At 41.2% G+C, this 57671-nt stretch carries 44 protein-coding genes and 1 tRNA gene (1 of these 45 running past the window's edge); 22 read left to right on the forward strand and 23 right to left on the reverse strand.

Going from position 1 to position 57671, the window contains the following annotated elements; genetic code table 11:
* Window positions 1-85: 85 nt before the first annotated feature.
* Window positions 86-158: transfer RNA gene (locus QX565_RS05535), tRNA-Lys, on the reverse strand.
* Window positions 159-275: 117 nt separating this feature from the next.
* On the opposite strand from QX565_RS05535, the gene ettA reads away from it, so the two are divergent.
* The 3 genes from ettA to QX565_RS05550 all read left to right on the forward strand — a co-directional run bounded on the left by ettA (window position 276) and on the right by QX565_RS05550 (window position 6266).
* Window positions 276-1970 carry an energy-dependent translational throttle protein EttA gene (gene ettA / locus QX565_RS05540; protein ID WP_025866443.1) on the forward strand — a complete coding sequence of 565 codons (1695 nt, stop codon included), beginning with the start codon at window positions 276-278 and terminating at the stop codon, window positions 1968-1970.
* Window positions 1971-2188: 218 nt separating this feature from the next.
* Window positions 2189-4858, forward strand: a complete 2670-nt coding sequence (locus tag QX565_RS05545) for a TonB-dependent receptor (protein ID WP_289291769.1) — start codon at window positions 2189-2191, stop codon at window positions 4856-4858.
* Window positions 4859-4880: 22 nt separating this feature from the next.
* Window positions 4881-6266, forward strand: coding sequence for a choice-of-anchor J domain-containing protein (locus QX565_RS05550; protein WP_289291771.1), 1386 nt, complete (start codon window positions 4881-4883; stop codon window positions 6264-6266).
* 95 nt (window positions 6267-6361) lie between these two features.
* Here the strand turns inward: QX565_RS05550 and QX565_RS05555 are convergent, their stop codons facing one another.
* The 17 genes from QX565_RS05555 to QX565_RS05635 all read right to left on the reverse strand — a co-directional run bounded on the left by QX565_RS05555 (window position 6362) and on the right by QX565_RS05635 (window position 30151).
* Window positions 6362-7435 (reverse strand): endonuclease/exonuclease/phosphatase family protein, encoded by a 1074-nt coding sequence (locus QX565_RS05555; RefSeq protein WP_289291772.1) that lies wholly within the window; start codon window positions 7433-7435, stop codon window positions 6362-6364.
* Between the two features lie 264 nt (window positions 7436-7699).
* Window positions 7700-10348 carry an ATP-binding protein gene (locus tag QX565_RS05560; protein ID WP_289291774.1) on the reverse strand — a complete coding sequence of 883 codons (2649 nt, stop codon included), beginning with the start codon at window positions 10346-10348 and terminating at the stop codon, window positions 7700-7702.
* A 69-nt stretch (window positions 10349-10417) separates the two neighbouring features.
* Complete coding sequence (locus tag QX565_RS05565; RefSeq protein WP_289291776.1) at window positions 10418-11617, reverse strand: glycosyltransferase family 2 protein; 1200 nt, start codon at window positions 11615-11617, stop codon at window positions 10418-10420.
* An 11-nt stretch (window positions 11618-11628) separates the two neighbouring features.
* Window positions 11629-13053 carry a polysaccharide deacetylase family protein gene (locus QX565_RS05570; RefSeq protein ID WP_221650028.1) on the reverse strand — a complete coding sequence of 475 codons (1425 nt, stop codon included), beginning with the start codon at window positions 13051-13053 and terminating at the stop codon, window positions 11629-11631.
* A 14-nt stretch (window positions 13054-13067) separates the two neighbouring features.
* The gene (locus QX565_RS05575) at window positions 13068-13916 is read right to left on the reverse strand and encodes a glycosyltransferase family 2 protein (RefSeq protein ID WP_221650027.1); all 849 of its coding nucleotides are present in this window, start codon (window positions 13914-13916) and stop codon (window positions 13068-13070) included.
* Window positions 13913-15061 (reverse strand): glycosyltransferase family 4 protein, encoded by a 1149-nt coding sequence (locus QX565_RS05580; RefSeq protein ID WP_289291779.1) that lies wholly within the window; start codon window positions 15059-15061, stop codon window positions 13913-13915. Before QX565_RS05580 ends, QX565_RS05575 begins: the two co-directional genes overlap by 4 nt.
* On the reverse strand, window positions 15058-15966 hold the full coding sequence (locus tag QX565_RS05585; protein WP_221650025.1) for an SP_1767 family glycosyltransferase: 909 nt from the start codon (window positions 15964-15966) through the stop codon (window positions 15058-15060). Before QX565_RS05585 ends, QX565_RS05580 begins: the two co-directional genes overlap by 4 nt.
* On the reverse strand, window positions 15963-17117 hold the full coding sequence (locus tag QX565_RS05590) for a glycosyltransferase family 4 protein (RefSeq protein ID WP_221650024.1): 1155 nt from the start codon (window positions 17115-17117) through the stop codon (window positions 15963-15965). The genes QX565_RS05585 and QX565_RS05590 overlap by 4 nt, the downstream gene beginning before the upstream one ends.
* Window positions 17114-18223: a glycosyltransferase family 4 protein gene (locus QX565_RS05595; protein ID WP_289291782.1), complete on the reverse strand. Its 1110-nt coding sequence runs from the start codon at window positions 18221-18223 to the stop codon at window positions 17114-17116. Before QX565_RS05595 ends, QX565_RS05590 begins: the two co-directional genes overlap by 4 nt.
* A gap of 11 nt (window positions 18224-18234) precedes the next feature.
* A complete protein-coding gene (locus tag QX565_RS05600) occupies window positions 18235-19713 on the reverse strand; it encodes a lipopolysaccharide biosynthesis protein (protein ID WP_221650022.1) in 1479 nt (492 codons plus the stop codon).
* A gap of 176 nt (window positions 19714-19889) precedes the next feature.
* A complete protein-coding gene (locus QX565_RS05605) occupies window positions 19890-20978 on the reverse strand; it encodes a glycosyltransferase family protein (RefSeq protein ID WP_221650021.1) in 1089 nt (362 codons plus the stop codon).
* Window positions 20979-22348: 1370 nt separating this feature from the next.
* Window positions 22349-23539 carry a glycosyltransferase family 2 protein gene (locus tag QX565_RS05610; protein WP_289291785.1) on the reverse strand — a complete coding sequence of 397 codons (1191 nt, stop codon included), beginning with the start codon at window positions 23537-23539 and terminating at the stop codon, window positions 22349-22351.
* A 3-nt stretch (window positions 23540-23542) separates the two neighbouring features.
* Window positions 23543-24442, reverse strand: coding sequence for a glycosyltransferase family 2 protein (locus tag QX565_RS05615; protein WP_221650019.1), 900 nt, complete (start codon window positions 24440-24442; stop codon window positions 23543-23545).
* Entirely contained in the window at window positions 24435-25784 is a 1350-nt protein-coding gene (locus tag QX565_RS05620; protein WP_221650018.1) for an O-antigen ligase family protein, read from the reverse strand. Before QX565_RS05620 ends, QX565_RS05615 begins: the two co-directional genes overlap by 8 nt.
* Window positions 25774-28011 carry a GumC family protein gene (locus QX565_RS05625; protein WP_221650017.1) on the reverse strand — a complete coding sequence of 746 codons (2238 nt, stop codon included), beginning with the start codon at window positions 28009-28011 and terminating at the stop codon, window positions 25774-25776. The genes QX565_RS05620 and QX565_RS05625 overlap by 11 nt, the downstream gene beginning before the upstream one ends.
* A 12-nt stretch (window positions 28012-28023) precedes the next feature.
* Window positions 28024-28773, reverse strand: coding sequence for a TolC family protein (locus QX565_RS05630; protein ID WP_221650016.1), 750 nt, complete (start codon window positions 28771-28773; stop codon window positions 28024-28026).
* 124 nt (window positions 28774-28897) lie between these two features.
* Window positions 28898-30151 carry a BamA/TamA family outer membrane protein gene (locus QX565_RS05635; RefSeq protein WP_221650015.1) on the reverse strand — a complete coding sequence of 418 codons (1254 nt, stop codon included), beginning with the start codon at window positions 30149-30151 and terminating at the stop codon, window positions 28898-28900.
* A 231-nt stretch (window positions 30152-30382) separates the two neighbouring features.
* Here QX565_RS05635 and QX565_RS05640 point away from each other — a divergent pair, with 231 nt between their 5' ends.
* The 12 genes from QX565_RS05640 to QX565_RS05695 all read left to right on the forward strand — a co-directional run bounded on the left by QX565_RS05640 (window position 30383) and on the right by QX565_RS05695 (window position 43979).
* On the forward strand, window positions 30383-31786 hold the full coding sequence (locus tag QX565_RS05640; protein ID WP_289291790.1) for a C1 family peptidase: 1404 nt from the start codon (window positions 30383-30385) through the stop codon (window positions 31784-31786).
* A 201-nt stretch (window positions 31787-31987) separates the two neighbouring features.
* Window positions 31988-33337, forward strand: coding sequence for a Na(+)-translocating NADH-quinone reductase subunit A (locus QX565_RS05645; protein WP_221650013.1), 1350 nt, complete (start codon window positions 31988-31990; stop codon window positions 33335-33337).
* 52 nt (window positions 33338-33389) lie between these two features.
* The gene (locus QX565_RS05650) at window positions 33390-34568 is read left to right on the forward strand and encodes an NADH:ubiquinone reductase (Na(+)-transporting) subunit B (protein ID WP_195660114.1); all 1179 of its coding nucleotides are present in this window, start codon (window positions 33390-33392) and stop codon (window positions 34566-34568) included.
* A gap of 15 nt (window positions 34569-34583) precedes the next feature.
* Entirely contained in the window at window positions 34584-35273 is a 690-nt protein-coding gene (locus QX565_RS05655) for a Na(+)-translocating NADH-quinone reductase subunit C (protein ID WP_002560540.1), read from the forward strand.
* Window positions 35274-35289: 16 nt separating this feature from the next.
* Complete coding sequence (locus QX565_RS05660) at window positions 35290-35922, forward strand: NADH:ubiquinone reductase (Na(+)-transporting) subunit D (RefSeq protein WP_195449576.1); 633 nt, start codon at window positions 35290-35292, stop codon at window positions 35920-35922.
* Window positions 35923-36009: 87 nt separating this feature from the next.
* Entirely contained in the window at window positions 36010-36636 is a 627-nt protein-coding gene (nqrE, locus tag QX565_RS05665) for an NADH:ubiquinone reductase (Na(+)-transporting) subunit E (RefSeq protein WP_002560538.1), read from the forward strand.
* Between the two features lie 22 nt (window positions 36637-36658).
* Entirely contained in the window at window positions 36659-37930 is a 1272-nt protein-coding gene (gene nqrF, locus QX565_RS05670) for an NADH:ubiquinone reductase (Na(+)-transporting) subunit F (protein ID WP_002560537.1), read from the forward strand.
* Window positions 37931-38071: 141 nt separating this feature from the next.
* Window positions 38072-39403, forward strand: a complete 1332-nt coding sequence (locus tag QX565_RS05675) for a DEAD/DEAH box helicase (protein WP_289291796.1) — start codon at window positions 38072-38074, stop codon at window positions 39401-39403.
* A 516-nt stretch (window positions 39404-39919) separates the two neighbouring features.
* Window positions 39920-40987: a 3-phosphoserine/phosphohydroxythreonine transaminase gene (gene serC / locus QX565_RS05680; RefSeq protein WP_221650011.1), complete on the forward strand. Its 1068-nt coding sequence runs from the start codon at window positions 39920-39922 to the stop codon at window positions 40985-40987.
* 119 nt (window positions 40988-41106) lie between these two features.
* The gene (locus tag QX565_RS05685) at window positions 41107-42027 is read left to right on the forward strand and encodes an NAD(P)-dependent oxidoreductase (RefSeq protein WP_221650010.1); all 921 of its coding nucleotides are present in this window, start codon (window positions 41107-41109) and stop codon (window positions 42025-42027) included.
* A gap of 8 nt (window positions 42028-42035) precedes the next feature.
* Entirely contained in the window at window positions 42036-43283 is a 1248-nt protein-coding gene (locus tag QX565_RS05690; RefSeq protein WP_289291799.1) for a DUF1015 domain-containing protein, read from the forward strand.
* Between the two features lie 93 nt (window positions 43284-43376).
* On the forward strand, window positions 43377-43979 hold the full coding sequence (locus tag QX565_RS05695) for an IMPACT family protein (protein ID WP_289291802.1): 603 nt from the start codon (window positions 43377-43379) through the stop codon (window positions 43977-43979).
* Window positions 43980-44085: 106 nt separating this feature from the next.
* Here the strand turns inward: QX565_RS05695 and QX565_RS05700 are convergent, their stop codons facing one another.
* Window positions 44086-44292, reverse strand: coding sequence for a CDGSH iron-sulfur domain-containing protein (locus QX565_RS05700; protein ID WP_002560531.1), 207 nt, complete (start codon window positions 44290-44292; stop codon window positions 44086-44088).
* A 124-nt stretch (window positions 44293-44416) separates the two neighbouring features.
* On the opposite strand from QX565_RS05700, the gene QX565_RS05705 reads away from it, so the two are divergent.
* The 3 genes from QX565_RS05705 (at window position 44417) to QX565_RS05715 (ending at window position 46931) form a co-directional block, all read left to right on the forward strand.
* Window positions 44417-45184, forward strand: a complete 768-nt coding sequence (locus QX565_RS05705; RefSeq protein ID WP_195660120.1) for a C39 family peptidase — start codon at window positions 44417-44419, stop codon at window positions 45182-45184.
* 16 nt (window positions 45185-45200) lie between these two features.
* The gene (locus tag QX565_RS05710) at window positions 45201-46289 is read left to right on the forward strand and encodes an HpaII family restriction endonuclease (RefSeq protein WP_221650007.1); all 1089 of its coding nucleotides are present in this window, start codon (window positions 45201-45203) and stop codon (window positions 46287-46289) included.
* Between the two features lie 75 nt (window positions 46290-46364).
* Window positions 46365-46931: a nitroreductase family protein gene (locus QX565_RS05715; protein WP_221650006.1), complete on the forward strand. Its 567-nt coding sequence runs from the start codon at window positions 46365-46367 to the stop codon at window positions 46929-46931.
* 80 nt (window positions 46932-47011) lie between these two features.
* Here QX565_RS05715 and gcvP read toward each other — a convergent pair whose 3' ends face one another.
* From gcvP to QX565_RS05735, 4 genes are all read right to left on the reverse strand, one after another.
* A complete protein-coding gene (gcvP, locus tag QX565_RS05720; protein WP_289291806.1) occupies window positions 47012-49861 on the reverse strand; it encodes an aminomethyl-transferring glycine dehydrogenase in 2850 nt (949 codons plus the stop codon).
* Window positions 49862-49932: 71 nt separating this feature from the next.
* Entirely contained in the window at window positions 49933-50571 is a 639-nt protein-coding gene (locus QX565_RS05725; protein ID WP_221650004.1) for an MBL fold metallo-hydrolase, read from the reverse strand.
* A gap of 28 nt (window positions 50572-50599) precedes the next feature.
* Window positions 50600-51220: a 16S rRNA (guanine(527)-N(7))-methyltransferase RsmG gene (gene rsmG / locus QX565_RS05730; protein ID WP_289291809.1), complete on the reverse strand. Its 621-nt coding sequence runs from the start codon at window positions 51218-51220 to the stop codon at window positions 50600-50602.
* A 28-nt stretch (window positions 51221-51248) separates the two neighbouring features.
* Window positions 51249-52100 (reverse strand): DUF3298 and DUF4163 domain-containing protein, encoded by an 852-nt coding sequence (locus QX565_RS05735; protein WP_221650002.1) that lies wholly within the window; start codon window positions 52098-52100, stop codon window positions 51249-51251.
* Window positions 52101-52240: 140 nt separating this feature from the next.
* Here QX565_RS05735 and QX565_RS05740 point away from each other — a divergent pair, with 140 nt between their 5' ends.
* The 4 genes from QX565_RS05740 to QX565_RS05755 form a co-directional block, all read left to right on the forward strand.
* Window positions 52241-52636: a hypothetical protein gene (locus QX565_RS05740; RefSeq protein WP_289291811.1), complete on the forward strand. Its 396-nt coding sequence runs from the start codon at window positions 52241-52243 to the stop codon at window positions 52634-52636.
* A 329-nt stretch (window positions 52637-52965) separates the two neighbouring features.
* On the forward strand, window positions 52966-55182 hold the full coding sequence (locus QX565_RS05745) for a TonB-dependent receptor (RefSeq protein WP_221649999.1): 2217 nt from the start codon (window positions 52966-52968) through the stop codon (window positions 55180-55182).
* Between the two features lie 135 nt (window positions 55183-55317).
* On the forward strand, window positions 55318-55629 hold the full coding sequence (locus tag QX565_RS05750; protein ID WP_195350303.1) for a heavy-metal-associated domain-containing protein: 312 nt from the start codon (window positions 55318-55320) through the stop codon (window positions 55627-55629).
* Between the two features lie 152 nt (window positions 55630-55781).
* Window positions 55782-57671, forward strand: partial view of a heavy metal translocating P-type ATPase gene (locus QX565_RS05755; protein ID WP_221649998.1) — the 5' portion only. 327 nt of this gene lie beyond the right edge of the window; 1890 of the gene's 2217 nt are visible here — the first part of the coding sequence; its start codon is at window positions 55782-55784; its stop codon lies off the right edge, out of view.

Consider the following 57671-nt stretch of genomic DNA (forward strand, 5'->3'; position numbering starts at 1 on the left):
GACTGAAACAATAAAAAAAGTCCTACAATACGTTGATATTGTAGGACTTGTCTCTTTTTTGTCGCCGTTTGGCTTTGTTCTTATGTGATCCGCCTGGGGCTCGAACCCAGGACCCCAACATTAAAAGTGTTGTGCTCTACCTGCTGAGCTAGCGAATCAATCCTTATTGCTGTTAAGCGGGTGCAAAGATAGAGGGATTTTTTTAACTGCCAAAGAAAATCTAATATTTTTTCTTATCTTTGTACCAAATTACATTTTACACATTATTATATAATATGGCAACAGTAGACGATAAAAAGATTATTTTCTCAATGGTGGGAGTGAGTAAATCCTTCCAGAATAATAAACAGGTTTTAAAAAATATTTACCTATCCTTCTTCTATGGAGCAAAGATTGGTATCATTGGTCTCAACGGATCGGGTAAATCGACTTTGCTGAAGATTATTGCCGGACTGGAAAAATCCTATCAGGGTGAGGTAGTCTTTTCACCGGGGTATTCGGTTGGCTATCTGGCTCAGGAACCCTATTTGGATAATACGAAAACGGTGAAAGAAATCGTGATGGAAGGGGTACAACCCATTGTTGATGCGCTGAACGAATACGAAGAGATCAACCAGAAGTTTGGTTTGCCCGAGTATTATGAAGACCAGGATAAAATGGATCTGCTCTTTGCCCGTCAGGGAGAATTACAGGATATTATTGATGCTACTGATGCCTGGAATCTGGATAGTAAGTTGGAACGTGCTATGGATGCTCTTCGTTGTCCCCCGGAAGATCAATTAGTGGAAAATCTGTCAGGTGGTGAACGCCGTCGTGTAGCACTTTGTCGCCTGTTGCTACAGAAGCCGGATATCCTTCTTCTTGATGAGCCTACCAACCACCTTGATGCTGAGTCTATCGATTGGCTTGAACAACACTTGCAACAATATGAAGGTACGGTAATCGCCGTAACACATGACCGTTACTTCCTTGATCATGTAGCCGGATGGATTCTTGAACTGGATCGTGGTGAAGGTATCCCCTGGAAAGGTAACTATTCCAGTTGGCTTGAACAGAAAACCAAACGTATGGAGATGGAAGAAAAGACAGCGAGCAAACGTCGCAAAACACTTGAGCGTGAGCTGGATTGGGTGCGTATGGCTCCTAAAGCACGTCAGGCTAAAGGTAAAGCTCGTCTGAATTCTTATGATAAGCTACTGAACGAGGATGTAAAAGAGAAAGAAGAGAAACTTGAGATATTTATTCCCAATGGTCCTCGTTTGGGAAATAAGGTGATCGAAGCTAAACATGTGGCTAAGGCTTATGGTGATAAGTTGCTCTTTGATGATCTTAATTTCATGCTTCCTCCTAATGGTATTGTAGGTATTATCGGTCCTAATGGTGCAGGTAAGACAACCCTTTTCCGTCTGATAATGGGGCTTGATGCCGTGGATAAAGGTGAGTTTGAAGTAGGAGAGACTGTAAAGGTAGCCTATGTAGATCAGCAGCATAAAGATATTGATCCTAATAAGACCGTTTACCAGGTTATTTCCGGTGGTACGGAATTGATTCGTATGGGTGGGCGTGATATCAATGCACGTGCTTATCTTTCACGTTTTAACTTCTCTGGTGCTGATCAGGAAAAGCTTTGTGGAATGCTTTCAGGTGGTGAACGTAATCGTCTGCACCTTGCTATTGCATTGAAAGAAGAAGGCAATGTGCTTCTTCTCGATGAACCTACCAATGATATTGATGTGAATACACTTCGTGCACTTGAAGAAGGTCTTGAAGACTTTGCAGGATGTGCCGTTGTTATTTCGCATGACCGTTGGTTCCTCGACCGTATCTGTACTCACATTCTTGCTTTTGAAGGAGATTCAAATGTGTTCTATTTTGAAGGCTCATATTCGGAGTATGAAGAGAATAAACAGAAGCGATTAGGTAATGAAGAACCGAAACGTGTTCGTTATAGAAAGCTCGTTAATGACTGATATTTATGATATTCTGAAAGCTTTCTAAAGCTTTCAGTTTCAAATGGGAAGCTCCGTGGTTTTACTGCGGAGCTTCTCGTGTTTTATAATGCAATAAAATGTTTGTTACTCTTAAAAATCGACATGAAAATGTAATGTGGTTTTAAATCTTATTAATTATATTTGCACTTCAAAACATTTATTAATTAACAAATTCTATTAACTAACAAACAGAATTTATGAGAAGACATCTAATTCATTTCCTGCTGGTTGCAATACTGACAGTTTGCTCTGCTGCTACTGCCTTTGCCCAGACTACAGTGAAAGGTCAAGTTGTTGATGCGGAAACCGGTGATCCATTGATTGGTGCAGCCGTAACTGTTGCTGGCACTACACAAGGTAGTGTGACCGACTTAGACGGTTATTTTACACAAAGAGTTGGTCAGAATGAGACTTTAGTGATAAAATATCTTGGGTACAAGGATTTTAAGAAAAAAATTACTCAGGTAGGTTCAGCAGATTTGGGAGTGATTAAGTTGGAAGCAGATGCGGTTGTTTTGGGAGATGTAACTATTACCTCTTCAATTGCTGTAGCCCGTAAAACTCCGGTGGCAGTTTCTACAATTGATCCGGTATTTATAGAAGAAAAACTTGGAACCCAAGAGTTTCCTGAAATATTAAAGTCTACTCCAGGTGTATATGCAACCAAAGATAATGGTGGCTATGGCGAAGCACGTATTAATTTACGTGGATTTGAGGCCGCTAATATTGCTGTAATGGTGAATGGTGTACCTGTAAATGATATGGAATGGGGTGGTATTTATTGGAGCAACTGGTCTGGATTATCTGATGTAACGCGTTCTATGCAGGTTCAGAGAGGTCTTGGAGCATCTAAGATTTCGGCTCCTGCAGTGGGTGGATCTATCAATATTGTCACTCGTACTACTGATGCAAAAAAGGGTGGAAGCGTATCTTACGGAATTGGAAACGACGGATATAACAAACTTGCATTTAGTGTATCAACAGGTATGAATAACAAAGGATGGGCCTTTTCTATTCTGGGTTCTAAAACATGGGGTGATGGTTATATAAAAGGAGCGGAGTTTTCTGCATATTCCTGGTTTGTGAATGTATCTAAGAAATTGGGAGATAGCCACAGCCTTTCTCTGACAGCTACTGGAGCTCCTCAAACCCATAATAAGCGTTACGATAAACTGACAATTGAAGAGTGGGCAAAGCAGAAAGAGTACGGAACAAGATACAATGCTGTATATGGTTTTGATATCAATGGAAAATTGCGTACTGGATCAAGTTATAATTACTATCACAAACCTCAGATATCATTAAATCATCAATGGAATATTGATAGTAAGTCAAGTCTTTCTTCATCCTTATATATGTCAATAGGCAAAGGTGGAGGTTATAGTGCTCAAGGTAATAACAGTGCTTGGTTTTATGGTGCAACAAATGGTATTCCTAACACACTTTACCGTAAGATTGATGGGACATTTGATTATCCTTCTTTGATGGAAGCTAATGCAGCGAGTGCTAATGGTAGTTTGGCTGCAATGTCTTCAAGTGTGAATGAGCATATGTGGTATGGATTAGTCTCTACATATACGCGTGAACTCCGGGAGGGGTTAGAACTGCAGGCTGGTATTGATTTACGCTATTATAAAGGTGTACATACAAATGAATTAGTAGATCTTTACGGAGGTGATTTTTATATTGATTCTTATTATCGTAAGAATGTAGAGGGTAGAGCTAATGATTTGGCTTTCCAAAATCAGAAACTCCAGATAGGAGATGTTGTTAAACGTGATTATGATGGTTTCGTTGCTCAGTATGGTGGTTTTGCTCAGTTGGAGTATTCAATAGATAAATTATCTGTTTTTGCGTCTGGAAATATTAACAGTAATGCTTTTTGGCGTTATGATCGTTTTTATTATGCTCCAGGTAATGAGCGTTCAGAGACAGTTACTAAAGTAGGATTTGGACTTAAAGGTGGTGCTAACTATAATATAACAGAACATCATAACGTTTTTGCTAATGTTGGTTATTATTCTCGTACGCCTTTCTTCTCAAGTGTATTTTTGTCAAAAGATACCAGTAACAATACTAACAAAGACTGTTTGAATGAGAAAGTATTTTCATTTGAGTTGGGTTATGGATTTGTTTCCAGTAAATTCTCTGCTAATTTAAATCTTTATCGTACAGCATGGAATGACCGTACAATGGTTAAGCCAGTAAGTGATGCACAAGAGAGTGCTTATATTAATATGCAGGGTGTGAATGCTTTGCATCAAGGTATTGAATTGGATTTCAGAGCTCAACCATTGCGTGGCCTTGAAATAACCGGTATGGTTTCTATTGGTGATTGGAATTGGAATAGTAATGCTACTGGTTATTGGTACAATCGCTATGGCGAAGCTTTAGATGCTCAAAAGCAAGTGGTAGAACCTGGTAGTCCGGAACATGCTAAAGTTAACATGAATCTGAAAGGTATTAAGGTAGGTAACTCAGCTCAAACGACTGCAGCTTTGGGGGTATCATATGAACTAATTAAAGGTCTCCGCTTCTCCATTGATGGAAATTATTATGGACGTAATTATGCTAATTATGATATTAGTATGACTAAAACTACCGGTGATAATAATTTCCAGGATCCTTGGAAGATACCTAATGCTTTTGTTTTCGACGGACATGTAAGTTATCGTTTTAAATTAGGTAATATTGATGCTAGCTGGAATGCAAGTGTTAGTAATTTATTCAATGAACAGTATATTACAGATGCACAGGATAACGGTGCTAAAACAGCTAAAGAAGGAGAACGTACAACTTGGAAGGACGCAACTGTATTTTACGGTTTTGGAAGAACATGGAGTACAAGTCTGAAGTTTAGATTTTAATAATAAATAAAGGAAATAGTATATGAAAAAAATATTATTTGCAACCGTAGCGGTGGCGCTTATGTTGGGATCTTGTGATCATGCTCCCGAATTTGATGGTTTTATAGAACCTCAGCCCACTGATTTGGTTAGATTGAATTTGACATACGATGGTACATATCCTTCTACTGCTGGGTTCGCTAGCATGGAAGAAGCACAAAAAGAATTATCAGCCTGGCTTTATAAAAATTATTATGCTTGTGATGAAGGTTCAGAAGCTCAGGTAACCTATAACTTAGCTGTTGTTGCTCCAGTTAAAATGTTAGCAGCAGATTTTGAAGGAAATATTATAGTAAATGATCCTACTGTAGTGCCAGGGTGGTTGAATGTTGCTACTTCGGGAGAAAAAGTTTATCAGAATAAGAGTTATAATGGAGATAATTATACTTCAATAAGTGCTAATCGTGATGAAGGGACTTCTGTAGCTTGGTTTATTTCTCCTAAATATAAAGTAGGAAAAGGTGATAAGCTTTCATTTGACATGTGTGTTGGATACTATAATGGAGATTGTTTGCAAGTTTTGATTTCTGAAAATTTTCAAGGAACAAACCAGAGTATAACTAATAAGAATACAACATGGACTGATATTACTGATAAGTTTACATTACCCACAGAACCTACAAATGGATATGGCACATTGGCTTCTGTTGGTGAAATGAATTTGGATGCATATGCAGGCAAAAATATTTATGTCGCTTTTAAATATTCAGGTGCAGCTGATGGTGCTACTACTACTGTTCAATTGGATAATATAGAGATTACTGCAGAAGAGACCACTACTGTAGAACAGACGGACAAGTTTGTATTTAAGGGATATACTGATAAATGGCAATATGAGAAACCAAGTGAAGACATCCTGGTTAATCAAGATTTTGAAGGCAATAATCCGGTAGATAAAACAGACCTTGTTGAAAAAGGCTGGTTGAACGCCACAGTACAAGGTACTTATAAGTGGAGATGGACAAAATTTTCTGGGAACTTCTATGCACAACAGTCGGCTAATAAGCATACCGGTGTGCTGGAAAGCTGGCTTGTGTCTCCTGCTGTTTCTTTACGTGAGGATATGATTCTTAACTTTGATATGAAGTTGGGATATTATAATGGTGATGCTATGACAATTCTGGTTTCTGAGGATTTCGATGGAGAAACCGGAAGTCTTGGTACTGCAACCTGGGTCGATGTAACCTCACAACTTACTATTGACAAGAGTTCCACTGGTAGTTATGATAGTGATTTCACAAACCATACTGTTGAGTTAGCTGCTTTTGCTAATAAAAAGGTTTATATTGCATTTAAGTATCTCGGTGATGGTGCTGGACCTAGCACTACTTATCAGTTGGATAATATCTATATTGGTATTAAGAAGTAGACCAAAATGTAAGTATTAAAAGTAAGAGAGGCTGTTCCGTTTTTGAGGAGCAGCCTCTTCTCTTTTATCTTGTATTTCAAAGATTAGTTTTTCTCTCAGAACTTCATTCTCATCACCACTGGTTTATGATCGCTATAATCCACTTCCGGAGAGAAATAATCCAACCCTTCAAAGTCTTTTGTGTGTAGGATATAGTCAATCCTCAACAGTTTCTTGAAATAGCGGAAAGTGTACATATATCCATGTCCGCAGGTTTGAAAGCCATCCTTTAGTTTATCACCTTTCATGGTGCGATATGTATAGGATGAAGGCAGTGAGTTGAAGTCACCGCATACTAATGTAGGGTAGGGGGAAGCGGTTATCATCCTATGCAGTTCTGCTGCTTGAGCGGCACGTTTCACAAAATTCTCTTCCAGCCCTGCTGCCAGTTTATGAACTGCATATTCGGTACCGGTGGTGTTCTCCGTAGCGAGCTCTTTTTCCAAAATACGTTTGTTACTACTCACCTCTGTTGTCTGGAGATGGTTATTGAAGATACGGATTATTTTTCCATTCACACTGATATCGCATTGCATACTGCAATTTCTGCTGTCCGGATGCGTTATAAGTACAGTATTCTGGATAGGAAATTTGCTGAACAAAGCTACCTGTAAGATGGATGTTCCATCTGTTGGTTTAGGGATGGAATAGTAGGGCCATGCAGAAAGAACCTGTTTTATGCTATCCTCATTGAACTCGCGATTGCTGCCAAACTCTTGCATGCACAGGATATCTACACCTTGTTCCTCCATGAAGCGGGCTATCTCTTTACAGGAATATCCGGTCTGATCTCCATTAAAAGCATTTACGTTGTAGGTGGCGAGGGTGAGTGGGGCTTTAGCTGTATCCGGAGAAGAGAGCTGAATAATCCGGTTCAAGTATGCCCAGTTGCCAAGGATGGCGATAAGGGGGATGAGCAGCCATATTCGGAGCCGTGCGGCCCAATAGATAAGTACGATAAGATTTATCAGCAATAATACCGGCAATGCAAGGCCTATAAAGGCAAAGCCGATGTATTTATCCGGAGATACGTAACCGGAGAAAGCTCCTGCCAGTGTTATACCTGCCAATATAAAGGTTATTACAATTGATATGCAATAAAATAGTTTGAATACAGCTCTTTTTCCCATAATTGTTTAATTGACAGTTGACAGTTGATAATTGACAGTTGACGGTTGACAGTTGCTATGCAGTATGACGGTGCTACTCATCTCTTCTGAGAGGGGGGGGCTTTGGGGAAACTTTTGTGGTGTAATTATTTTTTTTCTTCTCAATTTGTTTAGAAGATTACACTGTGCGTTTATATGTCATTGTAATTATGGAGCAGCCTCCTCTCGAGTAATTGGTTACGTTTCCCCCCTACATAGTAACTGTCAATTGTCAACTGTCAATTGTCAACTCTTTAAGTATTTCTTTATAATTGTTTTTAATTTCTCTTGTGCTATCGGCTTTGAGATAAACTCAGTACATCCTGCGTCCGTAGCGGCATTTCTGTCATACTCATAAGCAAATGCACTTTGCATGATGATAGGTACGTCCGGAGATAGTTCGCGAATAATTTTTGTAGCCTCCAATCCATTCAGATTAGGCATTTTGATATCCATTAATATCAGGTCCGGTTTTACCTCTTCAAACATCATAACTACTTCCATACCATCTCGTGCACGTGTCAGATTATAATTCTTTTTCAGTATTGCATTCAGCAGATCATAGTTACTGTCCGTGTCTTCAGCGATGAGAATGCTTGGTTTATCAGTTCCTTTATCGGCATTGCCGGGTTGTGATTCTACGGTAACTGTGTTATCTTCCGTACCTGTAGATAAGGGTGCTTTTTCCAGTGTGGGTGGTTCTGTTTTCATACTGACTTTTGCAGGTAGCCAAAAGCTGAATGTTGTTCCTTTCCCTACTTCTGAGGTTACGGAGATCTCTCCGCCCAGCCGTTCAATGATTGTCTTGCAGATAGAAAGTCCGAGTCCCGTTCCCTGTGCCGTACTATTTAGTTTCATAAAGCGTTCAAATACTTTGTTCACTTTATCTGCTACGATACCTGTTCCTGTATCCGTCACATGGAAGATTATCCTTTCTCCTTCTTGCCGGTATCCATAACTGATACTTCCTTCTGTTGTAAATTTCAAGGCATTTCCTATCAGATTGGATAATACCTGGAAGATACGATTCTTGTCGGAGTCAATAATAATTGCTTCATTTGAAGGCTCGTAGAGTAGTTGTACATCTTGCGGGGTGCGAAATACATGTGCATCATGGATCTCCTTACATAATCCATTCAGCCTTACAGGGGCACAAGTAAATTCTACAATGCCCGATTCTATTTTCGATAAATCCAGTATCTCATTGATCAGTTGAAGTAACCGTTCATTATTGGCATCTACAATGGTATAGTACTCTTGTCTTTCGTCAGCATTTTCGCTTTCTGCTATGAGACGTGAGAATCCTACGATGGCGTTAAGTGGGGTACGTATTTCGTGGCTCATGTTTGCCAGAAAAGCTGACTTCATATTATCCGATGTTTCAGCTTTTTCTTTAGAAATCATCAATTCGCGTTTCATCAGTTCCAGTTGCGTGATGTCCCATTCAATGCTGATGACAACCGGTGAGAAATCTTTCCCCTCTACCTTTATTTTCTGTTTATCCAGGATAATCAGATTTCCATTCTTATCTTTTTCTTCCGTCACCCAGTGTTTGCATTTTCCGGTGGCAGCAACCTCCATATCTTCTTTTCGCTTCTGCTCGGCCACTTCCTGAGGATAGTAGTCGAAATCAGTCATTCCGGTGGTTTCATTCTCAAAACTCATATTTCGGTTGTATGATTCCCGATTACGGTATACATAGCAAAAATCGCTGTTCACATCTTTGACCACAATACCTGCCGGTAGATTCTCCATCGTGGTATCCATGATACTGTTCAGCCGTTTTATCTGCGATTCGTAGTGCAGGCGTTCTGTGATATCATGTGCGAACGACCAGTAACTACTTTCTCCTTCGTCACTTGTCACATGATACATTGTTCCTTCAAAAGCTAATATCTTCTTGTTACCTGGTATCGGCTGGTATGCGATAAAGTTGCAGCAACCTCCTTCGTTTATTTGTTTATATCTCTGCTGCCAGTCCTCGATCGTGTTTATATCACCTGCCAACTCGTATATCTTATACAGATTCAATTTATCTTCTTCTGGTATTCCGTGATTCTCTTTGAATAATCTGTTGGCGAATATCAGCGTACCATCTTCCCGAGCGGCAAAGATACTCTCTTTGGCATTGTTGATAGCATGCGTAAGTGTATTTATATCATTTCGGTGGCGTTGTATGTCTGTCACATTTTGTACATATCCTTCCATGTAGAATGTCCCGTCGGGCAATTCCTCACGGGTATACGTTTGTATTCTCAGATAACACACCTCACCATCATAGCTGATGCGGTAGTTTATGTTATATTCATTAATTTCTTTTTCATTATTCTCCAGCCATTTGGCAAAGAGATTTCTGTCTTCCTCAACTATCATCTCATAGTAACGTTCGATTGGAATAGAACGTTGCTCTTCTTTACAAAGAATGCCTGTGTATCCCCAGTAATAGAACATCCGTTCTTTACTGATGTATTTCCATTGCCCGATCTGGGCAGCCTTTTGAATCTCTCTTAATTCATGGTTGGTACGTTCCAGCTGTAGTTTCACATTGCTTCGAGCCGTGATATCCCGATATTGGCAAAGTACTTTATCCTCATAGGGATACATGATACATTTGAAGTAATACGTTCCCTCTGCCAATTCTAATTTATAGTTTTTGCTAACACTTTTTTGTTTGTCTATAACCTGTCGGAAAATCGGGACCAGCTTCTGACGGGTGTACAGAGGCAATAAATCAAATATATTTTTTCCCAATAGTTTCTCTTCCTGCAGAAACCAAAGATTACTGTGTGTATCAATGTCTACGCAAGTCCCATCCTGATCTACCAGTATCATTGTATCAGCTGTGATTTGCAGTATTTTTTTGGCGTTCTGCGCGTCATGCAATGTTCTGTCCATATGGTATTATGATTTATGGTTTATGATTCATGAATTATGAGAGGATGTTGAATTATGATTTATGAGGATTTATTTCCCTCTTTTAGCCTTTTCCCACGCACCGGTTCCACGTTTTTTCCTCAGATATCCTATTCCCTTCAGTACATTGACGTTCATAAAAAGAAAATAATAAGGAATAAACAGCAGTTTGTTTTTTATCTGTCGTGTTGACAGGTAATACCCCCAAAGTCCCAGAATGTAGAACAATATCTGAAGAATCAGAATCGTTCCGTATATCTCACACGAAGTTCCCATACACAGTAATAGCGCATTGAGTGGCAATAACAGAAACAACAGTATGGGAGTGAGCGACCATCGTAGTACCCGGTGCGATACATATTGGAAACTCAGTATCCCATAGCGGAACGGATTCAGCAACGGGCGCAGTCTCCAGATAGATTGCAGACCTCCGGCGGCAATGCGTACTTTTCGTTTTTCTTCTTCGTGCATATCTGCCGATCCGCTTTCGATAGCGTATGCTTCTGTACAATAAGCGATTGTATGTCCTTGCATGGCAATACGCAGTGAGAGGATGAAGTCGTCCAGTAATGTATCCTGCTCCATCTCTTCAAACAATTCCCGGCGTACGGCAAACAGTTCTCCAGCCGCTCCTACGGCCGAGTACAGTCGTGCATCCAAGGCTTTCAGGGTTGATTCGTATTTCCAGTAGATACCTTCTCCTCCGGCAGCTGCACCATCCCGTGTTTGTACGGCAATTCGTTTCTCTCCGGCCACACAGCCTACGCGTGTATCCTCAAACGCCAGTACGATTTCGCGGATAGCCTCCTGGTTTACCATCGTATTGGCATCAGTAAACACTACAATAGGCGTGTTTATCAACTTCATACCCCGGTTCATCGCAGCAGTTTTTCCTTGTCGTTCGGATTGGAACAGTACGGTGGCTTTTCCTTCCCAACGAGTGCGTAGCTGTTCGTTTGTTCCGTCATTACTACCATCTGTCACCCATACGATGTGTAGTTTATCCTCTGGATAGTCCAGTTCGAGAGAATTTTCCATCTTTTCGTCCACCACTTCTTCTTCGTTGAAAGCGGTGATAAACAGCGTTACTTCGGGCAGTGTACCGTCTTCGGGAAGTTTTCGCTTTATTGGTTTTACAAAAAGCTCTTTCAGCTTTACGAGCAGGTAGAGAACGATACCATAGCCCAGATACGTGTAGAACACGATGAAGAGGGCTATCCAAAAGATGATTTCAATCCAAAGAGTATTCATATAAAGTATCTTTATTTTATTCTGTTGAGTAATTCTGTTTTCTTCTGTGAATCTTTAAGCATATTCACAAAATAAAGGGCATCTGCTTTGTTGGAAGCGTTGCTTTTATCATTTTCGTATTGTTCTACAAAATGTGTGGCATGTTCTGTCAGATACTTCCGGCAGTCTATGTTTAACATTAGTTTATCTTCAAAGTCAGCATATGACAGTCCACTAACGGCGTTATCTGTTTCGATAGAAACAATATCCTGTTTCTTCAGACCTGTTAGATTGATGGTGACAGACGGGTAGTAGAAATATTGTCCACTTGGTAGGTCAACGGTTAGTTTCAGGGTCGTTTCGTCTATAACTTCTATTTGCGGAGCGGCCCCATGAGTACGGTAGTAATTATATTCATAATACTCTTCCTGAGAAGGGAACCACATGGAGTCGTCTCCGTCTTTACCATAATTGTCATTGAGCCAAAGCAGGAAGTTTACCCAGCCGGAGTCTGTTCCGTGTACTCCGATATAAATAGCCATTCTTTCTTCTTTAGGCTTTTGGAGTTGTTCCTCGATCAAGGGTTTAAAGTAGTTGGGAGAATCGTTAAACCAGCGTTCGATTAACACATTGTGCAAATCGTCTGCCACTTTAAAAGGGTACAGTTTGACTGTTCCTGCCTGTGCTACCATGGTTTGTATGGGAGGATATTCAAGTGCTGCGGTTACATATGCCTTATTGCCATCCGGTTCAGCCAGTGTTTTACAGCCCCGGCCATTGAGGTGTTTCAATATACTGTCTTGTGCATTAGGGTATTGTTCTAGCAATGCATTTACGTCTTTTTCATTGTTTACGACAAGATTATGGAAGGCGATTCCCCAACCATAATTCAGCATTTCGCGCACGTTGTTCCATACTAGGCCTTTTTTTATACCAAAACGATTATGGTTCTTTGGATTGTACATGAAGATTTCTGTTCTCTCATTCATCCATGTTTGGTCGGGATTGAGCGTAGTAGTAGGAGTAAAGCGTATTTCATTGCCAGCTCCGTCTGTACTTCCAAGTGTTTTTTCCAAATACCAGATATCGGGCGGAAGGTCACTCCATAAAAGATGGCCTACATTATAATAATATTTATTAGTCAAAGGCTTTCCGTTAATAGCTGCCCATGTACAAGAAAATGCTGCTTGTTTACAGTCATCCTGTGTGAGCATAAACAGCCACGATTTGTTATATTTCAAATGAGGAATTTCTGCATTTAAGCTTTTACGTACCAAAGGCTGCTTTATTTTTATGAAAATTTCCGTTTTGATATTTTCCTCTTCATTTTGAAAGGGATAAAGATAAATAGGCTTATCTTCTATTAAATTTCCTCTGGTTAAGTCTACCTCCCTGATACATGATACTGCGAATAAGGAAAGAACCGACAACATGAGATAAATAAATTTTTGTTTCATGAACTACCGATCTTTTATTTTATCAAATTAGAATCTTCATCTTTGTAATTATCTTTTGGAGTGAACAGTCCTGTTATACCTTTTAATGCTTTGATCATCCTTATTTTGAAACTGTTCATAAGTGAGCCATCTGCATTAATGGTACCATTACTTGTCAGTACCCTTGCTTTATGGTTTCTAATGAATACCAACTTGCCTTGTGATTTCATAGCTAACGCCAGTGATCCATCCTCTCCGCGAATAATATCTGTTCTGAAACCAAATAGTCTGGCTGGTTCCGTATGAAAACCAAAAGCCATTCCCCTTACACATAGTTCTGGACGTTTGATAGCCTGAATATGTAGATGTACATCTCGTAGATTTTCATAGAACCATAATCCGATTTGTGAGTGTTTGTTATCCGCCATAAAGCTCCATAAGCTAAATGTAGCTATTATTCCCGGTTTCATTAATTGCTCAACATGTGTTTTTATATAATAAGGGGGGTAAAGTGTATCGGCATCAATGCAGAGATGCAATTTTCCACGTGCGTGATTCAGTCCGCACTGTCGTGCATATCCGGGGCCTTTTTGTGACTCATTATAATAGCGGGCTCCCAGTTGTTGTAATACCTCTTCTGTATTATCTGTTGAGTTGTTGTTAACGGTTATTATTTCAATAGGGAAATTGAACTGGTTATCACAAAGCGACCAAAGGCAACTCAGGAGATGAGTTGCTTCATTGTGGGCAATAAGTACTATGCTTGCCAATGGTTCGTTACTTTGAAATTCTGCTAATTTCCGACATACTTCTTCTATAATAGGAGCCGGAATTTCAGAAACTGGTTTTTCATATACTTGTATGTATTTATTATACCATTTCATACATCGTCCTTTTTAGTTATTGATTGGAATAACTCTTCCCATTGTTTTGCAATATTTTCCATCTTATATTTTTGAGCGTCTTCATATGCCTGCTGTCCCATTAGCAGGCGTCTGTCTACATTTTCAATGAGAAAACTTATTTTTTCTGCCATATCTTCAATGTTACCATCTTCTACCAGTAGTCCATTTATTCCATCATTAATAATATCACGTGGTCCGCAGGGACATGTAAATGATACGGGTGGAACCCCGCAACCCATTGCTTCTGTTATAACCATTCCAAAGCCTTCATATCGCGATGAGAGCACAAAAATGGAACTTTCGCTGTATCTATCGGCAATGTTGTTCACAGTATGTTCCAGTTGGCATTTTTCTGTTAGTCCCAGACGTTCTATCTGTGTTTGCAATTCTGTTCGCAAAATGCCGTCGCCATAAATGCGTAACATCCAGTCCGGATGTTCGCGTATCACAAGGGCCCAACTGTCTATCAATCTATCAAATCCTTTCTGTGGCGCATATCGTCCTACGGCTATTACGCTTTTTTCTTTTCCGTCTGATTTCTTATTCAGTGGTGTAATAATAGGATTAGGAATAACACTTATATTGGAAAGTTCAGGCCAGAATCCTGCTTCTTCATGTGTCAGTAATATAACTTGTTTCAGTTGCGATAGGTTGTGTACAAATTTCTTATTCCATTGCACCTTTAACCATTTCAAAACAGGATTTCCACTTGCAAGTGTTTCGGCTCCATAGGCATGGCGGGTAACGTGGAATTCTCCGATTTTAATACTACCGTCATTTATTTTATTGATAAAATTCAGTTCCCGCCTCAAAGTTGATATGGTGATGTCTGGACTGAGTTTCCGCAAAGTTTTGGTGAATCTTTTTTGGAAACAACGATAACGAAATGGATATTTTAATAGTTTTGTGAAGTGTGACTGATTATATGGATAGTCAAAAGCTATTCCCAGGTCAATGTGTTTTACCTTCGGTGATAACGGAAAGTATGGTTTACGATCTCCAAGTTCCGAAGTTAGAATCGTTACATCATTTCCCTGTTCCGCGAAATAGCCAGCTTTGAATGTAATAATACGTTCCAAGCCTCCCGGTGCTTCTAAAGAAGGCAGATAATATACTAATTTCATATTTTAGCAATGATTTGTTTCTGATATTCTTCTCCGGCATCCGCTACCTGGCTACCATCTGGTGCTTCATTTACGTATTTACGTTCTAATTTTACTTTCCTTTGTGCGCCCATCCGCCACCATTCGTATTCAATGTCTACATGTCCTATATCCATTGCTTGGCGTCCGTTTTTAAACAGATCGTATGCCAATACGGTCGCTGTAGGTCCTAAAGCAATAAGATAGAGTACCTCTTTTTCCAGCTTGAGCGCTTCATTCAGAATATCATCATACCGGCTGAATGCATCATGAGGCGGACAAAGAATACGACGAATACTACGTGCTCCGCTAAAGAGATCGTTGCCTACTCCCAAACGACTCTTTTCGCCTTCTATAAAAACTACGTTACGGTCAGTCCAAATACCTCGCATGGCTTTAAACCAGCGTCCACATGCTTCTTTCGAGGCAAAATCCATGTAAGGTCTTGTTACAAAAGTATTATAATACAACCGATTCGGTTGTAGATATTTGTCCCACCATGCACCATACAGAAAAAAGTGAGTTCTCCAGAATCGGCGCGCTTTACGGTTGTATCGGTAAAAATCTGAAAATACATCCGATATACATACCAGGTGTCCTTCTTCATGGCTCACCAGCACCTCTTTGAGTCGTGCCGCCAGTAACTGATCTCCTTTTTGAAATCCGATTTCCTTATCTGCACAGGTAAGCAGCATTTCTCCGTCACCGTAGCGACTTACTGAACAATGCTTGTCTATCACTGTTTGTATTGTTTCGTCAATGGAAGCTACCCGGGGAACTACTTTCTGCCGATGTCGCAACACGATATACCAAAAGTTATACCACTCTACCGTACTTCCATAGCGTATCTTATACTGTATCTTATCAATCAATGGCTTTATATTCATGATAATATACTTTTAAATAATTCATCCCACTTTTGCATAATATTTTCGAGGTCAAAACGATGTATATTGATTACTGCCTTTTTTCCCATTTGTTTGCGTACATCTTCATTGGTGATGATGAAGTCCAGTTTCGCTGCAAGTTGGTCTATGTTTCCGTTTTCTACCAGCAGTCCGTCTTCTCTGTCGGTAATAATATCTCGCGGGCCACACGGACAAGTAAATGATACAGGGGGGATACCGCATGCCATTGCCTCTCCCAATACCATGGGCATTCCTTCATAGCGTGATGAGAGTACAAATACCGAACTTGCTACCATCTCTTCTGCTACTTTTGGGGTAGTACCTTCAAGCCGGCAGTTCTCATGGGTTAGTCCCAGTGCATCAGCTTGTTTCCGGTATTCAGTTCTCTCCCCATCACCGTATATTACAAGTTGCCAATCCGGATGTTTTTCACTTACTTTCTTCCAAGCTGGGAGTAATAAGTCAAACCCTTTTTGGTAGGTATATCTGCCGATAGCGAGTATTCTTTTGGCTTCACAGTCCGATGTACAGGTAGTACGGAAAGTGGAAGGATTGTGTATACATATTACATTGTTTAGTTCTACCCATTTGTCCCGGTCCTCATTGGTTAATACAACAAACTTTTCCAGTTTTTCCAGTATACCCAATAGTTGATTCATCCACATGCGAGCAGCTACTTTTCGGATACTCGCGGGTGCTTTTATATCATTAAAGTTCCGGTAATTGTCTCTGCTAAAATGAAATTCTCCTATTTTTCGGCTTCCGTCCCGGATAGAGGTAATGAAGTTTATCTCCCGTCGTAATGTAGATATAGTAATATCGGAACGTAGTTCATAAAGAGTTTTACGCAATCGCTTTTTGTAGCGTTGTTGACGATTGAAATAATTGTATAGACGCATAGCCAGATTTCCACCTCCAATACGATCAAAGTTGATATCCAGATTTATCACCTTCACCAGTGGAGAGAGTTCATAATACAATTTCCGCCCTTTTTCTTCTGTAAGAATGATTGTTACGTCATATCCCAGTTTTTCTGCCAGATAGTTGGCTTTTAATGTTAATACGCGTTCCATCCCTCCCGAAGCATAAAGTCCAGGAATACAATAGGCCAATTTTATTTTTCGGTTCATAGGCTTTCGATCACATATTTCATTTGTGTTTTCCACGATAATTTTTCGAGTATTGATGTCCGTATTTCTTTTGGAGTTAATGCCACTGAGTGGTAGAAATCTACTACTTTCTGTATATTCAGTGGTGACTCATCAGCAGGAATTTTCATTATATATGGCATCTCTTCAAAATCGTCGTCAATTTCGGAGTAAACAAATGGGATTCCTCGTGCCGCATATTCCCGGTTTTTTAGTGAACGAAGGTGGGTGATCCCGCTTCGGTGACGTGCCAGGCTACCAATGCCTAACTGGCATTGATCGAATACGTCGTCAAGCGCTTTTCCGAAAAGAGGACCATGAAATATAACCGATTCTTCGAGGTGATTCTCTGTTACCAGTTGATGATATTCGTCCATAATAGTAGGAATACCCTGTCCTACGATGTGTAATACGACATTTTGCAGGAGAGCAGTCTGTGTTACTATTCCACGAATAGCGCGGTCAAATCCATGCCACGGATGGATTGTTGCTACGGCTATAAGATGTAGTTTGCCATCTTCCGGTTGTAAGTCTGTTTTCAGAGGTACTGCATCAAAATCTATTCCATTTGCTATACGAATGGTAGGGCGACCGAAAATGGTTCTATGATTTGAAAAAGTTATTATTTGGTCAATGTACATTGACATAAAACGGCGCAAACACTTGTCCATAAATATAACACGTTGGTATCCGGAAGATAATCCCTTGTATTCCTGATCATATGGATAAGTTGGAATTTCCATCACTATCCCACATCCTATTTTTTTCAGCTTCCGAAGTAGGTTGATAAGAAAAGGAGTAGTGTTGTGGTCACTACGGATATAAATCTGGTGGATGTCATTTTTACGTACGTACTGTGCAATACAGTTCAATCCCGTTCGTTTCAGAATTTTACCTTTTATTCCTGAGCCATAGTCTTGTAGTACAGTATCGTCTATCATCCGGTATTTCTTCCCATTGGCATCGTCAAGCCAGCATACACGTACATCGGCGCCGCATTCGCGTAATGCTTTCACCTGATAACGGATTTTCTTGCTGATACCATTAGCTTCATCAAATCCATGAAAGATAAGAAACAATATTTTCATTGTTTGCTTTGTTACTTGTTTGTATCGTTTATTTTTTTTCTTAGTTTCTCGACCAGTCCGCGTGCTCTTCTTATCAGATCATATTCGTGTGTGGTCTGTATGTACAGCCCAAAGATAAGGAAACTTATAATACTTTTCAATAGTAGCGTGAAAAAAATGTTATCCCCCTCTGTAAGGTAGTGCAGCGGTAGCAAGGCGGCAGTAATAAGCATGCTTACAATAATAGGTGATGCAAATTGTCGCAACAGCGTCCACATACTCCGTTTGAGCGTGATGCGGTACATCTGCCAGTAACATTGGATGAAGTTGATACAAAATGTAATGACAATGCACCATGCTACTGCTTCGAGTGTGCCAAACCAGAAAATGCCCAACAGCATACCACTTACGTTGAGTACGGACGAGAACAATCCGCAGATAAACAGGCTACGCGTATCTCCTGCTGCTTGAAAAATACTTCCAGAAGAGGAAAGGATAATTTGTATGCCCACCGAAAGGGTGAGAATACGGAATACGGGTATAGAGGGTAACCATTGATCTCCGAAGATGATAAGGGTAACTTCTCTGGCAGTGAAAAATAACAATACACTGAGTGGTATCCCGATAAAAGCAAGCAAGCGCATGATACGTTCGTAGGCAGAGCTAAGGCGTTGCAGATCATTCTGATAATCACTGAAAACGGGATGCATTACTGGTGTAATCACTTGCGTGATATTCTGAAGCGGAAGCATCATCAACCGATAAGACTTTTCATAATAGCCCAGCTGCGACATACTCATGTATTTGCCTATTAATAGCTTGTCCAGGTTTCTGCTGAAGTAGTTGATGACATTGAACAGGAATTGATAGACAGAGTAGGAAAATATTTTGCGAATTGCTTTCAATCCCAACGTTAGCGAGGCGCGCTGAGGATAACGTTTAATTGATATACCGAATATTAGTATGCTGGAAAGAATTGGACTGATAATTAATGCATACAGTCCGGCGCCACTCAGTGCAGCGATGACTGCGGCTACACCACTCGCCACTTGTATGCCGAAGCTACGCAGGGCAATGAACTTAAACTCTTTATTTTTATAAAATAGTGCATTGGGCACTATGTTGGCAGAGGCAAAAAAGAGGTTGAGACAGAGCAATTGGCATAGGATACGCAGAATGGGACTGTCATAATAAGCAGCAATGGACCACGAGGCGGCAAAGAAGAGTACGGATAGCCCTATTCCCATCCAGAGGGTGAATGAAAAGATGTCTGACAGTTCATGTTCGGTCAGAGTTTTATCTTGTATAATGGCAGGGGAGATGCCCATATCGGTGAAAATACCGAAAAAGGCGATGATGACTGTAGCAATGGCAACTATACCAAAATCATCCGGTGAGAGGAGCCGTGCCAGCACTCCGGCCACCACAAGGGAAATGATGATTCCGCTGTATTTAGCGAGGGCAGTGTAGAATACGCCGGAGAAAAGCTGTTGTTTGAGATTACTTGCCATGAAAAGTATTATATGAATCTGTTAAATATTCAAAGCGAAATGCTATTGAGTTAAATATATTAATTGGCTGCGCTGTGTCAATACACTTCCAGCCTCCGATAAGGGTGCCTTTCTAGGCGAGGGAGCTGCATCGGCACAGCGCGCTATATTCATTATTTATCCGTAGCAAATAGAGTTTAAACAAATTTAGAATCGATGTTCAAAATCGACTGATACGCGTTTATATAAGCATCTGCAACTGTATTGAGACCCATTTGCTGTTTCGCAAAGTGATAATTATCTTCACCTTTATCTTGTTCACAAAGTTGTCTTGCCTGTTCTAGAGCATTCGTTATACTGTTGATATCATTAGGGATAAATATGGGATTTTTTACCTCGTGAAGCAATTCACTTACATTTCCTACATTGGGACCTATTACGACCTTCCTGAACAAAAATGCTAAAGGGATATTACCAGAGTTTAAAATCTTTTTCCGTTGTACAAATATTACATCTGATGCTGCAATATAATAAGGGAGTTCGTCATTGTCTATGAGCTCTTCACTTGCTCCAGCTTTGACACCTCTTAATCTTAGAAAAAGAGGAACGAGATAATATCCGATGAAAGAGAGGATCCGTTTTAGTATATTTCGTTGTCCGGGACGCCTAGAGAATGGGAGCATTCGTGGAGCCAGTAAGAATTTGTTTTTATTCCGGAAACGTAAATAGCTATTTAGCACCATTTTGATTTCTTCATGATTGCGAAACTTACCAAAAGCGGTAATAACAAACCTATTCTTAGGGATTCCTATCCGGGCACGTGCCTCTTCGCGTGTTATGCTTTCGTTATATGTGTTTTCGTAAATATGGTGTGGTATGATAGCATTCCGGCTACTGGGGTAATTTTGTTTGAATTCTTCCAAACTGTATTTACCCATGTGTACTATTAAATCACTGCATGATTCTATTATTTCGTATGCCTGTTTAATGACTGGATTACTGTAATGGGGACAACTGTTATGGCGGGTATAGACAAATTGGGTTCCTGCAATCTTGAAATATGCAATACGCTGTTTGAGGCGTTCTATAACAGACTCATCTGTACAATTCCATCCCACAACTTCTTCCGGCCATTGAAAATGAACAATATCATATATATCGTCTTTCTCCCAGAAGTCATGACAAGAACAATGTATGTCAATCTTTAAATTGTAAATGGCCTGACAAAGGACGTGGACAAAGAGATTGTCAGCGTCATCTTCCCTGAAAACTATCAATGCTTTCATTGTTTTTTTATAATGTTTGTCCGTTTGGTACATTTATATTTTAGAATAGGGACAAAAATACATAAAAAATATTAGTATCAATGATTTGCTGGTAGAATTAATTTCTTTCTGGTGGTTTTGAATAATTTGCCAATATACTGTGCTGCCAATTATCCATCATCCACCATTCTCCGCCTACTTGTCAGTAAATCAACTATTAATTTATTCAATACTCCGTACAGGAAGTACAACAGTATGGGAATTTTTCCCAAGTTCAACACCTTAGTAGGAGGTCGTACTAGTACCCGGTTGGAAACATACTGTCTTCAGTGTCATAACTATCGCAGTAACGAGCACGACAAGTCCTTTATGCCAATCTCGACGATAGGTTCATCTATTAGGTTGTAGCCTTCATATCCCCAATGAAGTCGAGCTACAGGAACAAATCCGTCGCAAAGTAGCAGTCCATTTACGTAAGTAAATTCGTGGTGATGGATAATATTGCCAGTAAGTTATTGCGTCTTGTTTACAGTCTGATTCACAAGTAACAGCTTTATGACAGGGATTATACACAAAGAGATCCAAGGTGTGTTGTGATTTCAGATATATGTAAATGCTGGATAAACAGATAAAGAGATTGTTTGATTGTTAAAAAAAAATATAATATTTTAATACGTTAACAATCAACATATTATGTGTCGTATTATTTACTCGTAGAGAATTGACTCGTTTCTCTACGACAAACGGAGCATTTCTCTACGAGCAACGGGGTGTTTCTTACTGAGGAATAAACTAAATATCCATAAGATACGACAATTTGCATGAATATGAAGATGGAAATAATTATCAATTGTTGTAAAAACAGAAAGTGGAGTCAAGAAATGAGACTTTCGTTGATTAACTTTTATTAAAAATGTGTGTGTTACAAATAGTTGGTTTTAATGGAATGTATAAGAATAGTTTCGGCTTGAGAGCGGAGATGGGTTGGGAGAATTTTGACTGATACTATACATTGGAACAACAACGTCTGCATGGGCTTCAAGGCTTGGGTTGAGTCTAATGGAGATGATTTACTCTGTAACTGGACAAATAGCAGCTTGGTAAATAAATTATGAGTTATGAATTGTGATTTGTGCCATGCAGTATATAGCGCAGCTAATAAATTACAGTCCATAACTCATATAACTCTTTCACGGTTTTCCTATCGTTTCCACAATTATCAGTACCTATTCGGTGTATATCGCGTTTCGACCGGTGTTTCAAGTCTGTTCCAGTTTCTCTATCAATTCCGAAAAGGCTTCTATTCATTTATTAAATGCTTTTGTGGTACAAGTGGTGGAGGAGGAGAGATGGCAGTTACTATGCTATGTCGGTACATCTTTTCTGCTTTTTCAATTTTCCTTTCTTCCTTCTTCCTTCCCGTGCTCCGTATGTATAAACTTCTTATTTGCTTCTTTTAATTTGAACAGATTACCTATCGTGATGAATGCTAATGTCGGTATTCTCATGAGTGCTTTCAGAAGTTTGATAGTCATCAGTTCTGCAGGTACAGGAACAATCATTGCTATTACTTGTACAAATGAAAGTATCCACCACTTTACACTTGTTGCAGGGCTAACTATTGTGGCCAGTAATGTAAACCCAAAGACAGCTGCCAATTGTACCAGTCGTGGCGGAAGCATCCACTGTAATATCTTATCACAATAATCGTAGTTACCTTGCATCAGCGCCTTCGGTAAATCGGGTAATGATGCACGCAGAGCACCAAACTGAGCAGCTATCCAACGGCGGCGTTGATTGCTGATGGCTTCCTGCCGTTGTGTTTTCTCATCGTATACAAGCAGATCAGGTATGTAAGCTATGTGCCCGTGGTTCTCTTTCAGTATCAATGCTTCCAGCTCTTTGTCCTCACCTGCTGTTTTCAGTTGCAATACATAACGGCGGAATTTTTCTTCGGCTATCACCATTCCCGAACCGGACAGGGCAGCAGAGAGACGTACGGCATTGTGTCCACTGCGGAAAAATCCATTGTTGATTTCTTCACTCACAGCATCGAGCAGTGCGATATTAGTAGTGAGATTCTTACTGGTGCGGTGTGCCTGTAAAGCGATGAAACCTTGTGCGTAAACTTGATTAATACGGGTGAGAAAGCAAGAGACGGTAGTATTATCGGCATCCATAATAACGATCGCATCGTACTCTCCGGCAGGTATCTCTTGCATGGCGAGCTTCATTGCTTTGGCTTTTGAACTATCCGTATAAGTGGCTTCCAGGACTGTTACTCCAAGGCTACGCAAAGCATCATTTGTTTGTGGTTGCATATGGTCTGAGACAACAAGGATATCGTAGAATTCTGAAGGGTAGTCCTGTTCCAGGAAACTACTGACAGAATCTACAATGACTCGATCTTCTTTGTAGGCGGGAAAGAGCACAAGGAAACGGTGTTGCTCCTGTGGTATGAAATTTTTGTCAATAAGATGTGACTGGAAACGCGAAGCAATGGCAAAGAAAAAAAGATAGCCAACACACAGTGCCAGTGGAATGAAGAGTATCCAGTCGATAAGAGTAATCAGAGTATTCATAGGTTAATTTTTTTTATTCGGTAAAGAAAAAAAGGCAAACACGCCTTTCCAAACAGCGGATGCCAGATCTACACGATGTTTGAGAAGATAGACGAGACTGTTTTTTCCAGCGGCTACTGTCATCTGGTAGAGTATAGACAGTAAGCAGCGCATTCCTGTGAAATTACGCCAAGCATAGAGCAGACGGTTACGCGTAAGATAGAATGTACGCAGGGGACTCTGCTGCCCGGTACTTTGGCTCTCTTTATGAAAGACGGTACAGTGGGGTTCGTACCATAACGTATATCCAGCACGGGTCATGGCAGTGCACCAGTCCAACTCTTCATAATAGAGAAAATAAATCTCGGGCATAAGTCCCGTGCGGTCTATAACTTCACGTTTGATAAGCATAGCAGCTCCATGCAAGTAAGGACTGGGGTGTGAAGTCTCAAAGCTTCCATTATCCGGATGTCCCATACCAATAGGTTCATTGCGCATTGTGATACTACTCAGTTGTGTATATCCGGCAAATTGGATGTGCTGCGGCGGAAAGGCAAATCGTATCTTGGGAGATACAGCACCGATTTGAGAATCGCTTTCTAGCCGGTCGATAAGCGCTTGTATTCCGTCTGATTCAAAATAAGTATCATTGTTGATAAGGAACAGGTATCTGCCTTGTGCTATTTCTAATCCTAGATTGTTACCTCCGGAGAAGCCCAGATTTTGCTGGCTACGCACGGTGATGACGGTAGGGTAGTGTGCTTTAATGATAGTTGCTTCATCTTTCCGGGAAGCGTTATCCACAACGATGATCTCATAGGATACTGAGTGGATAATCTTATGGATAGAATCAATAAGTGCACACGTGTCTGCTATGCCATTATAGCAAATTGTGATAAATGATAGTAAAGGAGTGTTATTCATGTTTATCAGAACTATTGTTCTTTTTTCTTTCTTTTTTCTGCCTATCTTCCTCTAACATTACTTTATCTATGTAAGGGCCGGCGAAGCAAAGGGAAAAACCTGTGTAAACTACAATGGAGTTGGGATATTGCATCACATCATTGGCATAGGCAGCTGCGAAGAAACCCGCATTCATACAAAGCCACGCAGCGAGTAATCCTCGCAAGTGTTTATTCTTTATTTTAAATAACAATATCCATGCACAACATGCAAAGAGTGCACCATGTACAACAAGATAAAGTACTAAACCTACGATCCCGGTTTCTACCCATACAGATACCAACCAGGAATCGGGTGGATAAGGCATTAATTCTTTTGGTTCAAAGCGTGCTCCTTTGGATAAGCCTACACCGTAGCCAAAAGGACGATCTGCCATAAGTTCTTTCATCTTCTTTCTATTTTCTACACGCACTAAATAAGAAGCATCTTCTGTAGGATGAAAAGCGCTTCGCATTTTACGGATATATTGGTTACTGTCACCAATGTTTGTAAAATAGAAGAAACAAAACACAGCTCCAAGTGTGATGAGACTAATGGTAATACTTTTTACGCTCTTAGAAATGAATGCATACATTGTTAATCCAACGAGAGGAATAGCCATCGCGGAGCGGGTACCCGAAATTCCTACACTATAGGCAGCAGCAATGGCTATAACGGCAAAATATATTTTCATCCATTTAGAACGAACCAGTAAGGCTGATATGGCAAATACTGTAAGTCCCATAGCAGAGTGTACTCCGTAATTGGCCGCATCTGAGAAGAATGAAAAATAACGTATTCCTGACCAGATAAGATGTGTACGATAACCTCCCATTGTATAAAGAAAATAGAGCTCTTGCTGGTTGAATCCATGATTCTTTTGCCAGTACCCCTTCATGGAAGCTATCAGTATAAATACTGACCAAATAAATAAAAGCCATTCTATGCCTTTGCGATCACGAATTGCAACTGGCACCAGTATGGCCATAGCAATAGGATAAATTGCATAATGAGTTATACTGATGTTCCAGGCTTCCTGCACATTATTGGGGTTTCCGATCTCAAGAAGATAAAACACACAAAGGAAGACAAAAAGTCCTGTCATGCCATTGCGAATTCTTGATAAATCAAAATTCAGAGAAGAACAGCGCGACAATATAAAAGGAGTCATTAATAATACCAACAGGGAGGTTGATATTCCTGTCTTGATGTTGACAAACATACCTCCGGCTACCAATAGAAACTGGAAGGCGAACAATATATAAAAACTGACTGCCGATTGGTTGTCTTCGTATATCTTCTTTTCTTTACTATTAATCGTCATCGTCTTCTTCTACTTCAGCAACGCTTGTACGAGAGTTCTTTTTTCTTTTCCAGACGTCCTTCCAATGAATTGCATTTTCGGTCAAAGCTAATTGTGACAGGAGATACATTACTTTGCGTAATGGTGTATATGGAGGAAGCATTCCAGTATAGTTTTCTACATCGTATCTTGGAGCACGATTCAGGCAGAGATAGGGTTTTGCTCCTAATTGAGCTTCAAGTTTTTGGAGCATTATTTTATCCGTAGCTTTCCATCCGTAGTTAGCCGAGACAATCATTAGGTTTAGTTGGGCTTCACGAAGTAATGGAGTAGGGACATTGCTGTTACTCATCGCTGGATATTCTACAATCAAAATATCTTCATTGCCAGGTGTATATAATTCATGGATACCATTAGCCAACTGGAATTCAGAGGAATTGGACTGAAAATCGACACCATCTGTCAATTTACGTACATTGAGTCCAAGTTTTTTCCAGTATGCTTCAATGGATTCGGATACGTAGCTTTTACCACATCCGTCCTCCATGCTAAGCATGTTGAGTATAAAAGGAGATCCTTCTTTTCGTTGTGTGAAGAATCGAAGTATGGCACTACTCAGATAACGGGTAGCACTATTATCATAGGTAACACTATATGGGGAAGTCTTTTTCCTACTAGGAAAGTCTCCCAAAACAGGACAACCAGTTAATTTGCGTGTACGTCGAGAGTCACGTAATGTACGGTCTATCAGTTCTATCAGTATAAAAAAGCTTGTTAGAAATAAGAAAGTACCCAGAAAAGCCATATATACGATTTTACGGCGATTAGTGGCCTCTGCACTAATAGGATATGCAGGTGGGTTCAATACTTTGAGAGCCGCTGAAGTCATCTCAAGATTCTTCTTACGCATCAGAGCTTCATTATAACTGGCAAGATTGGTTAAATAACTTTGTTCAGAGAAGTTAATAACACGCTCTTTACGTTTGATTGTAGTACCTACAGGAGCATAAAACTGGTATTTCTCATTTAGGTCTATCCGGCTTTTCTTCACAATATCAAGTTCTGCCCTAGCCTTTTCATATGCTAAGGTCTGATCAAGCCACTGTTCAACAATATTGGTACGAGCAATTCCTGTCTTTGTATATTTATCTCCCACATACTGATCGGAGATCTTCGACAATTCCTGGCGGGTTTTATTTAAAAGATCTTTATAATCTTTCAACATCTTCTCATCCTTGGACTTATTAGCAGAAACAGTTTCCATTTCTGTAATCTTTCCGGTAAGACTTGAGGCTTCTCTAAGTTTATCAACTAAGTTCAGATTGGTAATGGCTTGTCTTGTGTTATTATCCATTTGACGTTCCAGTTCTTCGAGCATAGCTTTAGAACTGTTGTATGCAAATAATACGGTTTGCTCTCTTAATTCAAATTCTTTGTTAATGGCGGCAATCTCTTTAGTCTCATCGTAGTAGTTAATGATTCGATTATCTACATTATATTTGGTGAGATCATCTTCGTGTCTGGTCAGTTCGTCACCAATGCGGTTCAATTCAGCTCTGAAGTATTCGATTACTTTGTCTGTTTCTCCATAACGGAGTATGCGATATTCATTGACAAATTCTTTCATTAGTATCTCTATAGTGTTATAAGAGATACCCGGATCACCTGATGAATAGTTTATTTTTAATAAGTCACTATTCCCCAATCGAGTTACCTGTATTTTTTTTAATGCACTACGGCTGTAATAAGGATGCTGATAATAAAAGAGTCCGTAAATATAATTGTTCACATCAGCTTTCTCATATTTCATAAAATTCTCCATTGTTTTTTCCTCGCTGCTTTTGTCGATAAGAGTAATTAACTCTTTGCCGTGAGGACTGTTCTTCATATGGTCGTATGTGTATTTGTAGCTGGCAGCTGTTATGGAGTTTTGATCTTTATCAGGATTCCCTTTTACAAGTACACGGGCAAATAATCGCATGGAAACACGCTTTTGGGTGCTCTCTGATTGTATTATGTTAATAAGATTATCGATGGCATTTTGAGCAATGGCCCAATTGACTCCTACATTGTTGGCTTCGATACCATAACCGGATACAACACCAGTATAGAGAGTTGTTTCAACATTATAGGAACCTCGCATATTCGCTGTTTTAAGGTAAACAAAAACTGTAATAAGTAGTGCACCCAAAATGATCCATACTAATTTACGATACAAAGATCGGAATAGATAAAGTATATAATCCATAAGAAATTGTGTTTATTTTCGTAAAATAGAAGTACGGGTAATAACTTCAAGTATCATTAAACTTTTAGTAAGTTCAAACTTACTCTTTTCATAGGCTTCCATAGCAGAAGATTGTCTTTGTTTTTCTACAGAAAGATCTCCGGTATCAATACTATTATTAGCAAAGTTTTTTTCTGCAATTTCATATTGCAGTGTCGCAAGTTCAAGTGCTTCTGCACGTAATTTTAGTACGCTGAGCTGTGAGGTTGCCGTCGTATACATTTCGATTATTTCTCGCTTCATTTCTTCGTACTTAATTTCTTTTTCCAATGCAGCACCCTTTACTGCAAGCTTCTGTCGGTTAACACGAGCTTTTAAATCGAAAAGACCATCGATAGGAATATTAACTCCTGCACCAACAGTATAACCTCTTTGTGCTTGAGTAGTATAAGTAAGATACGGAGCAATGGCAACATCCGTGTATGTACCTTCGTTGCCGAACATACCATATTGATAACTACCTCTTAAACTGAAAAAACCAAGGAAAGCTCTTTTCTCTTTCGCCAATAATTTGCGTTCTATCTGTTCCTTTACTTGGGCGAGTTCGTAAGTAGGTCCGCCTTTTGCATTTTCAAAAAGTAAATCAAGTGGGGGGAGTACGATGTTAGTATAATCTGTTACCTCAGATTTAATATTATCATTCATCTCTTGTGCCTTCACTAACGAAGGCACTGCGCAAAGAAGAAGTATAGAAAAAGAATACAGATAGCAAAAATGCTTCATAATTATCCTGAATTGCTTGTATTTAATTGTGTAATCTACCGCAAATATAGATAATTATTTTATTCTGTGTTCTTTATGCTTCTTCTATTTTCTTTTTTTAATTAAAAATGGAGATAGCCCTCGTTTAGAAGGCTTCTGTCATGTTGAAGTAGAACAGATTTTGCTTATTTACCATATTGCGACCGAAGTCGAGGCGGACGTTCATACGGGGTTGCACTTCGATACGCAATCCGACTCCGGCATTGGGCAGCACGCCTTCGATTTTGGTAGGATTAGGACCCATGAAACCGCATCCACCCCAGGCTACAAAACCGATATGGCTGACCATTTTCTTTATCCATGTGCTTTTGTCCGTGTTGAACATCTGGCGATACTCACCCATAATGACATGAGAAGACTTATCCCGGTACTGTCCCATATAATAACCACGAAGGTCAAATGGTGTCCCACTGAGGGCATACTTATTCAGAGGTACATCTCCAAAGACATTTTTGGTTTGTGCAGTCCAGGCGATCACTTTACGGTGGCCTACTGTTTTGTATTGGCGGTAATCTATTTCAAGACGGTAGAATTCGTTGTCACTACCAAAAAACTTCTGATACGTGACACCGCGAAGGTCAAGATATATGCCCCGATATGCATTGGCCGGAACATCACGTGTATCATACGTCAGCAGGAAACCAACCCCGGAACTAAGGTTACTATAACCATGAGCCGTTCCACCTGCTTCAATATAAGAAGGCTGGTCTACAAGGTATTTTGCAGGTTTACTCATTTTATCGTAGTTAATATCTATCTGTGGACCTGCGAAGAAGTTACTTTCGCCCAGGCGGAAAAGGAACCAGGGGTTTATCTGCACGCCACTATATCGGTACTGGCTGGTGGTGTCACTACGTACATAATTTTTGTTGGTGGTATAGCCTATTCCATAGAAATTTTCCTGTGTATTTTTATAGCTGAACTGTCCGAAGATACGGAAACGGTCACCTTTGAAGAATAACTGAGGTTTGGAGAAGAGATTCAATCCGCCGTTGAACATGAAGGCAATAGCCATGGGTACAACAGAACGCTGCTGGGTAGTATCACTAGGATTGATGCGGAAGGTCATAAGAGCGCTACCGCCAATGAGGAATCCGAAATCCGGACTGTAACTCGGACCACCCAGGATGTTGTAATGGAGATTTCGTTTCGCCACATGCAATCGGCGTAGCTCGCGTTTGGAAAGTTTCGGAAGAGTATCCTGTTTCAGACTGTCGGGATTAAATACCGTATTAACTTCCAGTTTGCCGTCTTTTAAAAATGTGATGCCTTCTTCTTGTGCCAGAAGAGTAATGGCGGGAATTAGCGCCATATATATACCTATTATATATCTTTTCATATTCTCTTTATGAATGAGGGTGCAAAGAAAACTGTTTTATTCGGAATAGTTTCCAGCCGAATAGGTAATAAATCTAAAGGAATGGATAAAAATTCCAAAAAAGGATACTAATTTTGCAAAAGGATAATGTGTCAATGCGCTAATGTGCCAATATGCCAATTACCGTGAGGCATCATAGCGCAGCCAATTGGCACATTAGCACATTGGCATATTATTTAATACATTATTTATATGAATCAACGAATTTTATCATTATTTGTTCTGAGTGCTGCTTTTTTTTCTGTACAGGCACAGCGGGACAAGGGTGGAATCAGCAGTGAGATGCTGAATCAGATTAAACAGAGTTACCAGGAAACAAGTGCAGATAAGGCATTGCGTAATGCAATTGGTAATAATGATATCCGCAAACTGGCTTTGAATCAGGATAATATGACGGGGCTGGATACTTACTTCTCTATCAAAGTAGATTCCAAAGGGATTACCGATCAGAAGTCATCGGGGCGTTGCTGGCTTTTCACCGGACTGAACGTAATGCGTGCCAAAACGATTGCAAAGTATGGATTGACTTCGTTTGAATTCTCACAGACCTATCCATTTTTTTATGATCAGCTGGAGAAGGCTAATCTCTTCTTGCAGGGAGTGATTGATACACGCGAAAAACCGATGGATGATAAGATGGTGGAATGGTTGTTCCGCAATCCTTTGAGTGACGGTGGGACATTTACAGGAGTTGCAGATATTGTGGGGAAATATGGATTGGTACCCAAGGGCGTGATGCCTGAAACGAATAGCAGTGAGAATACAGCACGGATGGCAAATCTGATTTCACTTAAACTACGTGAATTTGGTTTGCAATTGCGTGAACAGGCTTCGAAAGGGGCGAAGGCTGCTGCTCTTGAGAAGAGCAAAACAGAGATGCTGGGTACTGTTTATCGTATGTTGGTATTAAATTTGGGTGTCCCTCCTACAGAATTTACATGGACTCGTTACGATGCCAAAGGGAATCCGGTGGAAACAGAACAGTACACTCCAATGTCTTTTCTGAAGAAATACGGAGATGAGAATCTTATCAATAATTATGTGATGCTGATGAATGATCCGAGTCGTGAGTATTATAAATGTTATGAAATAGATTTTGACCGCCATCGTTATGACGGACATAACTGGACATACGTCAATTTGCCGATAGAGGAGATTAAAGAGATGGCTATTGCTTCGTTGAAGGACAGCACTATGATGTATTTCTCTTGTGATGTGGGTAAATTTCTGAACTCAGATCGCGGACTGCTTGATGTTAATAACTATGACTACGGTTCTTTAATGGGTACTACGTTTGGAATGGATAAAAAACAGCGTATTCAGACTTTTTCCAGTGGCTCAAGTCATGCGATGACATTAATGGCTGTTGATATCAACAAAGACGGAAAGCCTGTGAAATGGATGGTTGAGAATAGCTGGGGCGCAGGTTCCGGTTATCAGGGACATCTTATAATGACGGATGAATGGTTTAATGAATATATGTTTCGTCTGGTAGTGGAAAAGAAATTCGCCACATCAAAAGTCATGGAAATTCTAAAACAGAAGCCTGTTCGTCTGCCGGCATGGGACCCGATGTTTGCTCCGGAAGAGGAGTGATTAGCGATTAGTACCATGCGGCGTAATAGCGCAACTACTAATCACTTATCACTAAACCCTACTCACTATTCTCTTCCTCGTGTACGTTAACGAAAGGAATTACGGAAAAATCTCCGTAATTCCTTTCTTTTTTCCTCTTATTTCACATTATTATTTATTACTTTTGCGGGCAAATTATGAAACCATTATTTTATATAACACATGGCAAATGTAATAAAGTTACGTAAAGGCCTTGACATCAACCTGAAAGGCAAAGCTGCTGAAGAGATAGCTGCAGTGAAGGAGCCGGGATTTTACGGACTCGTACCCGACGACTTTCCTGGGGTGACTCCTAAAGTGGTAGTCAAAGAGCAGGAATATGTGATGGCTGGAGGACCCTTGTTTATCGACAAGAATCATCCTGAAGTGAAATTTGTTTCGCCCGTTAGCGGCGTGGTAACAAGCGTGGAACGCGGTGATCGCCGTAAGGTGATGAGTATCGTTGTGGAAGCCGCTGCTGAGCAGGACTACGAGGAGTTCGGCAAGCAGAATGTTGCCCAGCTGAATGCTGATCAGGTCAAGGAACTGTTGTTGCAGGCAGGTATGTTCGCTTTCATCAAGCAACGTCCCTACGATGTGATTGCCGATCCGAATATTGCCCCTAGAGCAATTTTCGTTTCTGCATTCGATAGTAATCCATTGGCTCCTGAATTTGAATTCGCACTCAAAGGAGAAGAAGTAAATTTCCAGACGGGTCTCGATGCATTGGCTAAGATGGCTAAAACTTATCTCGGCATTAGTGTGAAACAGAAATCAGCAGCCTTAACACAGGCGAAGAATGTTACTATCACTGCTTTCGACGGACCAAACCCCGCTGGAAATGTAGGCGTGCAGATTAACCATGTTGCTCCTATAGTAAAAGGTGAAACAGTATGGACCATTGACCCGCAAGCCGTAATCTTCATCGGACGACTGATGAATACAGGGCGTGTAGATATGACTCGTACGGTTGCCGTAACAGGTTCTGAAGTACTGAGACCAGCTTATTGTAAGCTGCGTGTAGGTGCATTACTGACTAATATCTTTGCCGGAAACGTAACAAAAGATAAAGAATTACGCTATATCAGCGGCAATGTGCTGACTGGTAAATTGGTATCTCCGAATGGCTTTCTTGGTGCTTTCCATAGCCAGGTAACAGTTATCCCCGAAGGTAATGATATCCACGAAATGCTGGGATGGATCATGCCGCGTTTCAACCACTTCAGTGTACACCGTTCTTACTTCAGCTGGTTGATGGCTAAGAAAGAATACACAATGGATGCACGTATCAAGGGGGGGGAACGTCATATGATCATGTCCGGCGAATACGATAAAGTGTTCCCGATGGACATTCTGCCCGAGTTCCTTATCAAGGCAATCATTGCTCAGGATATCGACCGTATGGAAGCACTTGGTATCTACGAAGTAGCTCCGGAAGACTTTGCCCTGTGTGAGTTTGTAGATTCATCCAAACTGGAGCTGCAACACATTGTCCGCCTCGGACTGGATATGCTCCGTGCCGAAATGATGTAAGCATTGAGGTATCAGATAGTAATTAGTAAATAGATAAATAGTAAATATATTAATGAAAGCGTTAAGAAATTATCTCGACAAGATAAAGCCGAACTTTGAAGAGGGCGGCAAATTCCACGCGTTTCGTTCGGTGTTTGATGGTTTTGAAACATTCTTGTTCGTCCCCAGCACCACTTCGAAAACGGGAACGCATATTCACGATGCGATTGACAGTAAGCGTATAATGTCGATCGTGGTTATTGCGTTGATGCCGGCTTTGCTGTTCGGTATGTACAACGTAGGTTACCAGCATTTCACTCATACAGGAGGCGAAGGTAGTTTTCTGGAAATGTTTGCCTATGGATTCCTGGCTGTATTGCCTAAAATTATTGTATCCTATGTAGTCGGTCTTGGTATCGAGTTTGTTATAGCACAATGGAAGAAAGAAGAAATTCAGGAAGGTTTTCTGGTTTCAGGTATGCTTATTCCGATGATTGTGCCGGTTGACTGCCCACTCTGGATTCTGGCTGTTGCAACTGCATTTTCTGTAATTTTCGCAAAAGAAGTATTTGGTGGTACGGGTATGAACGTGTTCAACGTTGCTCTTGTAACCCGTGCATTCTTGTTCTTTGCATATCCTACTAAGATGTCTGGTGATGCCGTTTGGGTATCCGGACAGAGTATATTCGGTATGGGACAGAGCGTAGATGGGCTGACTGCTGCTACTTCACTCGGTGTAGCTTCTACTGCATTAACCCCCGATGGTTATCCTCCATTCTCATGGGATATGGTGACGGGGCTTATTCCGGGTTCTATCGGTGAAACAAGTGTTATTGCCATTGCACTGGGAGCGATCCTGCTGTTGTGGACAGGCATTGCAAGCTGGAAAACTATGTTTTCTGTATTTGTAGGTGGTGCTTTTATGGGATGGATTTTTAATGTTGCTGGTCCGGACACTGCTATGGCTCATATGCCTTGGTACGAACACCTTGTGTTGGGTGGTTTTTGTTTCGGTGCTGTATTTATGGCTACCGATCCTGTTACTTCTGCCCGTACGGAAACAGGTAAGTATATTTTCGGATTCCTTATCGGTGCTATGGCTATCATAATCCGTGTGCTCAATCCGGGATATCCCGAAGGTATGATGCTTGCTATTCTGTTGATGAATATCTTCGCACCGCTGATTGACTACTGTATCGTACAGAGCAATATCGGTCGTCGCGAGAAACGTGCTGTTAAGTCTAACAATTAAAACCGAACGAAAACAATGAATACAAATAGTAATACCTATACTATCATTTATGCTTCGGTAATGGTTGTTATCGTAGCATTCCTTCTGGCTTTTGTTTCTGCTTCTCTGAAACCGACGCAGAAAAAGAACGAAGAGTTGGATAAGATGAAACAGATTCTGGCTGCATTGAACGTTGACACAAAAGGTCAGAATGCGGAAGAACTGTATAAAACATATGTGAAAGCAGATGAGATTCTGAACGCCAACGGAGAGGTTGTTTCCGAAAATGGTGGTTTCGCAATAGATATGGCTGCCGAAATGTCTAAGCCGGAAGCAGAGCGTCAGCTTCCGCTGTATGTGTGCGATGTGAAGGGAGAGACCAAATATGTAATTCCTTTGTCGGGAGCCGGACTTTGGGGGCCGATTTGGGGATATGTAGGTTTAAACAAAGACAAAGACACGGTTTACGGTGTGTACTTCTCTCATGCAAGTGAAACTCCGGGTTTGGGAGCTGAGATTGCAACTCCTGCTTTTCAGAAAGAGTTTGATGGTAAGAAAGTGATGAAAGACGGGCAGATTGCTCTGGCTGTTGAGAAGAATGGTAAAGTTACTGATCCTGCATATCAGGTCGATGGTATTTCGGGTGGTACAATTACTTCTAAGGGTGTAGATGATATGATTAAGAACTGTCTGGGTCAGTACAATAATTTTTTAACTAATAAATAAGGAGGAACGATAGAATATGAGCCAATTATTTTCTAAAAAGAATAAAGAAGTATTCTTTGCTCCGTTGGGAGTCGACAATCCGGTTACCGTACAGGTGCTTGGTATCTGTTCGGCACTGGCGGTAACAGCCAAATTGGAACCGGCTATCGTTATGGGTTTATCCGTGACAGTAATTACAGCTTTTGCCAATGTTGTTATTTCGTTGCTGAGAAAGACAATCCCTAACCGTATCCGTATTATTGTTCAGTTGGTAGTAGTAGCTGCATTGGTTACTATTGTGAGTGAAATATTGAAAGCATTTGCTTATGATGTAAGTGTTCAGCTTTCTGTTTATGTAGGTCTGATTATTACTAACTGTATCCTGATGGGACGTCTTGAAGCTTTTGCTATGCAGAACGGTCCCTGGGAGTCATGTCTCGACGGTATAGGTAACGGACTTGGATATGCTAAGATTCTGATTATTGTAGCTTTCTTCCGTGAATTGTTGGGTTCGGGCACTTTGCTGAACTTCCGCATTATCCCGGAGTCATTCTACAAAATGGGTTACTTGAACAACGGTCTGATGTTGATGCCTCCTATGGCATTGATTATCGTTGCTTGTATCATCTGGTATCAGCGTGCGAAACATAAAGAATTACAAGAATTATGATTTATGAAGTGTGATTTATGTCGTGTACATAGTCATATCCTAATTCTAACATAATTCATAATTCATAAATTAGAAATCATAAATCAAATGGATCAATTATTAAGTTTATTCGTCCGCTCCATATTTGTGGACAATATGATATTCGCCTTCTTCCTGGGTATGTGTTCTTACCTGGCTGTATCGAAGAATGTGAAAACTGCTGTAGGTCTGGGTATTGCGGTAACTTTCGTATTAGTGGTTACGCTTCCTGTGAACTACTTGCTCCAGACGAAGGTGCTGGCTGCCAATGCTATCATCGAAGGTGTCGATCTTAGCTTCCTTAGCTTTATTCTCTTTATTGCCGTTATTGCCGGTATTGTGCAGTTGGTAGAAATGGTGGTAGAGCGTTTCGCTCCCTCACTGTATGCCTCTTTAGGTATCTTCCTTCCACTGATTGCTGTGAACTGTGCTATCATGGGTGCTTCACTGTTCATGCAGCAGAGAATAACAATGGACCCTGCCAATCCGCAAGCTATCACAGGTGTGGGTAGTGCGGTGGTTTATGCCTTAGGTTCCGGTATCGGTTGGTTGCTTGCAATCGTCGGTCTGGCTGCTATCCGCGAAAAGATGGCTTACTCTGATGTTCCCGCTCCGCTACGTGGTTTGGGTATTACGTTTATCACTGTAGGACTGATGGCAATGGCCTTTATGTGTTTCTCTGGATTGAAATTATAACTAAAGTAAAAAGAATAATACAATGACGTCTTTAATATTAGCGAGTATCGGAGTATTCCTTGGAGTGATTCTCCTGCTTGTCATTATACTGCTCGTTGCGAAGGGTTATCTGACTCCTTCGGGCGAGGTTACGATTACGATGAATGGCGAACAACAACTGAAGACATCTCCCGGTGGTACATTGCTGGGTACGCTGTCTGCCAACAATGTGTTCCTTTCATCGGCTTGTGGTGGTAAAGGTTCTTGCGGACAATGCCGCTGTCAGGTGCTCGAAGGAGGAGGAGAGATTCTTCCTACTGAAACCGGATTCTTTTCTCGTAAACAGCAAGCTGATCACTGGCGTCTGGGTTGCCAGGTAAAAGTGAAACAGGATATGTCTATTAAGATTGACGAGTCAATCCTGGGAGTGAAAGAGTGGGAGTGCGAGGTTATCTCAAACAAGAATGTAGCAACTTTTATCAAAGAGTTTATCGTAGCTCTGCCGAAGGGCGAACACATGGACTTTGTTCCGGGTTCTTATGCACAGATCAAGATTCCTAAATTTTCAATGGATTATAATAAAGACATTGATAAAAGTCTGATCGGTGACGAATATCTGCCGGCTTGGGAAAAGTTTGGTCTCATGGGACTCAAGTGCAAGAATGATGAAGAGACCATTCGTGCTTACTCTATGGCCAATTATCCAGCTGAGGGTGACCGTATCATGTTGACTGTACGTATTGCTACACCTCCTTTCAAACCGAAAGATCAAGGTCCTGGATTTATGGATGTAATGCCGGGTATCGCTTCTTCTTATATCTTCACACTGAAACCCGGCGACAAGGTAATCATGAGCGGTCCTTACGGAGACTTCCATCCGATATTCGATTCTAAGAATGAAATGATGTGGATTGGTGGTGGTGCCGGTATGGCTCCGTTGCGTGCACAAATCATGCACCTGACCAAGACACTGCATACAACAGATCGTATCATGAACTATTTCTACGGTGCACGTGCGTTGAATGAAGTGTTCTATCTGGAAGACTTCCTGCAGATTGAAAAAGACTTCCCGAACTTCAAGTTCCATTTGGCTCTTGACCGTCCGGATCCTGCAGCAGATGCAGCGGGTGTTAGCTATACAGCAGGATTTGTTCATGAAGTAATTTATGAAACTTACCTGAAAAACCACGAAGCACCTGAAGATATTGAATACTACATGTGTGGTCCTGGTCCGATGTCTAAAGCTGTTGAGAAGATGCTCGATAGCCTGGGGGTACCGGCTAAGAATCTGATGTTCGATAATTTCGGAGCATAAGGAAAGCGCTGAAATTTACGATAGACGATTTACAATTTATGATTGGAGTTAGTTATAGCTATTGATTTTAAGGAATCATAGTAAACTTTAATCGTAAATCGTAAATCGTCTAATCGTAAATCTCCCTATCTTTGTGCCATTATGAAACAAAAGAATGAATTGATACAAGCTGCGCTGAGAAATCTGAAGATTGAAGCGCTGAATCCTATGCAAGAAGCTGCGCTGGATGCTGCTTCTGAAGAAAAAGACGTAATATTGCTTTCACCTACCGGATCGGGTAAGACATTGGCCTTTCTGCTACCTTTGCTTTTATCCCTGAAACCGGATGATAATACAATACAAGTACTGATTCTCGTACCTTCGCGGGAACTGGCTTTACAGATAGATTCTGTATTCAAAGCCATGAATTCCTCCTGGAAGACTTGTTGCTGTTATGGCGGTCACCCTATTAGTGAAGAGAAAAAGAGCATTCAAGGTAATCATCCTGCAATCATTATCGGTACGCCGGGACGTATAACAGATCACCTTGCCAAAGGGAATTTCAATCCCGATACAATCCGTACACTTATTATTGATGAGTTTGATAAGTCTCTTGAATTCGGCTTCCATGATGAAATGGCTGAGATCATCACTCAACTGCCCGGATTAAAAAAACGGGTACTCCTCTCTGCAACAGATGCCGAAGAAATCCCACAGTTCACCGGACTGAACCGTACTATTAAACTGAATTTTCTGCCGGATACCCCCACAGAAGCACCGCGACTGACCTTAATGAAAGTCATCTCTCCTGCAAAAGATAAAATTGATACACTCTATAAGTTGCTTTGTACACTGGGGAGTAGTTCCAGTATTGTCTTTTGTAATCATCGGGATGCGGTGGAACGTGTGAGTGCACTGCTTACTGAAAAGGGCATGTATAACGAACGCTTTCATGGTGGTATGGAGCAGCCCGACCGCGAACGTGCACTTTATAAATTCCGTAACGGAAGCTGTCATGTACTTGTCTCCACCGATCTTGCTGCCCGTGGACTGGATATTCCGGAAGTAGAGCACATCATTCACTATCATATGCCTGTGAATGAAGAAGCCTTTACCCATCGGAACGGGCGTACAGCTCGTTGGGATGCTGCCGGAACCTCTTATCTCATTCTGAACGCAGAAGAAAAAACACCGGAATATATTCCTATGGATATCGAAATGTATGAACTTCCGGAACAAGCTCCGCGTCCTTCAAAGCCGCTTTGGGTTACCTTATATATAGGTAAAGGAAAAAAAGATAAACTAAGCCGTATAGACATTGCAGGATTCTTGTATAAGAAGGGAAACCTTTCTCGTGAAGATGTGGGGATGATTGATGTAAAAGAGCATTATGCTTTCGTTGCTATTCGTCGGGGGAAGGTGAAGCAGTTACTGACTCTTATCCGGGGAGAAAAGATAAAAGGAATGAAAACCGTTATTGAAGAAGCTGATTAATTATCAGTTCACCACAGAGGACACGGAGAGCACAGAGATATTATTTTCTCTGATGAAACGCGGATGATCGCAGATAAAAGCTGATTAAAAAACTGTAGTTCTTTATTTTATTGTTATATCCTTTTGCGGGAATCAGAGATCATCCGCGTTTCATCAAAGAACTAAAACTCCGTGCCCTCTGCGACCTCTGTGGTGAAATACCGTATTAAACATGAATATCCTCCGGAGGATATTTTTTCTTTCTTTTATATCATAAATATTCATTTTATATCCCTTTTACTTTCAGTCTTTAAGTAAAAAATATCCGATACTATTACTTTATTCTTTATGCTCACTCTTGATATCCATACATGACAAAATGGTGCATATATCCTGCATAAACCAATAAAAAGTAAGATAAATCAGCAAACCGAATGTGATTTTATAATGAAAGATTTGTTTTACGGAAATAATTCCGTAATTTCGCAATGTCAAAAGACACAAGTAACGAAATGTTAAACCAAAAACAAACTTCAAATGAAAAAGCATAATTTCAATGCAGGACCTTCTATTCTTCCGCGTGAGGTGATTGAGGATACAGCGAAGGCTATTTTAGATTTCAATGGTTCCGGTCTCTCACTGATGGAAATAAGCCACCGCGCTAAGGACTTCCAACCTGTGGTTGATGAAGCCGTAGCACTATTCAAGGAATTACTCAACATCCCCGAAGGGTATTCGGTATTGTTCCTGGGTGGTGGTGCCAGTATGGAGTTCTGCATGGTACCATACAATTTCCTTGAGAAGAAGGCTGCTTATTTGAATACCGGCGTATGGGCCAAGAAAGCGATGAAAGAAGCCAAAGCCTTTGGCGAAGTTGTAGAAGTTGCCTCTTCTGCCGAAGCTACCTATACATATATTCCGAAAGATTATACAGTTCCGGCTGATGCTGATTATTTCCACATCACTACTAACAACACTATTTATGGTACAGAATTGAAAGAAGACCTTGACTCTCCGGTTCCGATGGTTGCCGATATGTCTTCCGATATTTTCTCTCGTCCTATCGACGTTTCAAAATATATCTGTATCTATGGTGGTGCACAGAAAAACCTGGCACCTGCAGGTGTTACTTTTGTAATTGTGAAGAATGATGCATTGGGCAAAGTATCACGGTCTATTCCTTCCATGTTGAATTATCAGACACATGTTGACAATGGTTCTATGTTCAATACTCCTCCGGTAGTGCCTATCTATGCTGCACTGCAGACATTGCGTTGGATCAAAGCACAAGGTGGTGTGAAAGAAATGGAACGCCGTGCTATCGAAAAAGCCGATATGCTGTATGCTGAAATCGACCGTAACAAGATGTTCGTAGGAACAGCTGTTAAAGAAGACCGTTCACGTATGAACATCTGCTTCGTAATGGCTCCCGAATACAAAGATCTGGAAGCTGACTTCATGAAGTTTGCTACTGAAAGAGGTATGGTAGGTATCAAGGGACACCGTTCTGTAGGTGGTTTCCGCGCATCATGCTACAATGCTTTGCCTAAAGAAAGCGTACAGGCATTGATTGACTGCATGCAGGAATTTGAGAAACTTCATTAATATTCTCACTACAGAGTATCACAGAGTTTCACGGAGTTTTCTGTTTTTAGCAGTCCCCTCTATGAAACTCTGTGTCAGTTTGTAGTGGATCGTTTTTTTATAATTATACACATCGAATCATGAAAGTACTTATCGCTACCGATAAACCGTTTGCTAAAGTAGCTGTGGACGGTATTCGCAAAGAAATCGAAGCAGCCGGATACGAGCTTGCTTTACTTGAAAAATATACAGAGAAGGCACAATTATTGGATGCAGTAAAAGATGCCAATGCAATCATTATACGCAGTGACATTATAGATGCCGAAGTGCTGGATGCTGCCAAAGAACTGAAAATCGTGGTACGCGCCGGAGCCGGTTATGACAACGTAGACCTTGCTGCTGCAACTGCACACGGGGTATGTGTAATGAACACACCGGGACAGAATTCCAACGCGGTAGCCGAACTTGTTTTTGGCTTACTGGTATATGCTGTCCGTAATTTTTATAATGGAACATCAGGAACTGAGCTGATGGGTAAGAAGCTGGGTATTCATGCTTACGGAAACGTAGGTCGCAATGTAGCACGTGTGGCTAAAGGTTTCGGAATGGAAATCTATGCTTATGACGCATTCTGCCCGAAAGAAGTAATCGAGAAAGATGGCGTTAAAGCGGTTGATTCTGCCGAAGAACTTTACAAAACCTGTAATGTTGTTTCTCTGCATATTCCTGCTACTGCCGAAACGAAGAACTCTATCAACTATGCTTTGTTGAAGGATATGCCCAAAGGAGCTATTTTGGTAAATACTGCACGTAAGGAAGTTATCAATGAAGACGAACTTATTCAGTTGATGGAAGGTCGTCCCGATTTCAAATATATTACCGATATTATGCCTGCTGCTAATGCTAAGTTCACCGAACTTTTTGCCGGACGTTATTTCTCCACTCCTAAGAAAATGGGTGCACAAACAGCTGAAGCTAATATCAATGCCGGCATTGCTGCTGCACAACAGATCGTTGGTTTCCTGAAAGACGGTTGCGAAAAATTCCGCGTAAATAAGTAATAAGACTTATGGCTACAATTAAACCATTTAAAGGTATTCGTCCTCCACAAGAATTAGTGGAGCAAGTTGCCTCGCGTCCTTACGATGTACTTAATTCAGAAGAAGCACGTGCAGAAGCTGGTGAAAATGAGAAATCACTCTATCATATAATTAAGCCTGAAATAGATTTTCCTGTAGGTACGGATGAGCATGACGAGAAGGTGTACATCAAAGCTGCCGATAACTTTAAACTGTTTCAAGACAAAGGCTGGTTGGTGCAGGATGATAAAGAAAACTATTACATCTATGCTCAGACAATGAATGGTAAGACACAATACGGACTTGTTGTGGGTGCTTATGTTCCTGATTATATGAATGGTATTATCAAGAAGCACGAACTGACCCGTCGCGACAAAGAAGAAGATCGCATGAAACATGTCCGCGTGAACAATGCCAACATTGAACCGGTATTCTTTGCATATCCTGATAATGCGAAGCTGGATGCCATCGTCAAGAAATATACTGCTCAGAATCCTGTATACGATTTTATAGCTCCGGGTGATGGTTTCGGACATACTTTCTGGATTATAGACCAGGCAGAGGATATCGCTTCTGTCACAGCTGAGTTTGCTAAAATGCCTGCACTCTATATTGCTGACGGACATCACCGTTCTGCCGCTGCCGCACTTGTAGGTGCTGAGAAGGCAAAACAGAATCCGAATCATCGTGGAGATGAAGAGTATAACTATTTCATGGCTGTATGTTTTCCTGCCAATCAATTGACTATTATTGATTATAACCGTGTGGTTAAAGACCTCAATGGTTTGACTCCTGCACAGTTTCTTACTGCGCTCGAAAAGAATTTCGTTGTAGAAGAAAAAGGTATGGAGATTTACAAACCGAATGCACTGCATAATTTTGCCCTCTATCTGGATGGTAAATGGTACAGTCTTACAGCGAAGACCGGAACGTATGATGATAACGATCCGATAGGTGTATTGGATGTTACTATTTCTTCCAACTTGATTCTGGATGAAATTTTAGGTATTAAAGACCTTCGTTCGGATAAGCGTATCGACTTTGTAGGTGGTATCCGTGGTCTGGGAGAATTGAGCAAACGTGTAGATAGCGGTGAAATGAAAGTAGCTTTGGCACTTTATCCTGTTTCAATGAAACAATTGATGGATATTGCTGATACTGGCAATATCATGCCGCCGAAGACTACCTGGTTTGAACCGAAACTTCGTTCGGGGCTGGTGATTCATAAACTTAGTTAGTTGAAAATGAAGAGTTGAAAATTGAAAATTAACTGCATAATAGGCTGCATAGTAATTTTCAATTTTCAACTTTCCATTTTTAATTCTAAAAGCATGGAAGATACATACAAAACCATTACTGAACCCTCCGAAGGTATCTATACCGAAAAGCGTAGCAAGTTCATTGCTATTGCTTTGCCTGTGCGTACGTACGAAGAAATAAAAACACATCTCGAAACGTACCAGAAGAAATATTACGATGCACGTCATGTATGCTATGCCTATATGCTGGGACATGAACGGAAAGATTTTCGTGCGAATGATAACGGTGAGCCTTCCGGTACAGCCGGAAAACCTATTCTGGGACAGATCAACTCTAATGAACTGACTGATATACTTATTATTGTAGTTCGTTATTTTGGTGGAATCAAGCTGGGAACAAGTGGATTGATTGTGGCTTATAAAGCTGCTGCCGCCGAAGCCATTGCCACGGCTACCATTGTAGAAAAAACGGTAGATGACGAGGTGACTGTGCTTTTTGAATATCCTTTTATGAATGATGTGATGCGTATTGTGAAAGAAGAAGAACCGGAAATTTTGCGACAGTCCTATGACATGGATTGTAGTATGACGCTTCGTATTCGTCGTTCTATGATGCCTCGTTTGCGGGCACGCTTGGAAAAAGTAGAGACAGCACGTATCCTTGAGGAAGAATAAGAAGAATAACACGTTGGTGGAACAGAAAAATTGAATGCGTGTCTCTTCGGGTAAATATTCCGTTGATACACGCACTGGAGTTTATAAAAGACGCATTTGTGTAGCCTTATTCGTTGTCCTTTTCAAAATTTATTTTACGATGTGTTCCGTCGCAAAATGGTTTGTTTTTAGAGTGGCCGCAACGACACAAAGCGTTTGTTCCTTGCAAAATACTCTCTTTCCCTTCTTTGTTAATCATCTTAAATTCACCTTTGATGATGTAGGGCCCGGCAGGGACTTCCGTGATACTAATCAGATTTTCATTTTTATCCATAATTTTATTTTTTAAGTAGTCAACTCTATTTATATAACATTTGGAATTGGAAATAGTTTTTTCTGTCCACCATTTGTTTTATCAGATTTCCTTATCTTTGCACACAATGATACGAAATGTGATAATGAAAGCTCTGTATCTCGGTTTGTTTTTGATTGGAAGCCATTTGCCTTCTGTTCAGGCTCAGGAAGTGGCTCCCAACGATATTCCTTTACCCTGGTATTCGCAGAAGATCAGCGGATGTCCTTATGCGCATTGCTCGCTGGCATCCTCATTGATGGTATTTGATTATTATAAAGGGATGACCGTAGATAGTTGCCGTTCGGCAGCAGAAGCCGAAGCAAAGCTTGTAGAGTATCAGAAGAATTATTTTTTGAAAAAACGTGCTCCTTTCAAGCGGCGTACATCCATAGGACAGGGTGGCTATTATTCTTTTGAAATAGATTCGTTGACACGGTATTATGAACATATGGTGAGTGCTGAGCATTTTATGAATAAAGACTACCGGGCGCTGAAGGCATATATTGATCAGGGTATTCCCGTACTGATAAATGTGAGGCATCGCGGTTCGTCTCATGGGTTGATGCAACCGGGTAGTCACCGTCATTGGATGGTGCTTCGCGGTATAAATGATACTCATGTATGGATCAACGATCCCGGGCGTTCGGCTATGATGCGGAGTAAGGGTGAAAATCAATGTTTTCCAATAAAGCGGGAGCGGGGTAATCCGGCCTGGTTTGATGGCTGCTGGACAGGGAGGTATATTGTGATAACTCCACGTATTCCACTGGCTATAGCACGTGCTGGGAAATTACCACCTGTGGAGAAAGAGATAGAGATACAACGTCCGTTGATCCCTTGGCAGGAACTGCCCGAAATGATTAATCTGTAAAACAAATATATTAAATATGGCATTTGAAGCAACAAAAAGAGAATGGAGTGAACTGTATGCTTTTTTCCGTTTGCTGGCAGACGGAAAGGTTTCGTTGGGTACGCCGCAAGCAAAAAAAGACGATACACAGTGCTGGCCTGTAGCAATGGTACAGCGCGAAGAGCATGATGGTACGCGTCGCTATTATATTGAGAAAGAGGAAATTCATATTGTAAACGAAACAGTAGATAAGCGAATACCACGGGAAGATTTTGCCACAGTGGCCAGATTAATTCTCGATGCAGTCAAGTCCTCGTCCGAAAATGATGTAACTTCGCCTGATGGGGTAGAAGAGTTCCTGGATGAAGCAGGTATTTTTGATCTTGAAGCAAAAACGGATGATCGTACGGATTTTTCTGTTGCCTTTTGGCATCCTGAGGCTCCATTGACAGGATTCAATGTTCGTTCACGTCTTAGTGCCATGAATCCTTTGCTTGATGGCGGACGAACTGCCAATCTGAAATTGGAGCAGACAGGTGTTAAGTTTGCCGTACCTACTGTGAATAAAATAAATGCATTGGAAGAGTCGCCTACAGAAGTGGCAGAGCGTATGATGATGATAGAACGTCTGGGCGGTGTATTAAAGTATTCTGATGTGGCAGACCGTGTATTCCGTTGCAACCTGTTGATGATAGATTTGCACTTTCCGCGTGTTCTGGCAGAGATGGTACGTATTATGCATTTGGATGGCATCACACGTATCAGTGAATTAACGGAGGAGATAAAACGAATCAATCCGTTGAAAATTAAGGATGAACTGATCAATAAACATGGTTTTTATGAATTTAAAATGAAGCAGTTCCTGCTTACTCTGGCATTGGGGATGCGTCCGGCAAAGATTTATAACGGGACGGATTCTGCAGTGGAAGGAATTTTGCTGATAGATGGAAACGGAGAAGTGCTTTGTTATCATAAAGCGGAGAAAAAGACATTTGAGGATTTTCTCTATCTGAATACCCGTTTAGAGAAAGGATCTGTGGATAAAGATAAGTACGGCTTCCTGGAACGGGAGAATGGGGTATATTACTTTAAGTTGAATGTGAAGATTGGGTTGGTTAAAAGGTGATGAGGTATGATACATTGCAGTGTAACCAGTTCATCATTTTATTTCTAACAAATAAAAATTAAAACACTATTCATCATGAAAACAAATGAAGTATTAGAAAATATCAAAGCACGTCGTAGCGTACGTGCTTATACTACTCAACAGGTAGCTGAAGAAGATTTGCTGACTATTCTTGAAGCTGCCACATATGCTCCGAGTGGTATGCATCTTGAAACTTGGCATTTCACAGCTATACAAAATACAGAGAAACTCGAAGAATTAAATGCCCGTATCAAAGGTGCATTTGCCAAAAGTGAGGATAAACATTTGCAGGAGCGCGGACATAGCCAGACGTATTGCTGTTATTATCATGCACCAACGCTTGTAATTGTTTCTAATGAACCGACACAATGGTGGGCAGGAATGGATTGTGCCTGTGCTATTGAAAATATGTTTCTTGCTGCCCGTTCTCTGGGCATTGGTTCTTGCTGGATCAACCAGCTGGGGACAACATGCGATGCCCCCGAAGTACGTGAATTTATCACTTCTCTCGGTGTCCCCGAAAATCACAAAGTATACGGTTGTGTAGCCTTAGGATATCCTGATCCTTCTATTCCAATAAAAGAAAAGAAAGTAAAGGCGGGAACGATAACCGTTGTTTAGTTGAAAATTGAAAGTTGAAAGTTGAAAATTACTATGCAGCGTGACAGCGCAGCTAATTTTCAACTTTCAACTTTCAATTTTCAACTAAACGAACCGTACCTTGTTGGCAACAGCTTTCTGTCTCCCAATGTATTATCTACGCGTGCCACATTTACCCAGAATTTGTTTTCACGTACGCTTTCTATCGGGTAGGCAGCTTTTTCACGTGTATAGCTGTGTTCCCAGTGGTCGTTCACGATCTCGTATTCCGGATGCGGAGCATTTATTAGTACGTTATCTTCCACGCTTGCTTCGCCATTTTTCACTTCCTGGATTTCTTTCCATATCGTCTGCATCACGGTTACAAAATTATCCAGTTCCCACAAACTTTCACTTTCTGTAGGTTCAATCATCAGTGTTCCGTGAACAGGGAAGGAGAGAGTAGGAGCATGATATCCATAATCCATAAGACGTTTTGCGATGTCGTTCTCGCTGATTCCTGTTTCCTCATGTACTTTGCGGCATTCCAGAATCATTTCGTGTCCTACGAAACCATTGGCTCCGCGATATACGGTACCATACGTGTCTTTCAGGCAGGCAGCCAGATAATTGGCATTGAGGATAGCGGCTTTTGTTGCCATAGTCAAACCTTCGGTGCCCATCATGCGGATATAGCCGTATGTGATAGGTAGTATTCCTGCACTACCAAAAGGAGCGGCAGATACTTCATTTATCGGATTACCAAACAATCCGTGACCCGGGAGGAATGGTATCAGGTGCTCGGCTACACAAATAGGACCTACACCGGGGCCACCACCACCATGGGGAGATGCAAAGGTCTTATGCAGATTCAGATGGCAGACATCTGCGCCAATAAAGCCTGGGTTGGTTAGTCCTACCTGAGCATTCATATTTGCACCGTCCATATACACTTGTGCACCACAAGCGTGGATGATATCGCAGATCTCTACGATTTCTGTTTCAAAAATGCCGTGTGTAGACGGGTACGTAATCATCAGGGCGGCTAACTCTTCTTTGTTTTCTTCAGCTTTGGCACGAAGATCACTCATTTCTACATTACCATGTTCGTCACAAGCACAAGTGATTGTTGTGAAGCCTGCCTGTATAGCCGATGCAGGATTCGTACCATGTGCCGATGCGGGTATCAGAATTTTGTTACGGTGTCCTTGACCAATACTTTCGAGGTAACTGCGAATCACACGAAGACCTGTATATTCACCTGCTGCACCGGAGTTCGGTTGCAAGCTGACACCAGCAAATCCAGTAATTATTTTCAGTTCATCACTCAGGTTTTCTATTAATTTACGATACCCCTCGGCCTGATCCTCGGGTACTAACGGATGCATACACAGAAGGTCCGGACGACTCAGTGGTAACATTTCGGCAGCAGCATTCAGCTTCATTGTACACGAACCCAACGGAATCATAGATTGGGCAAGCGAGATATCTTTGCGGTCCAGCCTCTTGATATAGCGCATCATTTCCGTTTCCGTATGGTATTTATTGAATACTTCGTGGGTAAGGAATGCACTCTGGCGTTTCAGTTCTTTAGAGAGTGTATCAGCATCGGGGATTTCAGTAATCTTTTGATAATCCTTCTCAGCAGCGATAGCGAAGATAGAAAGCAACATATTGGCAGCAGAAATATCAGTGGTTTCATCAATGCTGAAACCAACGTCACCATTGTCGAAATAGCGCAGATTCACTTCTTTACTGAGTGCGATGGTACGTACTTGCGGTGCCGAAACATTGTCGGGTAGTATGAAACGGAGCGTGTCGAAATAATGTTTGTTCACCTGTTTATATCCCAATTTGCTGATCTCTTTTTCAAGGAAAGCACTGATACTGTGGATACGCGATGCAATATCCGTAATGCCTTGTTGACCATGATAAACAGCGTAGAATCCTGCCATTGTAGCCAGTAATGCTTGGGCGGTACAGATGTTGGAAGTAGCTTTTTCACGTTTGATGTGTTGCTCACGGGTTTGCAGAGCCATGCGATAACACATCTTTCCGTACTTATCTTTTGACCAGCCAATGATACGTCCCGGCATGTTGCGTTTAAATTCGTCACGGGTAGCGAAATAGGCTGCTGAAGGACCACCGTAGAACATCGGTGTTCCCAGTCTTTGCGTTGTACCGAATACAATGTCTGCTCCCCATTCACCCGGAGGCACGATGAGTGCAAGACTCAACAGATCAGCAGCTACAGCTACTTTACAATCAGCCTCATGTGCCTTTTCAGTGAAACTGCGATAGTCTTCAATGCTTCCGTCCGAATTAGGATATTGGAGGATACAAGCGAATACTTCCGGAGTTGGTTCAAATTCTTGATACTTACCTATGCGTAGCTCAATACTTTGTGGTATGGCACGTGTATTCATCACAGCCAGCGTTTGCGGGAAAATGTTCTCATCAACGAATACAACATTAGCTCCCGACTTTTGCTTATCGCGCGGGCGCAGTCCGTACATCATTGTAACTGCTTCTGCGGCGGCGGTGGCTTCGTCCAGTAAGGAACAGTTAGCTAATGGCATAGCTGTAAGATCGCAAACGGCTGTCTGGAAATTCATTAATGCTTCCAGGCGTCCTTGTGATACTTCTGCCTGGTAAGGTGTATAAGAGGTGTACCATACAGGGTTCTCGAACACATTTCTCTGAATTACGGCAGGGGTGATGGTATTATACCAGCCCATTCCGATATAAGTGGTGAATAGTTTATTCTGACCAGCCAGTTCGGCAATGTGCTTGCTGAATTCATATTCGGTCATAGCCGGAGGCAATGCCAATGGTTCTTTGAGCCGGATATTGACCGGTATTGTTTTATCAATCAGTTCATCAAGGGTGCTTACGCCTATCTTGCGGAGCATCACTTCAATGTCTTTTTCGCTAACACCTATATGGCGATTGGCGAATGAATCGGTTTTCATATTAATTAGTTTTTAAGTTGCTCATATGGATTGTATAATCGCTTGGCGTAGATTCTCCGTATGCGAAACAGTTATCGGAAGAACGGATTTTCCGCTTTTTCCATACCGATGGTAGTTGGTGCTCCGTGTCCCGGATAAACCACAGTTTCGTTGGGAAGAATGAACAGACGGCTACAGATGTGTTCTTTTAGTTCATCAAAATTGCCTCCCGTTAAATCGGCACGTCCGATGCTGCCTTGAAAAAGTACATCTCCGGAGAACATACAGTTCTCTGCTTTACAATAATATACGAGGCTTCCCGGAGAGTGTCCCGGTACGTGAATTGCTTCCAGCGATATATTTCCGAAGGTGATTATATCTCCGTCATGCAGATATTTCCCCAATGGCACAGGAGGTTCCTGTAGTTGGAAACCGAACATACGGCTCTGCTTCGGAGCTTCTTCGATCCAGTATTCATCCGCTTGGCTGGCTTCTGCTGAAAGACCGAACTCTTTCAGCATGAACGGATTTCCAAAGATGTGGTCCAGATGCAGGTGCGTATTCAGCAAATGTTTCACTGTTAACCCATTGGTGTTGATGAAGTTTTTCAATGCTTGTTTCTCTTCATCATAGAAGCAGCCCGGGTCTATGACAACTGCTTCTTTTGTTTCATCCCATAATACATAACAATTTACGGGAAACATATTAAATTCAAATCTCTTTATTTTCATGATTATTTGACGTTACGTATCTATCTATTTATACGGTCACATATACCACTTTCTTTGTCTGGAAGAATTCTTCCTTAAAATCTTCACTTAAGCTGTGCAAGGTGGTTTTATGCTTGAACGGCATTGCTTCATGTTCAAGTTCTCCACCTTTGAGACAGATTAAACCATTTGGCAATGCATTTTGTTGCCGGGGTGAGATGTTCTTTTTGATGATTTTGATTAAATCTGCCAACGGCATAACAGCGCGGCTCACTACAAAGTCGAATAACTGTTTCTCTTCTTCGGCACGTGCATGGCGGAAGGTTACATTTTTCAGCCCGATGGCATTGGCTACTTCAGTAGCTACGCGCACCTTTTTTCCGATACTGTCTACCAGATGAAACTTTACATCAGGAAAAAGTATAGCTAACGGAATACCGGGAAAACCACCGCCCGTACCCAAGTCCATAATGCTGGTACCGGGACGAAACTGAATCACTTTGGCAATACCCAGTGAATGCAACACATGATGTTCGTATAAGTTTTCGATGTCTTTACGCGAAATAACGTTGATTTTAGCATTCCAGTCGATGTATAGGTCGTATAGAGCAGCTAATTGTCTGCGCTGTTCTTCCGTAAGGTCTGGAAAATATTTTAGTATGATTTCCACTGCTTTGTTTAATGTATGAGTTATATTTTTAATTTTTCAGTTCACCAATAATCGGGTTACTACCCAGCATATGCTCCAGCATCTGGAACGGCAGGGATACTATAACCGGTCCCATTGCGTATGGAGTGATATCATATACATTATAGTAGAAAGTAATTCCGTCTTTGTTGAGATAGAAGTTTTCTGTAGCGGCTATTTCGCCTGTTGATCCATAGCCCATATCTTCCAGTTCGGCACGTGTCTTGGCTCCGTTATCCGCCATAAGCTGATTCCAGATAAGATCGGTCAGTGGCTCCTGATAATCTCCAACAAAAATATCGTCCAGACGTAACGGACGCATCAGACCGAGGTCGAAGTTAAGATAAGTAGTCATGTAGATGCCATGGGCCCCACCTGTATATTCATTGTAGTTAATACGATATACAAGCAAATTCTTTTCATAGAGCTGTACATGGCTTTCGATTCCTTTGTAATAAGAGTACCATGCACCTACGGATGATTCATTTTCTTTATCTTTTTCATCTTCCAGATACATAGGTTCCAAGTCGCGGCGATACTCACTGATATATGTCTCTGTATATTGCTTTACTACTTCCTGAGGTTTCTCTCCCATGTATTTATCGCCGAAACAAGCAGCAATGAAATATTTATCCAACGTATCTTTCAGTAATTCGTCAGATGATTTGGAGGGATAGGCAAAGTTTATCAGCAGGTTGCAGGCTGGTTTGGCTGTATCTCCAAAGAGATGTGCCGTCTTGTTCACTTGTATGCTATCGAATTCCAGTGAACCGGTATCTTTTTTCATCTTGTCACCACAAGAAAATAAAAAGCCGCTTGCCGCAAGTATAACTGCAAGTAGGCTGACATATTGTTTTTTCATAAGGGCTTTTTCTTTAAATTCAACATTTGTTAGGCTATTCCCTATCGACAAATATAGAACATATTAACGAATAGAACGAATAAAAAAGAAAAAAATAATGTGCTGAAACGGTTAAATCTCCCTATCTTTGTTCCGAATTTATGAGAAGACTTCGATACATACTGGTTGCTATGCTCTCCCTGTTGATTATTTACGCTGGGGTGGGAGTCTCTGTTGTCCATTACTGCTGTGTCGGTTGCGAAACTGCGCAGACTTGCTGCACCAGTGGTTGCCCTAAATGTAATAAAGCTCATCATCAGTCAGATAAATCATGTAAAGACGAAGGTTGTACAGCTACTATCTATAAAGTAGATTTGATGAAACATTCGTGCGAAGCCTCTGTTGCTGCGCCCGTGATACAACTTATCTGTGAATTGTTACCGGACTTCCAATTCCTTCCGTCTTTTAATAAATGGCAGGAAGTATCTTATGCTGTCCCTCCGCATCCTGTCAGTTCGCGGTATTATCTGGCTCTTTATTCAACTCTTCTTATTTAGCCAAAAGTATATAAGAAAGGTATACGTGTTGGTAGTGTTTCATAGTACTGCTTTCACTATTCCTTGTGTTTGTATCTTTAGGTTTCAGAATGTAAAACATCCCCATGTTCTTTATGAAAACATCCCCATGTTGTGTACTAAAACATCCGGGTGTTTTGTATAACAACATCCGGATGTTCTGATTTCTCATCTCATATGTTATACAGATAAGGTATTGGTAAACAGAATGTAAAGAAGCCTGTAAATGTACGAATACAGAATGTACTTTTCATGCAACCGTGTTGCACAGGTTATTTTGTAAATTTGCACCATGAAATGAATTAATTTATATGAAATATGTATTTTTATTATTTACTCTCTTCACTTTCCATGCTTTACAGGCACAGGTGACGGGAATTGTAAAAGACAACACCGGAGAACCCATTCCCGGTGCCAATGTGTTTTGGATGAATACTACAAACGGTGTGACAACTACCGAAGAGGGCCGGTTCTCTATTTCCAAACCAGCTAAAAGCCATATGCTTGTCGTTAGCTTTATCGGTTTTGAGAATGACACAATTCATGTCAGCAGTAAGAATCAGGAACTTGATATAGTTCTTCACGAAGGTGTTGAATTAGGTGAGGTGAACATTGTAAGCCGGAAACTCGGTACGATGAAATTGCGAAACAGCGTGATGAATGAAGATATCATCAGCAGTGCTGAGCTGACACGTGCAGCCTGCTGTAATCTTGGCGAAAGCTTTGTTACTAATCCCTCAGTAGATGTCAGCTATTCGGATGCTGCAACGGGAGCCAAGCAGATAAAGTTACTGGGACTCTCGGGTATGTATGTACAGATGATGACGGAAAATATTCCTAATTACAGGGGGGCTGCTGCACCCTACGGTCTGGGATATGTGCCCGGCCCGTGGATGCAGAGTATCCAAGTTAGCAAAGGTAGTTCTTCGGTAAAAAATGGCTATGAGTCTATCACCGGGCAGATCAATGTAGAGTTCAAGAAACCTCAGCTCCCGGAGGCGGACTGGGTATCGGCCAATCTGTTTGCCAGTAGTACGAGCCGTTATGAAGCCAATGCTGATGCAACGATAAAACTCTCCAAACGGTGGAGTACTTCACTGCTGGCACATTATGAAAATGAAACAAAAGCACATGATGCAAATGATGATGGCTTTGCCGATATTCCCCGGGTAGAGCAGTATAATTTGTGGAACCGTTGGGCGTATATGGGCGATCACTATGTCTTTCAGGCAGGTATCAAGGGATTATCTGAACGTCGTAACAGCGGGCAGGTCAGTCATGGGAAAGAACCGGCACATGATCTTTATGAAATAGGTATTAAAACGGATCGTTACGAAGCTTTCACCAAGAATGCTTATATATTTAATAAGGAGAAGAATACCAATCTTGCCCTTATCCTCCAAGGGACGATTCACAATCAGGATGCTACCTATGGTCTTAAACTCTATGATGTGGATCAGAGTAATGTGTATGCCTCTCTGCTTTTTGAGACGGAGTTCAGTAAGCAACACAGCCTTTCTACCGGATTGAGTTTCAATTATGATGGATATAATCAACATTATCGCCTGACCAACGATGCAGGGCAGGGATTGACAAAGGCTTTGGTAAAAGAATCTGTTCCCGGAGCATATATTCAGTACACATTTAATTTGAATGATAAATTGATGCTTATGGGTGGACTTCGCGGAGATCATAGCAGTAAATATGGTTTCTTTGTAACTCCCCGTGCGCACATCAAATATAATCCGAATGAGTATGTCCATTTTCGGCTTTCAGCTGGAAAAGGCTATCGCACCAATCATGTACTGGCAGAGAACAATTATCTGCTTGCCAGCAGCAGGAAGGTAAAGATAGCTGATCATCTTAATCAGGAAGAAGCCTGGAATTATGGAGCAAGTGTTTCAACCTATATTCCTTTATTTGGTAAGACTTTGAATATTAATGCGGAATATTATTACACTGATTTCCTGAAACAGGTTGTTGTGGATATGGATACAGACCCCCATGAAGTGTCATTCTACAATCTGGACGGACGTTCTTACTCACAAGTGTTGCAATTGGAAGCGAACTATCCGCTTTTCAAGGGTTTCACCCTGACGGTTGCTTATCGTCTGACAGATGCAAAGACAACTTATAACGGGAAGTTATTGGAGAAACCTCTGACCAGTAAGTATAAAGGACTTTTGACGGCCTCTTATCAAACGCCACTTGGATTGTGGCAATTTGATGCAACGTTGCAGTTGAACGGTGGGGGAAGGATGCCGAATCCATATACACTTGCTGATGGTAGTCCGTCATGGGAGGCGCGCTATGGCAGCTTTGAGCAACTGAGTGCACAAGTGACGCGTTATTTCCGTCGTTGGTCTGTCTATGTGGGTGGGGAGAACCTGACAAACTTTAAACAACAGAATCCGATTATAGATGCCGCTAATCCATGGGGAGAAAATTTTGATTCGACCATGATATGGGGGCCAATGCATGGAGCAAAGGCGTATATAGGGGTTCGTTTTAATTTACCGAGAATGTAGAAGAGAGTAGTTAAGTAGTCAAAGTAGTTAAGTAGTAAGTAGCAGAGTGCTAACGTTATCCTGCCATATACATTTTAACTACCTCTACTTACTACTTAACTACTTTGACTACTTAACTACTAAAAAAAACAGTTTATGAAAACAAGAAGAATGGTAGCTGCTCTAGCAGTAGCTTTATTGAGTGTGACAGCCGTTATGGCAAAAGATATCCGTACGGCAGTGTTTAAAGTATCGCAGATGCATTGTGAAAATTGTGAACGAAAAGTGAAAGATAACATCAAGTTTGAGAAGGGAGTAAAAGAGTTCTCTACAGACTTGAAAACGAAAACCGTTTCTATCACTTATGACGCTGACAAGACAAATGTAGAGAAACTGAAAGCTGGATTTAAGAAGTTTAATTATGAAGCTGAGTTTGTGAAAGAAGCAAAGCAGGCAGAAAAGAAGTAATTGAACAAACGTCCCGGAGAGATTGTTTTAATAGTGATGAGTAAGTAGTGATAAGTGATTAGCAAGCTACGCTGTATGCCGTATGGCGCTTATCACTCATCGCTTATCACTACTCACTTATCACTATTCACTAATCGCTAATTAATAATATTATGAGTACTATTACAAAGAAAGCGTTTCCTGTGCTGAACATGCACTGTGCAGGATGTGCTAATAATGTTGAAAAGACAGTTCGTAAGTTGCCGGGTATTGTAGATGCTTCGGTCAATCTTGCTACCAATACGCTCTCTGTCTCATATGAAGCCGACAAACTGACTCCCGGAGAAATTCGTGCCGCTGTATTGTCCGGTGGTTATGACCTTATAATAGAAGAGGGTAATCTTAAAGAAGAACGAAAGGAAGAGGCGCAACAGCAACACTACCGAAAGCTGAAGATGCAGGTTATCGGAGCTTGGATATTTGCAGTCCCTATGCTGTTTCTTTCTATGGTTTTTATGCATGTACCATACTCAAATGAACTGCAATTGTTACTCACTCTTCCGGTGATGATACTTTTTGGTGGTTCATTCTATACGGGTGCCTGGAAGCAAGCCAAACAGGGGCGTAGCAATATGGATACTTTAGTAGCGTTGAGTACCTCTATTGCATTTCTGTTTAGTGCATTTAATACTTTCTTTCCCGAATTCTGGTATAGCCGGGGACTGGAGCCACATGTTTATTATGAGGCCTCCGTTGTTATCATCGCTTTTGTATTGACAGGTAAGTTAATGGAAGAACGTGCCAAAGGTAATACTTCAACTGCTATCAAAAAACTGATGGGATTACAACCCAAAGTAGCGCGTATCGTGCGTAATGGCATTGAAGAAGAAGTTTTAATCGACCAGTTACAGGTAGGTGATCTTGTGGTGGTCCGTCCCGGCGAACAGATTCCTGTGGATGGGATTCTTGCCGAAGGAGAATCTTTTGTAGACGAAAGTATGATAAGTGGCGAGCCGATTCCTGTTGAAAAGAAACAAGGCGACAAGGTGCTTGCCGGAACAATCAATCAACGAGGTTCTTTTATAATAAAGGCTTCACAGGTAGGAAGTGAGACGGTACTGGCCCGTATTATCCGCATGGTACAAGAGGCCCAGGGAAGCAAGGCACCTGTACAGCGTATCGTTGACCGTGTAACGGGAATTTTCGTTCCTGTGGTTCTTGGTATTGCCATACTTACCTTTGTGCTTTGGCTGGTAATAGGTGGAACAGAATACTTCTCATACGCCATGCTTTCTGCAGTTTCGGTATTGGTAATTGCCTGTCCGTGTGCTTTGGGACTTGCCACACCTACCGCACTTATGGTAGGTATTGGCAAAGCTGCCAGTCAGCACATTCTGATAAAAGATGCGGTGGCTTTGGAGCAGATGCGCAAGGTCGATGTAGTGGTACTTGACAAAACCGGGACATTGACAGAAGGGCATCCTACCGTAAGCGGGTGGTTATGGGCACAAACGCAGGAAGAGTGTTTCAAGAATGTTCTTCTGGCTGCTGAAATGAAATCAGAACATCCCCTTGCCGGGGCTATTGTCACCTCTCTGCAGGATGAGGAAAAGGTTGTTCCTGCACCACTTGAAAGTTTTGAAAGTATTACAGGAAAAGGGGTGAAGGTGGTTTATGAAGGCGATCTGTTCTGGGTAGGTAGCCACAAGTTACTTAAAGATTTCGATGCTATTGTTACGGATGTAATGGCAGATATGCTTGTGCAATATGAATCCGAAGGAAACGGAATCATTTATTTTGGCCGTGAGAATCAGTTATTGGCTATTATTGCTGTTACAGATGCAATAAAATCTACCTCTTCCGAAGCTGTGAAGGAACTGAGACGCCAAGGTATTGATATTTGTATGCTGACAGGTGACGGACAACGTACGGCTTTGGCGGTAGCCGGGAAATTGGGTATAGACCGTTTTATTGCAGATGCTTTGCCGGATGACAAAGAGGACTTTATCCGTGAGTTGCAATTACAGGGAAAGACTGTAGCAATGGTGGGTGATGGAATTAAT

The organism is Bacteroides sp. 41_26 (assembly GCF_949740115.1).
Classification (GTDB): Bacteria; Bacteroidota; Bacteroidia; order Bacteroidales; family Bacteroidaceae; genus Bacteroides; species Bacteroides nordii.

Coding starts and splice junctions, on each gene's coding strand:
- QX565_RS05635 (WP_221650015.1), bottom strand. CDS start 30,151: ATGAAAAGATATATAATAGGTATATATATGGCGCTAATTCCCGCCATT.
- QX565_RS05620 (WP_221650018.1), bottom strand. CDS start 25,784: ATGACGATTAATAGTAAAGAAAAGAAGATATACGAAGACAACCAATCG.
- nqrE (WP_002560538.1), top strand. CDS start 36,010: ATGGATCAATTATTAAGTTTATTCGTCCGCTCCATATTTGTGGACAAT.
- QX565_RS05605 (WP_221650021.1), bottom strand. CDS start 20,978: ATGAAAGCATTGATAGTTTTCAGGGAAGATGACGCTGACAATCTCTTT.
- nqrF (WP_002560537.1), top strand. CDS start 36,659: ATGACGTCTTTAATATTAGCGAGTATCGGAGTATTCCTTGGAGTGATT.
- QX565_RS05660 (WP_195449576.1), top strand. CDS start 35,290: ATGAGCCAATTATTTTCTAAAAAGAATAAAGAAGTATTCTTTGCTCCG.
- QX565_RS05645 (WP_221650013.1), top strand. CDS start 31,988: ATGGCAAATGTAATAAAGTTACGTAAAGGCCTTGACATCAACCTGAAA.
- QX565_RS05725 (WP_221650004.1), bottom strand. CDS start 50,571: ATGAAAATAAAGAGATTTGAATTTAATATGTTTCCCGTAAATTGTTAT.
- QX565_RS05595 (WP_289291782.1), bottom strand. CDS start 18,223: ATGAAAATATTGTTTCTTATCTTTCATGGATTTGATGAAGCTAATGGT.
- QX565_RS05555 (WP_289291772.1), bottom strand. CDS start 7,435: ATGGGAAAAAGAGCTGTATTCAAACTATTTTATTGCATATCAATTGTA.
- serC (WP_221650011.1), top strand. CDS start 39,920: ATGAAAAAGCATAATTTCAATGCAGGACCTTCTATTCTTCCGCGTGAG.
- QX565_RS05575 (WP_221650027.1), bottom strand. CDS start 13,916: ATGAAATGGTATAATAAATACATACAAGTATATGAAAAACCAGTTTCT.
- QX565_RS05745 (WP_221649999.1), top strand. CDS start 52,966: ATGAAATATGTATTTTTATTATTTACTCTCTTCACTTTCCATGCTTTA.
- QX565_RS05570 (WP_221650028.1), bottom strand. CDS start 13,053: ATGAAACAAAAATTTATTTATCTCATGTTGTCGGTTCTTTCCTTATTC.
- QX565_RS05580 (WP_289291779.1), bottom strand. CDS start 15,061: ATGAAATTAGTATATTATCTGCCTTCTTTAGAAGCACCGGGAGGCTTG.
- QX565_RS05655 (WP_002560540.1), top strand. CDS start 34,584: ATGAATACAAATAGTAATACCTATACTATCATTTATGCTTCGGTAATG.
- QX565_RS05685 (WP_221650010.1), top strand. CDS start 41,107: ATGAAAGTACTTATCGCTACCGATAAACCGTTTGCTAAAGTAGCTGTG.
- QX565_RS05715 (WP_221650006.1), top strand. CDS start 46,365: ATGAAAACAAATGAAGTATTAGAAAATATCAAAGCACGTCGTAGCGTA.
- gcvP (WP_289291806.1), bottom strand. CDS start 49,861: ATGAAAACCGATTCATTCGCCAATCGCCATATAGGTGTTAGCGAAAAA.
- QX565_RS05630 (WP_221650016.1), bottom strand. CDS start 28,773: ATGAAGCATTTTTGCTATCTGTATTCTTTTTCTATACTTCTTCTTTGC.
- QX565_RS05700 (WP_002560531.1), bottom strand. CDS start 44,292: ATGGATAAAAATGAAAATCTGATTAGTATCACGGAAGTCCCTGCCGGG.
- QX565_RS05615 (WP_221650019.1), bottom strand. CDS start 24,442: ATGAATAACACTCCTTTACTATCATTTATCACAATTTGCTATAATGGC.
- QX565_RS05695 (WP_289291802.1), top strand. CDS start 43,377: ATGGAAGATACATACAAAACCATTACTGAACCCTCCGAAGGTATCTAT.
- QX565_RS05600 (WP_221650022.1), bottom strand. CDS start 19,713: ATGGCAAGTAATCTCAAACAACAGCTTTTCTCCGGCGTATTCTACACT.
- QX565_RS05565 (WP_289291776.1), bottom strand. CDS start 11,617: ATGAATACTCTTTGGATTGAAATCATCTTTTGGATAGCCCTCTTCATC.
- QX565_RS05640 (WP_289291790.1), top strand. CDS start 30,383: ATGAATCAACGAATTTTATCATTATTTGTTCTGAGTGCTGCTTTTTTT.
- QX565_RS05750 (WP_195350303.1), top strand. CDS start 55,318: ATGAAAACAAGAAGAATGGTAGCTGCTCTAGCAGTAGCTTTATTGAGT.
- QX565_RS05675 (WP_289291796.1), top strand. CDS start 38,072: ATGAAACAAAAGAATGAATTGATACAAGCTGCGCTGAGAAATCTGAAG.
- QX565_RS05550 (WP_289291771.1), top strand. CDS start 4,881: ATGAAAAAAATATTATTTGCAACCGTAGCGGTGGCGCTTATGTTGGGA.
- QX565_RS05710 (WP_221650007.1), top strand. CDS start 45,201: ATGGCATTTGAAGCAACAAAAAGAGAATGGAGTGAACTGTATGCTTTT.
- QX565_RS05705 (WP_195660120.1), top strand. CDS start 44,417: ATGAAAGCTCTGTATCTCGGTTTGTTTTTGATTGGAAGCCATTTGCCT.
- QX565_RS05740 (WP_289291811.1), top strand. CDS start 52,241: ATGAGAAGACTTCGATACATACTGGTTGCTATGCTCTCCCTGTTGATT.
- ettA (WP_025866443.1), top strand. CDS start 276: ATGGCAACAGTAGACGATAAAAAGATTATTTTCTCAATGGTGGGAGTG.
- QX565_RS05690 (WP_289291799.1), top strand. CDS start 42,036: ATGGCTACAATTAAACCATTTAAAGGTATTCGTCCTCCACAAGAATTA.
- QX565_RS05735 (WP_221650002.1), bottom strand. CDS start 52,100: ATGAAAAAACAATATGTCAGCCTACTTGCAGTTATACTTGCGGCAAGC.
- QX565_RS05625 (WP_221650017.1), bottom strand. CDS start 28,011: ATGGATTATATACTTTATCTATTCCGATCTTTGTATCGTAAATTAGTA.
- QX565_RS05585 (WP_221650025.1), bottom strand. CDS start 15,966: ATGAATATAAAGCCATTGATTGATAAGATACAGTATAAGATACGCTAT.
- QX565_RS05610 (WP_289291785.1), bottom strand. CDS start 23,539: ATGAATACTCTGATTACTCTTATCGACTGGATACTCTTCATTCCACTG.
- QX565_RS05560 (WP_289291774.1), bottom strand. CDS start 10,348: ATGGACAGAACATTGCATGACGCGCAGAACGCCAAAAAAATACTGCAA.
- QX565_RS05590 (WP_221650024.1), bottom strand. CDS start 17,117: ATGAACCGAAAAATAAAATTGGCCTATTGTATTCCTGGACTTTATGCT.
- QX565_RS05650 (WP_195660114.1), top strand. CDS start 33,390: ATGAAAGCGTTAAGAAATTATCTCGACAAGATAAAGCCGAACTTTGAA.
- QX565_RS05545 (WP_289291769.1), top strand. CDS start 2,189: ATGAGAAGACATCTAATTCATTTCCTGCTGGTTGCAATACTGACAGTT.